This is a genomic window from Caballeronia sp. AZ10_KS36 (assembly GCF_023631105.1).
Taxonomy (GTDB): Bacteria; Pseudomonadota; Gammaproteobacteria; order Burkholderiales; family Burkholderiaceae; genus Caballeronia.
Map to the genome: position 1 here is coordinate 286,362 of NZ_JALQDQ010000037.1, position 56,042 is coordinate 342,403.

The 56,042-nt window shown below is 62.2% G+C and carries 53 protein-coding genes (2 of these 53 cut by a window edge); 27 read left to right on the plus strand and 26 right to left on the minus strand.

Annotated elements, in window-relative coordinates:
* The 3 genes in view from NCR35_RS23730 to NCR35_RS23740 are tightly spaced (at most 23 nt apart) and all read left to right on the plus strand, a layout consistent with a single transcriptional unit that may run on beyond the window.
* A protein-coding gene (locus NCR35_RS23730; RefSeq protein ID WP_250536362.1) for an efflux RND transporter periplasmic adaptor subunit crosses the window boundary here: on the plus strand, positions 1-1,176 show its 3' portion. It extends 48 nt beyond the left edge of the window; the window shows 1,176 of its 1,224 coding nt (coding positions 49-1,224); its start codon lies beyond the left edge, outside the window; it ends in the stop codon at positions 1,174-1,176.
* A 10-nt stretch (positions 1,177-1,186) separates the two neighbouring features.
* Positions 1,187-4,333, plus strand: a complete 3,147-nt coding sequence (locus NCR35_RS23735; protein ID WP_250536363.1) for an efflux RND transporter permease subunit — start codon at positions 1,187-1,189, stop codon at positions 4,331-4,333.
* Between the two features lie 23 nt (positions 4,334-4,356).
* Positions 4,357-5,835, plus strand: a complete 1,479-nt coding sequence (locus NCR35_RS23740; RefSeq protein WP_250536539.1) for an efflux transporter outer membrane subunit — start codon at positions 4,357-4,359, stop codon at positions 5,833-5,835.
* A 17-nt stretch (positions 5,836-5,852) separates the two neighbouring features.
* Here the strand turns inward: NCR35_RS23740 and NCR35_RS23745 are convergent, their stop codons facing one another.
* Both NCR35_RS23745 and NCR35_RS23750 read right to left on the minus strand, forming a co-directional pair.
* On the minus strand, positions 5,853-6,419 hold the full coding sequence (locus tag NCR35_RS23745; protein ID WP_250536364.1) for a TetR/AcrR family transcriptional regulator: 567 nt from the start codon (positions 6,417-6,419) through the stop codon (positions 5,853-5,855).
* 223 nt (positions 6,420-6,642) lie between these two features.
* On the minus strand, positions 6,643-7,599 hold the full coding sequence (locus NCR35_RS23750) for an alpha/beta hydrolase (RefSeq protein WP_250536365.1): 957 nt from the start codon (positions 7,597-7,599) through the stop codon (positions 6,643-6,645).
* On the opposite strand from NCR35_RS23750, the gene NCR35_RS23755 reads away from it, so the two are divergent.
* Positions 7,576-8,577: a LysR family transcriptional regulator gene (locus NCR35_RS23755; protein WP_250536366.1), complete on the plus strand. Its 1,002-nt coding sequence runs from the start codon at positions 7,576-7,578 to the stop codon at positions 8,575-8,577. The two genes, NCR35_RS23750 and NCR35_RS23755, sit on opposite strands and share 24 nt — an antisense overlap.
* A gap of 929 nt (positions 8,578-9,506) precedes the next feature.
* On the opposite strand, the gene NCR35_RS23760 is transcribed toward NCR35_RS23755, so the two are convergent.
* The gene (locus tag NCR35_RS23760) at positions 9,507-10,310 is read right to left on the minus strand and encodes an SDR family NAD(P)-dependent oxidoreductase (protein ID WP_250536367.1); all 804 of its coding nucleotides are present in this window, start codon (positions 10,308-10,310) and stop codon (positions 9,507-9,509) included.
* 184 nt (positions 10,311-10,494) lie between these two features.
* Between NCR35_RS23760 and NCR35_RS23765 the strand changes: the two genes are divergently transcribed.
* Both NCR35_RS23765 and NCR35_RS23770 read left to right on the plus strand, forming a co-directional pair.
* On the plus strand, positions 10,495-11,007 hold the full coding sequence (locus NCR35_RS23765) for a winged helix-turn-helix transcriptional regulator (RefSeq protein ID WP_250536368.1): 513 nt from the start codon (positions 10,495-10,497) through the stop codon (positions 11,005-11,007).
* Between the two features lie 208 nt (positions 11,008-11,215).
* A complete protein-coding gene (locus NCR35_RS23770) occupies positions 11,216-12,115 on the plus strand; it encodes a LysR family transcriptional regulator (RefSeq protein WP_250536369.1) in 900 nt (299 codons plus the stop codon).
* A gap of 119 nt (positions 12,116-12,234) precedes the next feature.
* Here the strand turns inward: NCR35_RS23770 and NCR35_RS23775 are convergent, their stop codons facing one another.
* Positions 12,235-12,801, minus strand: a complete 567-nt coding sequence (locus NCR35_RS23775) for a MarR family winged helix-turn-helix transcriptional regulator (RefSeq protein ID WP_250536370.1) — start codon at positions 12,799-12,801, stop codon at positions 12,235-12,237.
* Positions 12,802-13,131: 330 nt separating this feature from the next.
* On the opposite strand from NCR35_RS23775, the gene NCR35_RS23780 reads away from it, so the two are divergent.
* From NCR35_RS23780 to NCR35_RS23820, 9 genes are all read left to right on the plus strand, one after another.
* Positions 13,132-14,394 (plus strand): amidohydrolase/deacetylase family metallohydrolase, encoded by a 1,263-nt coding sequence (locus tag NCR35_RS23780; RefSeq protein WP_250536371.1) that lies wholly within the window; start codon positions 13,132-13,134, stop codon positions 14,392-14,394.
* Positions 14,395-14,404: 10 nt separating this feature from the next.
* Positions 14,405-16,810 (plus strand): xanthine dehydrogenase family protein molybdopterin-binding subunit, encoded by a 2,406-nt coding sequence (locus tag NCR35_RS23785; protein ID WP_250536372.1) that lies wholly within the window; start codon positions 14,405-14,407, stop codon positions 16,808-16,810.
* Complete coding sequence (locus NCR35_RS23790; RefSeq protein ID WP_250536373.1) at positions 16,807-17,640, plus strand: FAD binding domain-containing protein; 834 nt, start codon at positions 16,807-16,809, stop codon at positions 17,638-17,640. The genes NCR35_RS23785 and NCR35_RS23790 overlap by 4 nt, the downstream gene beginning before the upstream one ends.
* Positions 17,637-18,158 carry a (2Fe-2S)-binding protein gene (locus tag NCR35_RS23795; RefSeq protein WP_250536374.1) on the plus strand — a complete coding sequence of 174 codons (522 nt, stop codon included), beginning with the start codon at positions 17,637-17,639 and terminating at the stop codon, positions 18,156-18,158. The genes NCR35_RS23790 and NCR35_RS23795 overlap by 4 nt, the downstream gene beginning before the upstream one ends.
* Before the next feature lie 23 nt (positions 18,159-18,181).
* Entirely contained in the window at positions 18,182-18,877 is a 696-nt protein-coding gene (locus NCR35_RS23800; protein ID WP_250536375.1) for an SRPBCC family protein, read from the plus strand.
* Positions 18,878-18,879: 2 nt separating this feature from the next.
* The gene (locus NCR35_RS23805) at positions 18,880-20,076 is read left to right on the plus strand and encodes an oxamate carbamoyltransferase subunit AllG family protein (RefSeq protein WP_250536376.1); all 1,197 of its coding nucleotides are present in this window, start codon (positions 18,880-18,882) and stop codon (positions 20,074-20,076) included.
* Entirely contained in the window at positions 20,073-20,462 is a 390-nt protein-coding gene (hpxZ, locus tag NCR35_RS23810) for an oxalurate catabolism protein HpxZ (RefSeq protein ID WP_250536377.1), read from the plus strand. The genes NCR35_RS23805 and hpxZ overlap by 4 nt, the downstream gene beginning before the upstream one ends.
* On the plus strand, positions 20,459-21,676 hold the full coding sequence (locus NCR35_RS23815; protein WP_250536378.1) for an amidase: 1,218 nt from the start codon (positions 20,459-20,461) through the stop codon (positions 21,674-21,676). The genes hpxZ and NCR35_RS23815 overlap by 4 nt, the downstream gene beginning before the upstream one ends.
* A 74-nt stretch (positions 21,677-21,750) precedes the next feature.
* The gene (locus NCR35_RS23820) at positions 21,751-22,581 is read left to right on the plus strand and encodes a phytanoyl-CoA dioxygenase family protein (protein WP_250536379.1); all 831 of its coding nucleotides are present in this window, start codon (positions 21,751-21,753) and stop codon (positions 22,579-22,581) included.
* A gap of 74 nt (positions 22,582-22,655) precedes the next feature.
* Here the strand turns inward: NCR35_RS23820 and NCR35_RS23825 are convergent, their stop codons facing one another.
* The 5 genes from NCR35_RS23825 to NCR35_RS23845 form a co-directional block, all read right to left on the minus strand.
* Positions 22,656-23,531, minus strand: a complete 876-nt coding sequence (locus tag NCR35_RS23825) for an amino acid ABC transporter ATP-binding protein (protein ID WP_250536380.1) — start codon at positions 23,529-23,531, stop codon at positions 22,656-22,658.
* On the minus strand, positions 23,528-24,187 hold the full coding sequence (locus NCR35_RS23830) for an amino acid ABC transporter permease (protein WP_250536381.1): 660 nt from the start codon (positions 24,185-24,187) through the stop codon (positions 23,528-23,530). The genes NCR35_RS23825 and NCR35_RS23830 overlap by 4 nt, the downstream gene beginning before the upstream one ends.
* Positions 24,184-24,828, minus strand: coding sequence for an amino acid ABC transporter permease (locus NCR35_RS23835; protein WP_250536382.1), 645 nt, complete (start codon positions 24,826-24,828; stop codon positions 24,184-24,186). Before NCR35_RS23835 ends, NCR35_RS23830 begins: the two co-directional genes overlap by 4 nt.
* Positions 24,829-24,855: 27 nt before the next feature.
* A complete protein-coding gene (locus tag NCR35_RS23840; protein ID WP_250536383.1) occupies positions 24,856-25,668 on the minus strand; it encodes a transporter substrate-binding domain-containing protein in 813 nt (270 codons plus the stop codon).
* Between the two features lie 1,155 nt (positions 25,669-26,823).
* Complete coding sequence (locus NCR35_RS23845; protein WP_244851076.1) at positions 26,824-27,921, minus strand: NADH:flavin oxidoreductase/NADH oxidase; 1,098 nt, start codon at positions 27,919-27,921, stop codon at positions 26,824-26,826.
* Between the two features lie 88 nt (positions 27,922-28,009).
* Between NCR35_RS23845 and NCR35_RS23850 the strand changes: the two genes are divergently transcribed.
* Complete coding sequence (locus NCR35_RS23850; RefSeq protein WP_250536384.1) at positions 28,010-28,339, plus strand: ArsR/SmtB family transcription factor; 330 nt, start codon at positions 28,010-28,012, stop codon at positions 28,337-28,339.
* A gap of 135 nt (positions 28,340-28,474) precedes the next feature.
* Here the strand turns inward: NCR35_RS23850 and NCR35_RS23855 are convergent, their stop codons facing one another.
* The 6 genes from NCR35_RS23855 to NCR35_RS23880 all read right to left on the minus strand — a co-directional run bounded on the left by NCR35_RS23855 (position 28,475) and on the right by NCR35_RS23880 (position 33,774).
* Positions 28,475-29,452, minus strand: a complete 978-nt coding sequence (locus NCR35_RS23855) for an aldo/keto reductase (protein ID WP_250536385.1) — start codon at positions 29,450-29,452, stop codon at positions 28,475-28,477.
* A 91-nt stretch (positions 29,453-29,543) separates the two neighbouring features.
* The gene (locus NCR35_RS23860) at positions 29,544-30,335 is read right to left on the minus strand and encodes an IclR family transcriptional regulator (protein WP_250536386.1); all 792 of its coding nucleotides are present in this window, start codon (positions 30,333-30,335) and stop codon (positions 29,544-29,546) included.
* 36 nt (positions 30,336-30,371) lie between these two features.
* Positions 30,372-31,181 carry a sugar phosphate isomerase/epimerase family protein gene (locus tag NCR35_RS23865; RefSeq protein WP_250536387.1) on the minus strand — a complete coding sequence of 270 codons (810 nt, stop codon included), beginning with the start codon at positions 31,179-31,181 and terminating at the stop codon, positions 30,372-30,374.
* A gap of 45 nt (positions 31,182-31,226) precedes the next feature.
* Positions 31,227-32,093, minus strand: coding sequence for a dioxygenase family protein (locus NCR35_RS23870; protein WP_250536388.1), 867 nt, complete (start codon positions 32,091-32,093; stop codon positions 31,227-31,229).
* Positions 32,094-32,101: 8 nt separating this feature from the next.
* Positions 32,102-33,187, minus strand: coding sequence for a maleylacetate reductase (locus NCR35_RS23875; protein WP_250536389.1), 1,086 nt, complete (start codon positions 33,185-33,187; stop codon positions 32,102-32,104).
* Entirely contained in the window at positions 33,187-33,774 is a 588-nt protein-coding gene (locus NCR35_RS23880; RefSeq protein ID WP_250536390.1) for a nuclear transport factor 2 family protein, read from the minus strand. Before NCR35_RS23880 ends, NCR35_RS23875 begins: the two co-directional genes overlap by 1 nt.
* Positions 33,775-33,985: 211 nt before the next feature.
* Between NCR35_RS23880 and NCR35_RS23885 the strand changes: the two genes are divergently transcribed.
* Both NCR35_RS23885 and NCR35_RS23890 read left to right on the plus strand, forming a co-directional pair.
* Positions 33,986-34,741, plus strand: coding sequence for an SDR family NAD(P)-dependent oxidoreductase (locus NCR35_RS23885; protein ID WP_250536391.1), 756 nt, complete (start codon positions 33,986-33,988; stop codon positions 34,739-34,741).
* A 60-nt stretch (positions 34,742-34,801) separates the two neighbouring features.
* Positions 34,802-36,202 carry an MFS transporter gene (locus NCR35_RS23890; protein ID WP_250536392.1) on the plus strand — a complete coding sequence of 467 codons (1,401 nt, stop codon included), beginning with the start codon at positions 34,802-34,804 and terminating at the stop codon, positions 36,200-36,202.
* 27 nt (positions 36,203-36,229) lie between these two features.
* On the opposite strand, the gene NCR35_RS23895 is transcribed toward NCR35_RS23890, so the two are convergent.
* On the minus strand, positions 36,230-36,616 hold the full coding sequence (locus NCR35_RS23895) for a MerR family transcriptional regulator (protein ID WP_250536393.1): 387 nt from the start codon (positions 36,614-36,616) through the stop codon (positions 36,230-36,232).
* Between the two features lie 86 nt (positions 36,617-36,702).
* Between NCR35_RS23895 and NCR35_RS23900 the strand changes: the two genes are divergently transcribed.
* Positions 36,703-37,611, plus strand: coding sequence for an alpha/beta fold hydrolase (locus NCR35_RS23900; protein ID WP_250536394.1), 909 nt, complete (start codon positions 36,703-36,705; stop codon positions 37,609-37,611).
* A gap of 24 nt (positions 37,612-37,635) precedes the next feature.
* Positions 37,636-38,535, plus strand: a complete 900-nt coding sequence (locus tag NCR35_RS23905; protein WP_250536395.1) for an alpha/beta fold hydrolase — start codon at positions 37,636-37,638, stop codon at positions 38,533-38,535.
* Between the two features lie 131 nt (positions 38,536-38,666).
* Here the strand turns inward: NCR35_RS23905 and NCR35_RS23910 are convergent, their stop codons facing one another.
* Positions 38,667-40,079 (minus strand): MFS transporter, encoded by a 1,413-nt coding sequence (locus NCR35_RS23910; RefSeq protein WP_250536396.1) that lies wholly within the window; start codon positions 40,077-40,079, stop codon positions 38,667-38,669.
* 82 nt (positions 40,080-40,161) lie between these two features.
* The gene (locus NCR35_RS23915; protein WP_250536397.1) at positions 40,162-40,971 is read right to left on the minus strand and encodes a shikimate dehydrogenase family protein; all 810 of its coding nucleotides are present in this window, start codon (positions 40,969-40,971) and stop codon (positions 40,162-40,164) included.
* A 143-nt stretch (positions 40,972-41,114) separates the two neighbouring features.
* On the opposite strand from NCR35_RS23915, the gene NCR35_RS23920 reads away from it, so the two are divergent.
* The gene (locus NCR35_RS23920) at positions 41,115-41,888 is read left to right on the plus strand and encodes an IclR family transcriptional regulator domain-containing protein (RefSeq protein WP_250536398.1); all 774 of its coding nucleotides are present in this window, start codon (positions 41,115-41,117) and stop codon (positions 41,886-41,888) included.
* 167 nt (positions 41,889-42,055) lie between these two features.
* On the opposite strand, the gene NCR35_RS23925 is transcribed toward NCR35_RS23920, so the two are convergent.
* The 5 genes from NCR35_RS23925 to NCR35_RS23945 all read right to left on the minus strand — a co-directional run bounded on the left by NCR35_RS23925 (position 42,056) and on the right by NCR35_RS23945 (position 47,672).
* Entirely contained in the window at positions 42,056-42,994 is a 939-nt protein-coding gene (locus tag NCR35_RS23925; protein WP_250536399.1) for a 2-hydroxyacid dehydrogenase, read from the minus strand.
* 127 nt (positions 42,995-43,121) lie between these two features.
* Positions 43,122-44,414 carry an NAD(P)/FAD-dependent oxidoreductase gene (locus NCR35_RS23930; RefSeq protein WP_250536400.1) on the minus strand — a complete coding sequence of 431 codons (1,293 nt, stop codon included), beginning with the start codon at positions 44,412-44,414 and terminating at the stop codon, positions 43,122-43,124.
* 49 nt (positions 44,415-44,463) lie between these two features.
* On the minus strand, positions 44,464-45,753 hold the full coding sequence (locus tag NCR35_RS23935) for an MFS transporter (RefSeq protein ID WP_250536401.1): 1,290 nt from the start codon (positions 45,751-45,753) through the stop codon (positions 44,464-44,466).
* A 172-nt stretch (positions 45,754-45,925) separates the two neighbouring features.
* Positions 45,926-47,200 (minus strand): NAD(P)/FAD-dependent oxidoreductase, encoded by a 1,275-nt coding sequence (locus NCR35_RS23940; RefSeq protein WP_250536402.1) that lies wholly within the window; start codon positions 47,198-47,200, stop codon positions 45,926-45,928.
* Positions 47,201-47,279: 79 nt separating this feature from the next.
* Positions 47,280-47,672: an ATP-binding cassette domain-containing protein gene (locus NCR35_RS23945; protein ID WP_250536403.1), complete on the minus strand. Its 393-nt coding sequence runs from the start codon at positions 47,670-47,672 to the stop codon at positions 47,280-47,282.
* Positions 47,673-47,829: 157 nt separating this feature from the next.
* On the opposite strand from NCR35_RS23945, the gene NCR35_RS23950 reads away from it, so the two are divergent.
* The 5 genes from NCR35_RS23950 (at position 47,830) to NCR35_RS23970 (ending at position 52,014) form a co-directional block, all read left to right on the plus strand.
* Complete coding sequence (locus tag NCR35_RS23950) at positions 47,830-48,507, plus strand: GntR family transcriptional regulator (protein WP_250536404.1); 678 nt, start codon at positions 47,830-47,832, stop codon at positions 48,505-48,507.
* A gap of 270 nt (positions 48,508-48,777) precedes the next feature.
* The gene (locus NCR35_RS23955; protein WP_250536405.1) at positions 48,778-49,005 is read left to right on the plus strand and encodes a hypothetical protein; all 228 of its coding nucleotides are present in this window, start codon (positions 48,778-48,780) and stop codon (positions 49,003-49,005) included.
* 580 nt (positions 49,006-49,585) lie between these two features.
* The gene (locus NCR35_RS23960) at positions 49,586-49,933 is read left to right on the plus strand and encodes a hypothetical protein (RefSeq protein WP_250536406.1); all 348 of its coding nucleotides are present in this window, start codon (positions 49,586-49,588) and stop codon (positions 49,931-49,933) included.
* 295 nt (positions 49,934-50,228) lie between these two features.
* The gene (locus NCR35_RS23965) at positions 50,229-51,413 is read left to right on the plus strand and encodes a zinc-dependent alcohol dehydrogenase (protein ID WP_250536540.1); all 1,185 of its coding nucleotides are present in this window, start codon (positions 50,229-50,231) and stop codon (positions 51,411-51,413) included.
* Between the two features lie 10 nt (positions 51,414-51,423).
* Complete coding sequence (locus NCR35_RS23970; protein ID WP_250536407.1) at positions 51,424-52,014, plus strand: hypothetical protein; 591 nt, start codon at positions 51,424-51,426, stop codon at positions 52,012-52,014.
* A 37-nt stretch (positions 52,015-52,051) separates the two neighbouring features.
* Here NCR35_RS23970 and NCR35_RS23975 read toward each other — a convergent pair whose 3' ends face one another.
* From NCR35_RS23975 to NCR35_RS23985, 3 genes are all read right to left on the minus strand, one after another.
* Positions 52,052-52,744: an alpha/beta hydrolase family protein gene (locus NCR35_RS23975; protein ID WP_250536541.1), complete on the minus strand. Its 693-nt coding sequence runs from the start codon at positions 52,742-52,744 to the stop codon at positions 52,052-52,054.
* 191 nt (positions 52,745-52,935) lie between these two features.
* Positions 52,936-53,730 (minus strand): SDR family NAD(P)-dependent oxidoreductase, encoded by a 795-nt coding sequence (locus NCR35_RS23980; RefSeq protein WP_250536408.1) that lies wholly within the window; start codon positions 53,728-53,730, stop codon positions 52,936-52,938.
* Between the two features lie 396 nt (positions 53,731-54,126).
* Positions 54,127-55,518 (minus strand): aminotransferase-like domain-containing protein, encoded by a 1,392-nt coding sequence (locus NCR35_RS23985; protein WP_250536409.1) that lies wholly within the window; start codon positions 55,516-55,518, stop codon positions 54,127-54,129.
* A 345-nt stretch (positions 55,519-55,863) separates the two neighbouring features.
* Between NCR35_RS23985 and NCR35_RS23990 the strand changes: the two genes are divergently transcribed.
* Positions 55,864-56,042: the beginning of an MSMEG_0572/Sll0783 family nitrogen starvation response protein gene (locus tag NCR35_RS23990; protein WP_250474163.1), read on the plus strand. The gene runs 304 nt beyond the window's last position; the window shows 179 of its 483 coding nt (coding positions 1-179); its start codon is at positions 55,864-55,866; its stop codon lies off the right edge, out of view.

Below are 56,042 nucleotides of genomic sequence, written 5' to 3' on the forward strand. Positions count from 1 at the left end.
GGAAGGCGTTGGCCTAGGTATGTGCGAGTTTCAGTTCTGCTTGTCGTGACGGCAGCTGTCTGCGCCTATCTTTATCGCGCCAATCACCGTCCCCCGGCCGGTGCGGCCGGTAGCGCGGCGCACGAAGTCACTGTGAGCCGGCCCCTCAAGCAGGATGTTGAATCTCGTCTAGGTTTCCTTGGGCAATTCTCCGCGGTAAGTCAAGTGGAATTGCGCGCACAGGTGGGCGGAACGCTGACCGCGGTTCTGTTCAAGGATGGAGCCATCGTTCGAAAGGGAGATCCGTTGTTCAATATCGACCCGGTCCCCTATGAAATTCGTCTTGCACAAGCGCAGGCGAACAAGCGGACAGCGGATGCGCGCCTAGTGCTAGCTCGTCAGGAACTCGCCAGGGCCGAGGAGCTTCAGCGAAATGATGCGGGCACCGTGGAGAGCGTGGAGCAGCGAACTTCGTCATTCAATGCCGCGCAGGCCTCTGTAGATGCCGCGCTCGCTGAGATCCGCGACGCTCGATTCGACCTGGATCATTGCCGCATCGTCGCGCCATTCACCGGAAGAATGGGCCGTCACCTCGTTTCAGAAGGCAATCTGGTATCCGGTAGTCGAGCGGGCTCGAGTCCGACGACGTTGTTGGGGACGCTCGTGTCCTTGGACCCTATCTATCTCGACTTCGATATGAGCGAGTCCGACTACAAGCAGTTCCGAAGTTACCAAGGCGATCTCCACGGTCCGGTGTCGAATGTCGTCGAGCTCTATTCGGATACTGACAGCGAGACCGTGCGCCGCGGAAAGCTCGATTTCATCGATAACGTGCTCGATCGATCCAGCGGGACGATACATGCGAGGGCAACTGTTCCCAACCCTGATCTGTACCTCACTCCCGGCGAATTCTCTCGCGTCCGAGTTGCTGTCACGGCGCCTGTTCCGAAGTTACTGGTCCCCGACGAAGCAGTCCTCCCTGATCAATCGCAGCACGTTGTCTTGACCGTCGACAAAGCAGGGATGGTATCGCCTAAGCCCGTTGAGGTAGGCGAAATGCATGGTGGCCTTCGTGTCATCACATCCGGCCTGAGTGACGACGACAGGGTGATCATCAGCGGTTTGCCATTCGCCGCTCCCGGAACGAAGGTGACGACGCGCGAAGGCACGATTCGCGCCGAAGCTCAACGCCAATGACAGGCATAACATGAGAATCGCCCACTTTTTTATCGACAGGCCGCGTTTCGCGACAGTCGTCAGTAGTTTCATAACACTGATTGGGATTGGGGCGATGTTCGTCCTGCCGGTGGCCCAATACCCGGAAATCGTTCCGCCGACCGTTCAGGTCACCACGTCGTACCCCGGTGCCTCAGCCGACACGATCGCTCGCACCGTTGCAACACCGCTCGAGCAGGAAATCAACGGCGTGGAGAACATGCTCTATATGAGCAGTCAGTCGACCGGAGACGGACGCTTGAGCGTGACCGTGACTTTTCGTATTGGAACCGACCTCAATGTCGCGCAGATGCTAACGCAGAACCGGGTGCAGGATGCGTTGCCTCGTCTGCCTGAGGACGTCCAACGCCTTGGAGTTCAAGTTCGGAAGTCGACTCCGAGCATACTTTTAGCGGTGCATTTGTTCTCCGGTGACAAATCTCGCGACACGCTATATCTCTCGAACTACGCAACGCTGCACGTCAAGGATGCTTTGGCTCGCCTTCAAGGCGTGGGCGACGTGCAGTTCCAAGGCGCGCGAGAATACGCGATGCGTGTATGGATCGATCCGGACAAGGTCGCTGCCAGCAACGTCAATGCAGCGGATGTGCTGTCGGCGCTGCGATCGCAGAACCTGCAGGTCTCGGCAGGCGTTCTTAATCAGCCGCCGACCGGGAGCGATGCAGCCTATCAAATTGGCGTTGAGGCGAAAGGTCGGTTATCCACGCCGCAAGAGTTCGCAGATATAGTCATCAAGAGTGATCCACAGGGCCGAGTTACGCGAATCCGGGATATCGGTCGGGTGGAGGTCGGTGCTGCGGACTACGGTTCGACTGCATACATGGACAAAAGTAACGCATCGACACTTCTCATTTATGCTGAGCCGGGCGCTAACTCACTGTCCGTTGAGAAAGCTGTGCTTGCCAAGATGCGGGATCTCAGCCGGGAATTTCCGGCGGGGGTCGAATACAAGGTGATTTATGACCCGACCATCTTTATTGGCAAGTCAGTCGAAGAAGTAATCACGACCATCTTCGTTGCGGTACTGCTTGTCGTCGGTGTCGTCTTCCTATTCCTGCAGAATTGGCGCGCCACGATCATCCCGGTTGTCGCGATCCCCGTGTCGCTGCTTGGGTCGTTCATCGTTCTCGCGGCATTCGGAGTTTCGCTGAATAACCTATCGCTCTTCGGACTGGTGCTCGCGGTTGGAATCGTCGTCGACGACGCGATCGTCGTGGTCGAAAACGTCGAACGAAACATCGCGATGGGAATGTCATCGGTAGAAGCGTCTCACAAGACGATGGACGAGGTCGGTGGCGCGCTTTTGTCAATTGCTTTAACGCTTTGCGCCGTCTTCGTACCTTCTGCATTCATCAGTGGCATCTCCGGCCTGTTCTTCCGTCAGTTCGCCGTTACCATCGCAGCTTCGACGGTGATCTCATGCTTCGTTTCGCTTACCCTTAGCCCCGCCCTTTGTGCAGTGCTTTTCGCGGGGTCCGCTCATGGCGCCGGCGGGGGAGCTTCACAGCGGACACGCAGCTTCGTCCGCTCCGGGTTTGAGCAATTCAACAAGTTGTTCGAGAGGCTATCTTTTGGATACGGTCGACTAACAAAGCGGCTGGTGCGCGGTTTGAGCGTAGTGCTGGCTATTTATGCTGCGCTAATTGTCTTGACAGGCGTGCAGTTTCTACGTACGCCTACGGGATTCATTCCCGAGCAGGACCAGGGATATTTGATCACGGTCGTGCAGTTACCGGCTGGTTCTTCCTTGCAGCGGACCGAGAAGGTTGTGAAACAGGCGATTGACCTATCGCTTGGAACTCCGGGTGTCGAGCACGTTGCGCCGTTTGTTGGTCTGGATGCGACGACGTTGACAGTCGCTTCCAACTCGGGGACCGTCTTTACGGGCTTGCCCTCACTGTACAACCACGACGTTCCGGGCATGACCGCGACGTCAGTACTGAATGATTTGCGCAGGCGCCTCTCGGTCGTAAAGGACGCGTATGTGCTGACCATTCCACCGCCGCCAGTACAAGGCCTCGGTAGCGCAGGCGGGTTCAAGATGATGTTGGAGGATCGCGCTGGGCTCGGCTCCGAGGCGCTGGTGAAAGCAGCGAGAGACCTGGTCAACGCCGCCAACCACGATCCCACCTTCGCAGGCGCGTTCACGCTGTTTAACGCCGGCGCACCGTCCGTATTTGCGGACGTCGACCGAGTCAAGGCGCAAAAGGTCGGCCTTACCCCCACTGACGTATTTTCGACCTTGCAAGTCTATCTGGGATCGCAATATGTGAATGACTTCAACTATCTCGGGCGGACGTATCAAGTGATCGTACAGGCCGATCAGCGATTCAGGCAGACAACGCCTGATATTAGCCGTCTCAAGGCTCGCAACGAATACGGCGAGATGGTGCCGATCGGGACGGTGGCGGAGTTGCACGACCGCACGATCCCATACCGCGTACCGCGTTACAACCTCTTCCCCGCGGCGGAGGTGCAGGGCGTAGCTGCACCGGGCGTGGCGACCGGTACTGCGCTTCAACGCATGGAAGAATTGGCCAGTCAGGTGCTGCCCCGTGGCATCGGGTTTGAGTGGACGGACCTCGCTTACCAGCAACAGCTGAAAGGTACACCGACTCTGGTCGTCTTTGGGGCTGCCGCTCTGTTCGTATTCTTAGTGCTAGTGGCGCAGTATGAAAGTTGGAAGCTGCCGCTCGCCATTGTCCTCATTGTGCCTATGTGTCTTTTCGCATCCGTGAGCGGCCTCGCTATGCGGGGCATGCCAATAGACATACTTGCGCAAATCGGTTTCGTCGTCTTGGTGGGGCTTGCTGCGAAGAACGCAATTCTCATCGTCGAATTCGCCAGACAGCAAGAGGATCAAGGAGTGAGCCCACAAGACAGCGCGGTGTTCGCCGCACGCACACGGCTTCGGCCAATTCTCATGACATCGCTCGCATTCATCCTTGGCGTAGCCCCGCTTGCAGTTGCGACCGGCGCTGGGGCGGAGATGCGTCAGTCGCTTGGGACGGCAGTATTGTTCGGGATGTTGGGGGTTACCGGATTCGGTCTCTTGTTCACTCCGGCTTTTTATGTATTCATTCAGCAGTTCGCGCGTAAGGGACCGACAACTCGATGATCTCGCATCTGCTCCCTTTCCGAATGAAGTGCCGGCGTGAGCTTTCGTTGGCGATTCATCTGTTATCGATCACGCTTGCCGGATGCGCAGTAGGACCGGACTATTCGCGTCCAGAGCCAGGGCTGCATGATTTTGTGCATGTCCCACCGGCTGCCCAAACTCGGCAAGGTGAAGCGCCTTCGTTGGACAGCTGGTGGAGGGCCTTCAACGATCCACTCTTGGCTGACCTGATCCAGCGTGGACTGCGCCAGAATCTGGACATGGCGGCAGCGCTAGCTCGCGTAGAGCAAGCTCGCGCGAATGCGTCAGCCGCAGGTGCGAACCTCTTGCCAACTTTTGCTGCTCAGGCCGACGCGACCGCCTTACATCAGAGTGCGGAGAGCTCCTTGGGCTCGTTAGCGCAGGCGTATCCCGGTTACAGTCGCGGCCAGAGAGAATATTCCGCTGGAGCAGTTGCCAGCTGGGAGATCGATCTGGCCGGTGGGCTGCGACGGGACGCCAGCGCCGCCCGCTATGAACTCGAGGCGTCAGAAGCCGAAGGGTTGGGGGTCCGGATCACGGTGGCCGCCGACATTGCGGACGCATATCTTCAGATTCGGGGCCTTCAGGCCCGAGTCGCGGTAGCGAACGACCAGGTGATGACGGACGGCAAATTGCTCGACCTCGTCCGCGCAAGAAAGCGCGCTGGCGCTGCCGAAGAGCGGGAAGTCGCACAAGCCGAGGCACTGTTGACGCAAGCAAAAGCGTTGCTGCCTATACTTAGGCAAGCGCTTTCAGCACAATTCAACAGGCTAGACGTGCTGCTAGGTGTTCAGCCTGGGACTTACACTAGCGCGTTGTCGGTGCCCTCGGCTATTCCCTCGATACCGCCGATTGAAGTCAGCAACGCTCCGACGGAAGTGCTTCGCCGGCGCCCCGACATCATCGCTGCTGAACGCAGACTCGGCGCGTCCAGCGAACGGATTGGCGCTGCGATTTCCGACTACTATCCGAAAATCTCGCTTTCTGGGTTGCTAGGTTTCGACAGCGTCAATGCACACCAGCTATTCACTGGGCGAGCGTTTCAAGCCGCAATTACCGGGGGTCTCCGCTGGCGCCTTTTTGATTTCGGCAAAGTGGACGCAGAAGTAAGGGCAGCAAAAGGCGCGAACGCTGAGGCTCTAGCCAAATACCGGCAAACCGTGTTGCGCGCAGCGCAAGATGTTGAAGACGCATTCGTGTCCCTCATGGAGGCCGAAAGCTATCGAGCCGAACTGGAACAGGAGGTGCAGGCATTGACCCGTGCACGTGATCTGTCGCAGCTAGCATATAAAGCGGGCTCCATCACGCTAACGGACGTTCTCGACGCCGACCGCCAATTGCTGACTGCACGCGATGGGCTCGACGCGTCTCGGGCGGACGTCGCGCGCGCCGCCGTGACGGCGTTCCGCTCGTTGGGTGGTGGCTGGACCATGGATGGGAACAGTGAAGCGGTGCAGCCATTGGCACAGGCGAATAACTGAGTCGGCGACTCTAGCTTTCAGACGGGAACATACAGATCGAGGAGTTCATCCACAGTGGCGTCGAGGAGTTCCCTCGAAAATTTATCGTCGCTAACACCGCGCGATAAGGACAGCGCCCCTACACAAGCGCTAAACAACACAATGGCTTTCCGACGTCGACTTTTCTTACTATCAGATGCAATGAGCGCTTCGAGCATCGTCAAAATGTGCCTTAATCGTCTTTCGAATGCGACCTTCGCATCGGGGTGCGCGCGCGAGACGTCGTTTGCAAGCGAGGACAACGCGCATCCTCTGATAACGTCGTCGCGATGCGCTGACGAAAGATAACTGCGGATCGCGGCCTTGAGGTCTCCTTTCGCGACCTCCTCCCACGCATCCAATTCCGAGAAGGCGTGTTGTAGGGCGTCGACGACGAGGGCATCGCGAGTTGGAAAGTGCTTGTAGAAGCCGCCGACAGTTAGCCCGGCCTCGGACATGATGTCAGCTAAGCTGATTCCCTCGAGGCCTTTTTGCCTGAAGCGTTGTGATGCGATCGCGACAATCTTAGCGTGGGTTATCGCTTTCTCTGCCTGAGAATGTCCCATATGAGTCCCTTTTCGATTCTGGTAGGTTACCATAATCCAGATTCAGGGCTTCCCAGCCTTCGATCGAAGACTCTTTGGCGACGCCACGGGTTTGTCCATAGGCGACCCGTGGTTTTCCGGCGCGACGAGGCATCTTGCATTCGAGTTTGGAAGCGACGCAACGTAATGCATCGGTTCGACAGTGCGTGTCGGATTCAGTCGCCTCGCCACCACTTTTTTTCCGTCAGCAATGCGTGGTGTGGATGAAGCGACGAATGTCGTTGTGGAGTGTTGCCTCGCCGAGAATCGACTCGTGATCACAACCCCTGTATCGAAGCAGTCGAGCGTGAACTCCGGAACTCATCAACCGACCTGCGTACGCCTCAGCTTCGCGTCTTAGACAATCCATTTCTGGTACCGCGATAAGTGCGCGCGGGAGTCGCCCGAGGCGGTACGACTCCAGTGGCGCAGCATACGGATGCATCGTTGACGAGGGGTTGGGAAGGTACGCTTTGTAGTTGCGCGAGTATCGTCCCAGCAGCTCATAAGATGAACCACCTGCGGACCAATCGAACATAGTCAGGCTTGGGTCGAGCAACGGAGCAATCAACACCTGAGCGATAGCATTGGGGACGCCGCCCCGATCTCTTGCCATTGCGGCAAGTCCCGTTACCAAGCAAGCGCCGGCGTCATGCCCGACAAGCACGGGATCACCGCCGGCCGGCAAGACTGCTGTTCCAGCGCGAGCGAGCCACTGTAAGGCGGCGTATCCATCCTCCAGGGCGACAGGAAATGGAAACTGCGGCGAAAGCGAGTATCGGACACAGACGACCGGTAGCCGGGATTCGCTCGCTAGGCGACCAGCCAATAGACGCGCTGCTTCGTTTTCTCCTGAAATGAAGCCGCCCCCATGGAAAAACATCAACACCGGGCCTTCGGTCGCGGTCGGGATGTAGCATTGCAGTTCGATCGGCTGGCGGTAGCCGTCAATCCGCACTGTCTCTTCGGTCCACTCGATCATCAAGTCTCTGTATTCCACTTCCCGGGATGACGCATTGTGTACTAAACTGGCACGCTGGTATATGAGCGTAATCCAGATAGTCTCTTCACGCTTTTTCCAATAATCCACGCGCCGGCAGCTATGCCCGCTGTCGGCCGACGTATTGGCGCATATTTCATGGATCGATTTCAGGCAATGCATCTGTTCACCCGCGTGGTAGAGATGAACAGCTTCTCGCGTGCAGCAGCTTCGTTCAACCTTCCTCCGGGATCCGCCACGAACATCATCAAGAGTCTCGAGGCTCACTTACAGGTCCGACTGTTGCAGCGAACCACTCGCCGCCTGAATCTAACGCCTGAAGGCGCGGATTATTACGAACGTTGCATACGACTACTTGCTGAACTCGAGGAAGTCGAGAGTGCTCTTACTCGTTCGGGCAAGTCGCTGCGCGGCAAACTTCGTATCGATATGCCGCCTTCACTCGGTCATCTTGTTTTGATGCCTAGGCTGTCTGACTTTAGGGCACAGTTTCCCGAAGTCGAATTGATGATCGGCTTGGGCGACAGGCGAGTCGATCTCGTGGAGGAGGGCGTGGATTGCGCGTTGCGGGTAGGTGCGTTAGAGGATTCGACGCTAGTTGCGAGGCAGCTTGGGCGCTTGACAGTTGCGACGGCAGCCAGCCCAAAGTACCTCGCAGCACATGGCTATCCACGGACGCTGTCCGAGCTGAACGTTCATGAAGCGGTCCACTATTTTTCCGGCCGCACTGGGCGGGTGCACGATTTCAAGTTCGTCGAATCTGGAGTCGAGAAGGAGGTAAAGATGAGGAGTACGACTGCAATCAACGATGCGGACGCCTATGTTGCCTGCGGGATTCAAGGCGTTGGCCTGATCCAAGCGCCACTGTTCATGATGGCGCCGCACTTGACGTCAGGCGCACTTGTCGAAGTGTTGGCAGACAAGAGGCCTCGTCCCCTACCGTTAGCCGCTGTGTTCCCTCACAACCGTCTGCTGGCACCCAAGGTAAGGGCGTTCGTCGAGTGGGCGGCAACAGTGTTTGCGTCATGTCCGCTGTTGAACTTCGATACTCGGCGAACCATTCAGCAGCACGAGGATGCGCCCTTCGGTGGAAGCGAAGACCGGGCGCTGTCCGTCGAGGGAGTGGATCCGTTCATCTGAGATCGCGGCTGTAGGGCCTAGCGGCAACCTATCGACAATCCTCGCCGCTCAAGTAGGGACACGCGCCAATCGTTAGGTTTCTAATGCCACCTTCAATCACGGGCAGGCGCCATCGACATCACTTGTTCTGAGATGCCTTCATGCTGGAATGCGATCGCTCACTTGGTCTCGGTAGTCTCGCGCCAATGCGCTGCTGCGATTCCGATCACGTTCTCTACAACTCGCCTGTTACGGGCCTCCGCGTCGTCGATCGCTCTCGAACGGCTTTTTGTGGAGTACGACGTGCGCTGCTGATTTGACCCAGATTGTTCGGCTAGCGTCGAACCCTGTCGAAGCCCCGATGCTTCGATCTGCGCAGAGGCTGCGTTACAGTCAATTGCGTAAGCAGCGGCGACGAGCGCCTTCACTAGGAGAAGTTTAGTTTGCATGATGACTCAGTTCAGATGACATCGAGAAGTATAGGGGCGTAATCTGGGAGGATCGTTCTTACGGAGGCAATTCAGTTCCGCCGAGATTCGAATAATCTCTTCAGCAACCCAGGGTCGACCGGCCGTAAATGGTTGGAGATGGAACTTTGTGGAATGGACCTCGCAAGATCGGATTGTCGATGTCTTGTCGGTCGGGTCCAGAGTGCGAGTCTGTTGTCGCGGGGAGGTTCGGTTTGAGTACCGGGCGTCGTTATCCACGCCACTCGATACCCATTGTCCTCATCGGATAGACATCGATGCGAGCCTGCATCGGACGGATGCATCCGGGGACATCAAGGCTCCAGAAATCCACTCGGTCGCATATTGGAGTTGTCGTGTACGTCCACCAAATTTCGGCCCACTGCCCCTGCCGATCACCCCAACGCTTTTCTTCTGATAGTGCAGGCAGTTGCGGTTTCGGGAGTAGATGCGGCTGCCTGCACAAGGCGATGTCACGATAGGCTATGCATTGACCTTCACGTAGCGCGTCGCTGGCTCCGATTTAGACAACTGGGGCATAAGAGTTTGCCTCGCGCTCTCGAAACTTAGCCAGTCGTTGTAATCGGGTAGAGAAGGGATGGTGACGAATTCACCGCTGTCTAGACCTGCGAGTGCGGCGTCCACCATCGCTTCGACCGGCATCAGCGTGTCCTTCGGCAGGTTATCCAGAGGCAGGCCTGCCGACGGCCAGATGTCGGTGGCCGTTGCGCCGGGAAGAACTACCTGAATGCGTACTCCTTTGCCCGCCAACTCGTGCTTCAGGGACTGACTGAACGCCAACACGTAGGCTTTGGATCCGCCATAGACGCCATTGAGAGCCTCTGGCGCAATGGCAACCGCTGACGATATGTTAATCACGGTCCCAAAGCCGCGTTGAACGAAGGCAGGCACGACGGCGTAGGTGAGCCGGGTCAGGGCATCGATGTTTGTCGCGATCATGCGACTCATCGCGTCTACGTCCGAGCTAATGAGCGGCGTAACTGACGCGACTCCGGCATTGTTCACAAGCATCGTAATACGTGCATCGTCGCGCAGGATGGACTCGACTCGTCGTGTGTCGGCTGGCACAGGCAGGTCCGCGACGACGGTTTCGACACGGCGACCGGTGGTTGACGAGATCTCGTCGGCCAACCGTGCGAGCCGATCGCCTCGGCGAGCGGCCAGCAGCAGATCGTATCCCCGTTTTGCCAGCCGTGCCGCGTACACGGCGCCAATACCAGCTGATGCACCCGTTACTACCGCGACGCCCTTATTGTCTTGGCTCATGGTTCCTTCTTCAGTTCGGTGACTTGCTCATGAGTAGTCGAAGTTGTCACAGATTTCGTCCAACTCCGCCCTGGTGCGACAGAACCTATCAGAGGTTTAATTTCGCTACCAACGCGCATCGTGCAACAACGGGTATAATTTTGCAACCGATTTCTTGCGGCGACTTGAACCTTGAGAGGCCCTCATGAGAGGACAAAAGACTGATGTAGGGAGCGGCCTTTGCCCCATTGGCCGCTCCCTCGCTGTGGTGGGCGAGTGGTGGTCGCTACTGATAGTGCGCGACGCGCTTCAGGGCAAGCAACGCTTCAGTGAATTTCAGAAAAGCCTTGGGATAGCGAAGAACATCCTGTCGGCGCGCCTGAAAAAACTTGTCGACTGCGGGGTCCTTCGCGTTGAGACGGTAAGCGGTTCTCCTTCAATGTCCCGCTACGTTCTGACCGACCGTGGTAGGGAGCTGCATGTGGTTCTTGTGGCGCTTTCCCAGTGGGGGGGCGACCATTGTTTTGAGCCGACCGAGAACAGGATGTGTGTGACGGATCAGCTCGGGAAACCGCTACCCAAGCTTCGGGTCACGAACAATGAAGGGCATGCGTTGCATCCGGAGCAGGTGCAAATCGCGCTGGCGACGGTTCCCCGACGGAAGCAGAGCGCAAAGCGCTCAGAAGATCACCCGTCCAATACGGGCGAGAAGAGCTGAAGCAGTGACTGTGACGTGAGGCGTGTCGTTCGCCGGAGCTGACGAATCTGCGGACACGGAGATTCGATACGGTTTTCGCGTTTCGATTGCGCCGCTCTCCGACGCGCCTGCTGCAAATCGATAGCAATACGGCTCACCGACGTCTCTAGCGAATGTTCGGACAATGAGCGACGGACGAGGGCTTCTTCCCGATAAAGCAACGCGAACGATGGACTATCTCACTACCCTAACTGTGTTTCGCGCAGTGGTCGAGGCAAGCAGCTTCTCAAGGGCCGCGGATGCTCTTAGTTTGACTACGCCAGTCGTCTCGCGCGCAATCGCGAACCTTGAGAAGCGGTTCGATAGTCGGCTTCTTAATCGCACTACTCGCCATGTCTCTGTAACGGAGGCCGGGGCGCGGCTTTTCGACGACTGCTGCAAGATCCTGGACGACGTGCGGGCAATGGAAGACCGAGCGTCGAATAGAAGGAACGAGGTGTCGGGTGTCTTACGTCTCGTAGCGCACACGACCGTCTTGATGAACCGCTATGCATCGCTAGTTCCAAGCTTTAAGCTCGCGTTCCCGAACATTCGAATTGACGTGACGCTCACTGAGCGGCCGGTTGACTTGGCTGGCGAAGGGTATGACGTTGCAATTGTTCTTCCTTTCATGCTGTTGACAGACACTGCAGTCACCCGTCGTTTGGAGAGCATTCCGTTAGTTCTTGTTGCAAGTCCCGGTTACTTGGCGAGCCACCCGGAACTTAGCGAGCCAGCGCATTTGGTCCAACATTCCTTCGTTGCGATGTCTCCCTCGGTTCGAAAGCCCGTGCTCACCTTTCGTGTCGACGGAGAAGATTACGTTGTACAACTCAAGCACGACATATCGTCTAACAGCGCGGTGTTCAATCGCGAAATGGTGACCAACGGTTTTGGAATAGGCGTGTTGCCGAGCGTCCTCGTCGAGGACGAGATAAGAATGGGTCGGCTAGTGCGATTGCTGGCGGGGTACAAACTGGTCGACGCGACGACAGACATTCGCATCGCTTACAGCGCCAGGGCTCTACTACCGGCTAAAGTACGCGCTTTCGCGGAGCATGCGGTGCGTTTCAGCTCTCAGTCCGCGTAATTGGTCGCGAGATGCATTGCTTGGCTATTTCCGATTGGCGATGTGCGTCGAGCGCTCGACAATTGGCGACAGCATACGCGTCCGGCACGATGTCGGGGCGCCCCACCGAGGCGTCGTGTTCACCTGGCGTCGGCTTCGCTTTCATCCTGCGCGAGCAACTGGCTGTCGGGCAGCCGGAAGGGTACGAGGTTATCCGCGTTGTTCGCTTCGACCAGCCGGATCATTTGCAGCATGAAGAAATCACGCTCGGCGGGCGACAGATGCTCGATGGTGCGCTCGTGCGCGCGCTGCACCGCAGGGGCCATCTTCCTGACCAGGCGTTTGCCAGCGGGCGTGAGCCTGACAAGCCGCAGCCGCTTGTCATGCTCCGCCTGCGTGCGGCTGACGAGCCCGCGCGCGTTGAGGCGCGGAATCACTTCCGCGACGCTGGATCGCTCCAGTCCGACTTCGATAGCGAGCGAGTTCTGATCCATCTCGCCGAGCGACTCGAGCGCCGTGAGCAAGCTGTACTGCACGGGCGTGATATTGAATTCGCTCGTTTCCTGCACGAACAGGAAGGTATGGATCTGATGCAGGCGACGAATGAGAAAGCCCGGCCGTGCAAAGAGCGGCGAGCGAGTCTGTCGTTCGGCTAGCTCGGCCCGGACGCTCTTGATGTCGATTCGATCGGTGGCCATGTTTCGCATGTCAGCGACTTCTTTAGAAAAAGGATTGAGCGTCGGGCGCCCGATGCCGCATTTTAGGCCCAAACCGCATCGCGCCGCAAATCCGTGGTACACCTACGAATCACCATAAGAAGGCATCGCGCATGGGCGTGGTGCGGGCGCGCGTCCGTGACTGTCCGACTTGGTGCGATGGCTCCCGACGAAATCCGTGGTACGGCACGCATTGCACGCCTTCGAAGGCCGTAAGCCCCTGAATCGACGAGGAAAGAGGCCTGCGAGGCATGGCAAAGGAAAACCGGCATACAACTTGCGGTACACCACGCATCTTTCCACTCGCGATGCGCACGGCACATGTCACAAGTTCTGCTCAAAGGGGGGCGCGTCATTGACCCGGCCCAGAAGATCGACGCCACACTCGACATTCTGGTGGACAACGGCGTCATCGCCGCAATCGGCGCCGACGCCGCGGCACAGGCGCGGCATGCAGAAGTCGTCGATTGTAGCGGCAAGCTGGTGCTGCCCGGTCTTATCGATACACACGGTCACGTCTACCAGTACGTCACGGGACGCTTTGGCCTGAACGCGGATCAGTGCGGCGTGCAGTCGGGCGTCACGACGCTGGTCGATCAGGGCGGCCCGAGCTGCATCACCATTCCGGGCTTTCGGCACTACGTGGCGGAGCGTTCGGCCACGCGCGTCCTGGCGTTCATTTCGGCCTATCTCGTCGGGGGCCTCGAAGGTCACTACTATCCGGACCTGTATCGCCCCGACTGTCTCGATGCCGATGCGACCATCAAGTCGATCAAGGCCAATCCGGATCTCGTGAAGGGCATCAAGGCGCATGCGGAGATCGGCGGGTTCGCGCGCTGGGGTCTCGACGTCATGAAGATCGCCGCGCAGATCGGCCGTGGCGCAGAACTGCCGCTGTATATCCATTTCGGTCAGTTGTGGCCGAAGCCTCAGAGTGGCGGACTGCCGGTGCAGCCGGACTGCATCTTCAATCAGGTGGTCGAGACGCTCAAGCCCGGCGACATCCTCGCGCATCCGTTCAGCCGTCATCCCGGCGGCTTCGTCGAAGAGAACGGGCAACTGCATCCGCTCGTGCACGAAGCGGTCTCGCGCGGCCTGAAGATAGACGTGGGCCACGGCTCGCACTTCAGCTTCAAGACGGCGCGTATCGTGCTCGACGCGGGTGTCGTCCCCGACACGCTCGGCGCAGACATGCACGGCTACAACACGCACGTGCCCGCGCCCGCCGGCACGCCCGACAGTCACCCGGACGAAGAGCATTCGTTCCTCGGCCGCACTCAGTTCAGCCTCGTCAGCGCGATGACGAGCATGCTGGCGCTCGGCTTGCCGCTCGGTCACGTCGTTGCGATGGCGACCTGCAACGCCGCGAAGATGGTCGGCATGGAGCACGAGATCGGCACGCTCGAAGTCGGGCGGGGCGCGGACATCAGCGTGCTGGATGACCGTCGCGGGCGCTGGGTGCTCGAGGACAACGAAGGCACGCAGGTCATCACCGACCGCATGTTGTCGCCGCTCTTTTGCCTGCGGGACGGCGTGCGCCACGACGCCGTCTCGCCGACGCTGCCGCTCGCGCGCGCCGCGTGAGGTTCATACGATGATCAAACGCCCGCAGAATCAAGGCAGCAACCGCCCGCAAGGCATCGGTGCATCGCTCACGCGCAAGGAAGACGAGCGTTTCATGCACGGGCGCGGCGAATACGTACCGAACATACGCATGGTCGGCATGGTGGATGTGGCCTTCGTGCGCAGCCCGATTGCGCACGGTCATATCGTCGGCATCGAGAAGCCGAAGGAATTCGAACACGCGATCTACACGCTCGCCGACATGGAAGGCGTGAAGCCTATCGTCGCGAACTCGGGCCTTCCGGGCTTCAAGAGCTCTGAACAGCCTGTTCTAGCGAGTGCCAAGGTGCGGCAGGTCGGCGAGACGATCGCGATGTGCGTGGCCGCGACGCGCGCGCAGGCAGAGGACATCGCCGCGCAAGTGTTCGTCGATTTCGAGGAACTGCCCGCCGTCGTCGATATGCTGGACGCGCGCCGCGACGATTCCCCACTCGTGCACGAACATTGGGGTGACAACGTCTTCCTCGAAACGTTCGTCGATGCGAATCCGGACGTCGATCTCGATGCAATTCGCCGCGACGCGCCCATCCGCGTGCATCGCAAGCTGCGCACGGCGCGCCAGAGCATGGCGCCGATGGAAGGCCGCGGATGCGTGGCGCACTGGGACCGGCGGCTGTCGCAATTGATCCTGCACACGTCCGCGCAGATGCCGCATATCACGCGCACCGGGCTCGCGGAATGTCTCGGCCTCGACGAAGGACAAGTGCGCGTGATCGCGCCCGACGTGGGCGGGGGCTTCGGCTACAAGGGCATCCTGCTTCCCGAGGAAGTGTGCTGCGGATGGCTCGCGATGCAACTCGAAAAGCCGGTGCGCTGGGTCGAGGATCGCCGCGAGCAGCTCACGGCAAATGCGAACTGCCGCGAGCACGACTACGACATCACCGGCTACGCGGATCGCGACGGCCGCCTGCTCGCGGTCGAGTGCGAGGCACATGTGGATTCAGGCGCGTACTCGTCCTATCCGTTCTCGGCGTGCCTCGAAGCGGCGCAGGTCGGCAGCATTCTGCCCGGGCCGTACAAGATGGAGCGTTTCCGGTGCCGGACGTGGTCGGTGGCGACCAACAAGCCGCCGATCCTGCCGTACCGTGGCGTGGCGCGCACGGGTGTCTGCTACGCAATCGAATCCATCATGGATGCGATCGCCCTCGAAGCGGGCATCGAGCCGTTCGAGGTGCGGCTACGCAATCTCGTGGAGCCGCACGAAATGCCCTACGACAACATCACGAAGAAGCACTTCGACAGCGGCGACTATCCCGAGGCGGTGCGCCGCGCGATGGCCGCCATCGACCTGCCCGCGGTGCGCGCAAGACAGCGCCGGGGGGAACCTGACGGCAGGCGCATCGGCTTCGGCATGTCGGTGTTCTGCGAGCAGGGCGCGCACGGCACGTCGGTGTATCACGCCTGGGGCATTCCGATGGTGCCGGGTTACGAGCCGGCCGTGATTCGCCTCACGCCCGACGGCGTCCTCGAAGTGCGCGCCGGCGTGCATTCGCACGGACAGAGCATGGAGACGACGCTCGCGCAGATCGCGCACGAAGTGCTCGGCATCGACACGGACCGCGTGCGCATCGTGCTCGGCGACACCGGCGTCACGCCGTATTCCACCGGCACGTGGGGCTCGCGCTCGATCGTGATGGCGGGCGGCGCGGTGGGCCGCGCATCGAAGGAATTGAAGGAGCGGCTCCTGAAGATCGGCGCGCATCTGCTCGGCGAACCGTTGAGCGAGGTGCGCTGGGAGAACGGCGCGGCGGTCGGCACGCAAGGCTCGCGCAGCCTGCGGGAGATCGCGCGGACCTGGTATCTCGCGCCGCAACTCTTGCCGTCCGATGTCGACCCGCGCGGACTCGAAGTCTCGACGTCCTATCAGGCGAAGCGCGACTCGGGCACGTTCAGCTACGCATGTCACGCGGTGGTGGTCGCGGTCGATCCGGCGCTCGGCCAGACGGAGATTCTCGACTACGTGATCGTGGAAGACGGCGGCGTGCTCATCAATCCCATGGTCGTCGACGGACAGGTGTACGGCGGCGCGGCGCAGGGCATCGGCACGGCGCTCTACGAGGCGATGCCGTACAGCGACGACGGCCAGCCGCTTGCCTCGACGCTCGCCGACTACCTCCTGCCCGGCGCGACCGAGGTGCCCGCCATTCGCATCGAACACATGGAAACGCCCGCCCCGTACACGGAGTTCGGGCAGAAGGGCATCGGCGAGAGCGGGGCGATCGGTCCGCCCGCCGCGATCGCCAACGCCGTCAACGATGCGCTGCGCGGACTCGGCGTGCGCATCGACCAGTTGCCGATCACGCCGCGCCTCATCGTCGAAGCAATCGCCCGAGAGCGCCAGCGCCAGGCCCACGCGATGAAGGGAATGCCCGCATGAAAGCTGCGACTTACGATTACGCAAAGCCGCTCGCCTGCGACGATGCGATTGCACTCATCGCACCGACCGACGGCATGGGCAAGTTCGTGTCCGGCAGCCAGTCGCTCGGACCGATGATGAACCTGCGGCTCGCGCAGCCCGAAATGCTCGTGGATCTGCGCGGAATCGCGGCGCTGCGCGCGTGCCGCGCCGATGGCGCGACGGTCACGCTCGGCGCGTGCATCACGCACGCGGAGATCGAGGACGGCAAAGTCGAGACCGGCACGCGCGGCCTCATGGAATACGTGGCGGGCGGCATCGCGTATCGCGCCGTGCGCAACCGTGGCACGCTGGGCGGCAGTCTCGCCCACGCCGATCCCGCCGCCGACTGGATCAATACGATGTGCGCGCTCGACGCGCAGTATCTCGTCGCGGGACGGGGCGGCGCGCGGGTCATCGACTGCGCGGACTGGATGGCCGGCGCGTTCACGACCGCGCTCGAAGCCGATGAAATCCTCACCGGCGTGCGCTTTGCGCGTCTTTCACCCACGGCGCGCTGGAGCTACTACAAGTTCAACCGCAAGCCGGGAGAGTTCGCCGAAGCCATTGCGGTGTTCATCGACGATGCGGCGCGCGGCGTGTGCCGTGCCGTGATCGGCGCGATCGACGCACCGCCCTATTTAATCGACGATGCGCGCGGCCTGCTTGCCGACGCCGATCCGCGGACCTCGTGCTTCGATGCGCATCTCGAAGCGGCGGGCATCGAAGCCGGAAGCTACGAACACGAAGTGCATCGCGTCGCGCTGGTGCGCGCGGCCGCGGGCATTCGCAATCAGGACGGAAAAGCATGAGCGAGCCCATGATCAAGACGATCGAACTCATCGTCAACCGTGCGCCGGTCGCGGACCGCGTCGAGCCGCGCACGAGCCTCGCCGATTTCCTGCGCGAGCAGCGCATGCTGTGCGGCACGAACATCGGCTGCGAGCAGGGCGTATGCGGCGCCTGCACGATCGAGGTGGACGGCGTGCCGACCCGTTCGTGCATCACGCCAGCGGTCACGTGCGCGGGAAGCACGGTACGCACCATCGAAGGCTTCGACGACGACGCCACCATGAACGAGTTGCGCGCCGCGTTCAGCGCCGAGCACGCGCTGCAATGCGGCTACTGCACGCCGGGCATGCTGATGACGGCGCGCGACATCGTGACGCGCCTGCCCGACGCCGACGACGCCCGCGTGCGCCTCGAACTCTCCGGCAACCTGTGCCGGTGCACTGGGTACGTGGGCATCGTCCGCGCGATCCGCCGCGTGCTCGATGCGCGTCGCGCCCGCGCAGCAACGCCGCTTGCGGTCGCCGCCGTGACCGCCTGAAACTGATACGGAATCCGTACGAAATGGAAATCGAACAAAGCTTCACCGTCCCGTATCCGCGCGATGCAGTCTGGGCGCGCTTTCACGACACGCCGGAGATTGTCGCATGCCTGCCGGGCGCGTCGCTCACGGCGCCGGTCGACAACGGCATGCTCAAGCTCGCGATGACCGTCAAGCTCGGGCCGATCGTCGCGTCGTTCGCGGGCGACGGCGAGATGAAGCTCGACGATGCGCAGTATCGCGGCAGCATTACCGGAACGGGCGTGGACCGCAAGAGTGCATCGCGCGTGAAGGGCGTAGCGTCGTTCGCACTCGAGGCCACGGCGGCAAGCGAAACGCGTGTCGACGTGAAGGTGGACTACACGATCGGCGGGAGCCTCGCGCAGTTCTCGCGCGGCGGCATCGTGAAGGAACTGGCGACGCGCATGACCGAAGCGTTCGCGGCCAATCTGAAGGCGAAGCTAGACGAGGCGGGCGCGGCATCCGACAGCCTGCCGGTGCAGGCCGTGGTGCAGGAAGCCGAGGCGAGCGTCGCGCCGGTGGAGCACGTTGCATCCGCTGCGTCCGCCGCACAAGCGCCTGTCGAAGCGCGCCCGGCCGAGAGTGCAGCATCGGTGAACGCGGCGAAACCGGCGAACGCGCCGCTCGACGTCGGCAATCTCTTCTGGAAGATGCTGTGGTCGCGCCTGCGCGGACTATTCAGTTTCGCGGCCCGCTGACCATGCGCGCCGACGATGCCAACACGCGCGCGTTGAGCCGCATTCACGCGGTGCGTCCGCAATGGCGGGCGGTGGTGGCGGCGCGCGACGCGGTGTGTCTGCCGGACTTCACCTTGCTTCACGCGGGGCCGCCGTTCGAGAATCCGCGCGAGCCGTCGCCGCCCGTGCGCTCGTCCGCGATCCTTTGCTGTCTCTATGAAGGCTGGGCGATGGACGAAGCGCACGCCGAGCGGCTGATCGCGCAGGGCGACGTGCGGCTCGAAAGCGCGCAATCGTACGGCGTGGTGACGCCGCTCGCGGCGGTGATCTCGCCGCAGACGACGCTCGTCGAGGTGAGCGATGCGAACGATCCCGCGGCACGCGCGTGGTCCTTGCTAAGCAGCGGTGCGGGTCCGCAGATTCGCTTCGGAACCCGCGACCCGCGCATTCTCGATCACATGAAGTGGCGGGACAAAGTGCTCGCGCCCGCGCTCGATGGCGCGCTCGCTCGTGGACCGCTCGATTTGTTCGCCCTGGCGCAGACCGGTCTCCATGACGGCGACGACCTGCATGCGCGCACCACGGCCGCGACCGCCGCGCTGCGCGCTGAGCTCGCTCGCCGCCTTACCGATGCATCCGCCGAAATCGACGCCATGCTGGCAGAGACGCCGCTTTTCTTCCTCACGCCATGGATGGCCGCGTGCGCGCTCATGCTTGCGGCGGCGAGTGCGGGCGACGCTTCGTCGACGCTCGTCGTTGCGCTCTCGGGCAACGGCGAGCGCGTCGGCATTCGGCTGGCGGGCGCGCCCTCACGCTGGATCACCGCGGCTGCGCACGCGCCGGAAGGACCGCGCATCGATCCGCGACAGGCCGCGCACGCTGCGCCGCTGACCGGCGACAGCGGCGTCATCGACGCGGCCGGTTTCGGCGCTCAGGCGCTCGCGTTCGCCCCGGAGCCGGCGCAGGCGTTCGAGCCGTTTCTGCCCGCCGGCTGGCGCGAACGGCAGGCGCGCGTTCATACCGAGTCTCACCCCGCGTTCGGGCGGCTGCCCGGCGTGCTCGACGCGGCGCGCGTCGAGAGCGAAGGGATCGCGCCGCTCGCCGCCATCGCGATGATCGGCGCCGACGGTCGAGCGGGGCTGCTCGGACGCGGCCTCTATGCAGCGCCGCCCGAGCTTTTCGCGCGTGCCTTGCAGACGCTCTCCGCCGAGGCCACATGAGCGCGCACCCGATCAATCATCCGGCCACGCTCGCGGCGGTCCAAGCCGCCTTCGATGAATACGAGCGCGCGCTCACGACCAACGACGTGGCCGTTCTCGACACGCTCTTCTGGATGAGCCCGCACACGCTGCGCTACGGCGCGACCGAAAATCTGCAAGGCTACGACGCCATCCGCGAATTCCGGGCGCAGCGCACGGCCAAGGGCCTGATGCGCACGATCATCGACCGGTCGGTGACGACCTTCGGTGCGGACTTTGCCGTGGCGAACATCACGTTCTCGCGCGCGGGCGAGCCGCGCATCGGGCGTCAGTCGCAGACATGGGTGCGCATCGACGGCCGGTGGCGCGTCGTCGCCGCTCATGTCAGCTGGATGGACCCGTCATGACGAAAAACGATTTGCTGCAAGCGGGCTTGCACGGAGCGTTCGTCGCCGATGGCTTCGATTCCCTGCCGTCCGCCGCGCAGCCCTCGCGCACCGGCGAAAGACTGGCGACACTGCGCCTCGCGGTGAAGGACGTGTTCGATATCGCCGGCTTGCGAACGGGCAGCGGCAATCCCGTGTGGCGCGATCAGCAGCCGGTCGCCGCGCGCACCGCGCTCGCCGTTCGCGTGCTGCTCGAAGAAGGCGCGCAATGGGTCGGCAAGACCGTCACGGATGAACTGACCTACAGCCTTGCCGGCGTCAACGCGCACTATGGCACGCCCGTCAATCCCGCCGATCCGGCGAGGATTCCGGGCGGATCGTCATCGGGTTCTGCCGTGGCGGTGGCGGCGGGTCATGCCGACATTGCACTGGGCACCGATTGCGGCGGCTCCGTGCGGCTGCCGGCGAGTTATTGCGGCGTATGGGGCATGCGGCCCACGCATGGCCGTATCGCCGCGGATGGATGTCTGACGCTCGCCCACAGCTTCGACACGGTCGGCTGGTTTGCGCGCGACCCGCGCACGCTGGCGCTCGTGTTCGAGGTACTGGCGCAAAGCGTCGTCGCCGCAGATGACGATGCCTTCTCCGTGCACGTTCCGCGCAATCTGCTCGCCTGCGCCGATGCACCCGTCGCGGCGCGCTTCGAGGCGGCCATCGAGGCAACGATGAAGTCGCTCGGCGAGCGCGTGACTTTCGTCGCGCCGGAAGCGTCGCTCGCGGACTGGGCGCAGGCGTTCCGCGTGTTGCAGGCGGCGGAAATCGCCCAGCGATACGGCGCGTGGGCGCGCGCTCATGCCGCGAGCTTCGGCGCGGACGTCGGCGCGCGCTTCGCGATGAGCCTGACCATCACGCGCGAGCAGATCGCGCAGGCGCAGCGCATTCGCGCCGAAGCTATCCGCGCAATGGCCGAAGCCCTGCCGCACGGCATCTACTGGCTCATTCCGACCGTGCCGGGCGGCGCGCCGCGCGCCGATACATCTGCGCAAGCGGTGGATCACGCGCGCGCGCGCGCGCAGCAGATGCTGTGCGTCGCGGGTCTCGCGGGCCTGCCGCAAGTAAGCATGCCGTGGGCACGCATCGACGGCGCGCCGGTCGGCCTTTCCGTGATCGGCGCGCGCGGCGCGGACGAAGGCGTGCTGCGCGTCGCGCGCGCGATGCACGAAGTCATGCAGTAAGCGTCCGCGCGGGCACGGCCCGCCGCCGGACGAGCAGGCGTGTTTCCGAACAAAGCCCACTCAAAGGAACGTCCATGACGAAGCATCTGACCGAAGCCCAGGTCGCCCACTTCAAGCAGCACGGCTATGTCTATCCGATGCGCGCAATCGACGCGCAAGAGGCGGCGGAGTATCGCCGCATCATCGAACGGTATGAGGCGTCCACCGGCGAGGACGTCAACAAGACGCTGAAGATCAAAGGCCATCTGGCCTTGCCGGCGATCGTCGAGCTGGGGCGTCATCCGGCCATTCTCGATGCGGTCGAGGATCTCATCGGACCGGACATCATGCTGTTCGGCGCGTCCATCTTCGCGAAGAACGGTGGCGATCCGCGCTATGTGTCGTGGCACCAGGATTCAACGTACTTCGGGCTGACGCCGCACGAAGAAGTCACCGTGTGGGTCGCGCTCACACCGGCCAATTCGGTCAACGGCGTGCTGCGCGTGCTGCCCGGCTCGCACAGCGGACCGGACCTGAAGCACGTCGAGACCTACGCGAAAGACAACATGCTTGCGAAAGGCCAGACGCTCGTCGGCATCGACGAAAACCTGGCGGTCGAGATGCCGCTCCAGCCGGGAGAATTCTCGATGCATCACGAACGCACCGCGCATAGCTCGCTGCCGAATCGCTCGGATGACCGGCGCATCGGCTTCGCGTTCTTCTACGTGCCGGCGCACGTGCGATCCACGACTGGCCGCCGCCGCGCGACGCTCGTACGCGGTGTCGATCGCTTCGGTCACTGGGATGCAGACACCTTGCCCGAATACGATTGCGATCCGCGCTCGATGAGCGAACTGGCGCAAACGTGGGGCAAGTACAAGGACGGTGAAGTGAAGCAGGCTGCGGACATGGTCGCGCCGCAGTGAGTCCGTTTGCGCTCGCCGCGCGGCCCGTGCAGGCCGCCGCGAGCGTGAAGCTCAGGCGCGTTCGGGGATGCGCTTCAGTCGTCGGCCGCCTGATGCGGCGAGCGAAAGCGCGCCAGAAACTGCCGCGCGCGCGAGGTCTGCGGTGTGCCGAAGAACTGCGCGGGCGGCGCGCTCTCGATCACCTGTCCGGCGTCCATGAAGACGACGCGGCTTGCCACTTGCCGCGCGAATTCCATCTCGTGCGTGACAATGACCATGGTCGCGCCTTCGTGCGCGAGCGAGCGCATCACGTTCAGCACTTCGCCGACGAGCATCGGATCGAGCGCGCTGGTGGGTTCGTCGAAAAGCAGGATGTCCGGTTTCATCGCCAGTGCCCGCGCGATGCCCACACGCTGCTTCTGACCGCCCGAAAGCCGCGAGGGAAAGGCATCCAGCTTGGCAGCGAGGCCGACACGTTCCAGTAGGCGCTCGGCGTCCGCCCGCACTTCGTCGCGCGGACGTCCGAGCACGTGGAGCGGCGCTTCCATGACGTTCTGCAGCACAGTCAGATGCGGCCATAGCGCGAAGTGCTGAAACACCATGCCGATGCGTGCCCGGGAACGCGCGAGTTCGGCGTCGTTCATCTTGATCGACGAGCCCTCGCGCACGCCCATGCGCCGACCCGATACGTGGATGGTGCCGGCATCCGGAATCTCCAGCCAGTTCACGCAGCGTAGGAGAGTGGACTTTCCGCAACCCGATGGTCCCAGCAGGCATACGGTCTCGCCCTTGTGCACGGTGAGCGAGACATCGCGCAGCACGTGGTTGTCGCCGAATGACTTCGAAATGCCGTTGAGTTGCAGGACCGTCTGCGCCGTCTCGCTCGCCGCGCCGTATGCGAGGCCGCTCGAGCTTCTTGCCGCGTCGGGTGCGCGCATGGCGGTGAGCGGGACGTCGTTGAAAATGTTCATGCTCTGCGTTCCTCGGCGAATCTCGACAATAATCCGCTGCCGCCTTCGATCACGAGGCAGATGGCCCAGTACAGCAGCACGGCTGTAATGAACGCGGCAAACGGGATGAAATAGGTAGCCTGAATGCCGTTCATCTGATGCGTCAGTTCGCCGACCGCAATCACCGTGAGGAACGCGCTGTCCTTCACGATCTGCACGAGCTGATTTCCGATCATCGGCAGAGCGACGGTGAAGACCTGCGGGAGAATGATGCGGCGAACGAGACCGAAGCCGTGAAAGCCGTAGGCGCGCGCGGCTTCGATCATCGGCACGGGCAGGCCGGCCCACGCGCCGCGCAACAGTTCGGCCATGTAGGCGGTGTTATAGAGAATCAGCGCGATGGCGCCCGCCCACCAGTTCGACAGACGAATGCCAGCAGTCGGCAGACCGAAATAGATGAGATAAACGAAGAGCAGGAAAGGCGCGCAACGCATCGCATCGACATAGAGCATGGCGAGCCGCGCGATGGCCGGGCGCTTCGACATGAGCGCGGGCGCGAGCAGTGCGCCGAGCAGGAGCGAAGCCACCGCGGCGACGGCCAGCAGTCCGAGCGTGTCGAGCAGGCCTGCAAGCACGTCCGCGCGCTGCTGCCAGACGATCAGAAAATGTTCCATCATGCGCGTGCCTCCACGGGCTGGCGTCGATCGATCAGACGCTGCGCCCGGATCAGCACGAACACGATCAGCCCGTACAGCACCAGCGCGAACACGAACGGCGGCAGCGGATCATAGGTGCGCGCGCCCACACGCAGAGCGGCGCGCGTGATTTCGACGATGCCGATGACCGCGACCGCGGGCGTCGACTTGATCTGCAAGGTCATTTCGTTGACGAGACCCGGAAGGCTTGCGCGCCAGATCTGCGGCATCACGATGCGCCGGAACCGCAGGCTGCGCGGCATGGCGAAGGCGAGGGCGGCGTCGTATTGATCGCGTGGAAAGTTCATCAGCGCAGCGCGCCAGATTTCGCAATTGAACGCTGCCGTGCTGATGGTGAGTGCGAGAATCGCGGCGGGCGTCGGGTCCAGCGAGATGCCGAACTGCGGCAGTGCAAAGAAAATCAGCAACGTCAGCGTGACGGCAGGACACGAACGGATGAGGCTCACGTACGCGAGCGCGATGCGGTTGAGATACGGCACGCGCGCCCAGCGAATCAACGCAAGTCCGAGCCCCAGCGGCACGCCGAGCACGATACTGGCGACCGAAAGAAGCACGGTCGCCAGCGCGCCCTGCGCGATGCTCCAGTAATCGAAGGCGTTCATCGATGCGGGATGGTAGAGGCGTGGAAGTCAGTTGACCGACTGCGGCATGTCCTTGTAGCTCGCACCGAGCCATTTCTGCTGGAGCTGGTACATCTCCCCACTTTTGCGCAGTTCGAGCAGCGCGGCATCAACCATCTTCACGACCTCAGTGTTGCCCTTCTTCACGGCCCACGCGATGTAGGTAGGCTTGCCGATTGCCTGGCCGACGACGAAGACGTCCGGGCGTGTCTTCACCAGCGAATTCAGGCTGATCTGCGTATTGGCGACGGCATCGACACGGCCGAGCCCGAGATCCTGATAGGCCTCCGGATACGACTGATATTCGACGATCTGCTTGAGACCGTTGCCGCCGTGCTTCTTCTTCAGCTCCTCGTTGAACTGCTTGAGGTCTGCGAGCATCGCGCTACCCGTTTCCGCACCCACCACCTTGCCGACGAGATCGTCCGTGGTCTTGATGGACGATCCCTTCTTGGTCGCGTACATGGTGACGGCCTCACAGGTCGGCGACGCGAAGTCGAAGTTCTTCTTGCGCTCTTCGGTGACGAGCACCGCGCTCAATGCCATGTCGTACTTGCCCGTCGTGACGCCGGGCAGAATGCCGGACCACGGCATCACCTGCTGCTTCACATCGACGCCGAGCTTCTTGCGCATCAGCGCGAGCAACTCGTTGTCGTAGCCGGTGTTTTTGCCGTTCTCGACGAACTCGAAGGGGTTGTAGTCGTCTTCGGTCGCAACGCTCAGATAACCGCGCGCCTTGATTTCATCGGCGCCCGCCGCATGAGCTGCCTGGCTCAGGCCGACGGTAGCGACGACCACGAGCGCGCACGAGCGAAGGAGCATGACAGCGGTGCGGTGTTTGGACTGACCAGCATCGCGACGGGTAAGACGAACTAACATAGTTGCCCCTTTGGTGATTGATTGACGCGCAGGTTCAATCCATGCGCGGTTGCTGGATGGCGACCGTCAAAGAGACGATTCGTTCGTGAACTGAGAAGGCCGTCTCGGACTATGCAAGTGGTATGCCAACGATCTATGGCGGCGCAATACGCTTCTAGCGGACGTTCCATCCGTAGAGCGCGTAAGCAGAAAAATATGTGGTGCACCACGGATGTGGAAACGGCCTCTCCATCGTGCATGAGCGCACCGAGTTGCGACATGGCAGGGCAAAAGCAGCGGCTAGTTCGGAGATAAATGGCCATGCGACTGCGGCACAGGGAGATCACGCGTAGAGCATCGAGGACTTGCGTGGAACGCGACGCACCGATCGCGCCGTCTCGTGCATCGTACGCGCGGCCGCTTGGTGCCAATGCTTGGAATGTGTAGATGCGTTTTGCCGCGCCGAGCACGGACGTCGGCGTCTTCGAAAACGACCGTCGCGGTCACGTTCGCCCGGACCTGCGACGGAGACGGACTGGCGGCATTGCCAGATGCGCTCGACGCGCCGGCAGCCACCGCCACGCCACCCGGGAAGCGAGGTCGCGGGGATACGTTGGTCGTTATCGCAGGAAGCGGGTGGCGCGGGCGATGCTGATCGGCGCGGTGCCGCCAGTAACGGCCAAGGCCTTGACAGCATCTGCAGGGACGCAGCAGGAGACGATCTGTAGTGCTACATAAAACGCGTACGGCTTTTCTCGGCGGGCGCCAAAAGTCTCACAAGTCGAAGCGACGCGTTCGGACGCCGGTGCGTGACGCGATGATTCTATCTTCACGATGGAATCGAGGAGGCAGGTGTTGGAGGGTTCAAGTCGAGGGGCGTCGGCCGCAGTCACGCTCGCAATCACCACAACGGTTTGTGCTTGGGGCACCGCATGCGCGAGCGCGGCGCGCGCATGCGGTCCTGACGTAACTGTTGATGCTGCCAGCGTGTCGCAACACGCGATGTCGTTCGCGCGGGCAAGCAAGCCAACATGCCGTCTGCCCCGACGCATCAAGCTCGAGGCAAACGACACATCAGCCCATCAACACATTACGATAGAAGAGAACCGACGCTTAAATTCACGCAACCGCATAGCGTTCGAGCCAATGCGCGTACGGTGCGGGCAGCGTCCACGACGGACGCTCGATACCCAGCTTCTTCGCGGCATAGTACGGCCAGTGCGGATCGGCCAAGTGCGCGCGGCCAACCATCACCAGATCCAGTTGCCCGTTCTTCACCGAACGGTCCGCCAGTTCGGGCGTATCGATGCCCCATGCCGACGAAACGGGGATATCAGCCTCACGGCGCACGCGTTCCGCGATCGGCGCGAGAAAGGCCGGCGCCCACGGAATCGCCGCGGTCGGCGTGGAAAAGCCCACGCTGACGCTCAGCATGTCCAGCCCCTCGCGCTTGAAATTCTTCGCGAGTTCGATCGACTCAGCGAGCGTTTCTTCGTCGCGGCCGTCGTATTCGATCACGCCGAAGCGCGCCGTCAACGGCAGGTGCTCCGGCCACACCTTGCGTACGGCAGCCAGCGTTTCCAGCAGGAAGCGGCTGCGGTTCTCGAGGCTGCCGCCGTACGCGTCGTCGCGTTGATTGGAGTGCGTGGAAAAGAAGCTTTGGCCGAGATAGCCGTGCGCGAAGTGCAACTCGAGCCACTCGAAGCCCGCGTCACGCGCTCGCTTGGCAGCGGCGACGAAATCTTCGCGAACGCGCGCGATGTCGTCGAGCGTCATCGCTTTGGGTACTTTCGACAGACCGCCGCCGAAGGGGATTGCCGAGGGCGCGAGCGTTTCCCAGCCTCGGGGATCGCTGTCGGCGATGTGATCGTCGCCTTCCCACGGTCTATTCGCGCTGGCTTTGCGGCCCGCGTGACCGATCTGAATGCCCGGCACCGCGCCCGCTGCCTTGATCGATGCGACCACGGGCGCGAATGCCTGCGCCTGCTCGTCGGTCCAGATGCCCGCGCAGCCCGGTGTAATCCGGCCCTCGGGCGACACGGCCGTTGCCTCGACGATCACCAGCCCCGCGCCCCCACGTGCTAGCCCAGCCAGGTGCACGCGGTGCCAGTCGTTGATCAAACCGTCTTCGGCGGTGTACTGGCACATCGGCGGAATTGCGATGCGGTTGCGCAAGGAAACATCTTTGAGCTTGTAGGGCTGAAATAATGCGGACATCAGGCTAAACTCCCGTTCGTGAGGCTTGTACGTTATTTCGATAAACATCGAACTAGCGAGTATCGCAGAACCCACCACTGTTTGCACAATGCGCGCCGATACCCATCCTGTCGCCGAGGACTTCACGCTCGGACGGCTTTTCCACGCTCTTAGCGACCCGGTGCGCCTCGAGATCGTTCGTCAACTATCGACGGTAGATGAGGCCACCTGCAGCGAGCTCGACGGCGGTCGACCGAAGTCGAGTGTCTCCCATCATTTCCGAATCCTCCGCGAAGCGGGCTTGGTGCGTACGCGCGTTGCCGGCACCGTGCATCAGAATTCACTGCGGCGCGCGGAGTTGGATGCTCGCTTTCCCGGCTTGATGGAGGCCGTCATCAAGCAGATTGTCGGCAATTCCGTGGTAAGCGAAGCGTCGTGAGAGTCGACCGAAGGGTTCCGCCGACGTTGTGGATCAAGGTCCTGCTCGTGCCATAGAACTATTAAGGTCATTAACGTGAATATCAGGCGCACAGCGCGATGGCTGCTTACTTTTCCTGCGTAAAGCAATATCCACTCAATCACACTTCTCCCAATCCTTCGTCTCGAGTAGAAACGCATCCAATTCCTTCCAGAACTGATCGGACAGGTTTTCAGAGAGACGCGCGATAGACTCATTGAATTCACCTGCGGTCTTCGCACCGAAAACGATCGTGCTTATCGCCGGATGCCGCAGCGGAAAAAGCAGGGCAGCAGTAGCCAGCGACACGTCATGGCGCCGGCAAATGCGTTCGAGTCCTGCCGTTTGCAATAGGACTTGCTGTGTCGCGGGCCGCATGTTGTAGAAGGCGTCGGGACGCGAACCGGTCGCGAGAATGCCCGAGTTGAATGGCGACGCTGCAATCCAGACTATGCCTTTCTCGATGCAATGCGCGAGCAAGGCGGTGCTGCGCGCCCGGAGCAATGAGTACTCTCCTGCGGGCATGACGACATCGACGTCCGCCAGCTCAGCGAAGTCCAAACAAGCCTGCCAGTTCATGCTGGCGACACCTATCGCACCGACCACATTTTCATCCTTGAGTCGCTGCAACGCCGGAAACGCACCTTCGACGGCTGTCTTGAGTTCCTCGCGATATGCCCTCCCGGCAAAGCCAGGATCGAGATCGTGGATAAACACCGCATCGAGACGATCGACCTTGAGTCGCGACAGACTGCGCTCGACCGAGCGGAGCGTCGTGTCGTAGGTGTAGTCCAGATAGAAGTCGCTACCGCCTGGCAAAGAGCTTGCGCCGGGCTGACTCAAGTACCTGCCGAGCTTGGTCGACACATACAACTCGTCGCGCGGATACGCTGCCAGCGCTGCGCCAAGTCGTTGCTCGCTTTGACCGCCCAAATAAGCGGCCGACGTGTCGAAATATCGAACGCCGTTCGCCCATGCGGCGTGAATCATGTCGAAGAAGGCCTGTTCGCCCGCGGCGTTCGCGAGGCTGCCGGCTCCGACTCCTACACGAGGAAACTTGACAGTTTGATTCGGCTCTGCAATTCGCGTGTTCATTAACTTCGGTGTCCTTTGTAAACGATCGAGTGAGTTGCATCGATCTGCCGCTTCTAGAAAGACGGCGGGTGCCGAACATGTGTCAATGGACTTACCGCGTATGTTCGTTTGCGGCGATGTAATCGCGGCGCACGCGTTGCGCGGCGGCTTGGAGAACGGTGACGGCCCGTGCGCCGACACGATCCGAATAACGCACCGACGGAATCGCGACGTTAAGTGATCCGAGCGGAAAGCCCGACGATGACAACACCGGCACGCCGACGCCGACGATGCCCGGCGTGTATTCGTCCATCGAATAGGCGACTCCGGTCTGTCGGATCGTTTCGATCTGTGCGAGCAGTGCCTTCTTGGTCGTGATCGTCTTTGATGTGATGGCTTGCATTTTCACGGTCTTGATGTACTCGCTTCGCATCTGATCCGGAAGAAACGCGAGAATGACCTTTCCGCCCGACACGGCATAAAGCGGCGCAAGATCGCCGAGTCGCAGATGCGATACCAACCGTTGCGGGCTGGTCACCGTCGCAACGACTTCGACCTGGTCGCCCTTTAGTTGATTGAGCGCGCACGACTCGAGCGTCTGCTGTGTGATGTCCGCCAGCACCGGCTGGGCGCAACTGACGAGCGAGCGGCTGTGCGTGGACTGTTTGGAAAGTTGGATCAGCGCTTCGCCGAGGCGATAACCCTTGGTGGCAGGGACGAATTCGACAAAGTCACGCGCCGTAAGATTCTTGAGCAGCTTGGTGAGCGAGCTCTTCGGTATATCCAGCGCTTCCGCGATTTCCGTGTGGGACATTTCGCGTCCCCATCTCGCGAGCAACTCGATCACGTCGAGCACGCGATCCGCCGACTTCACCACTCCGTTCGATTCGTCTTCCAACAGCATATCCCGCTCCTGTTTACATATGGAAACATACTAGCATCAGGATGCTGGATCGGCGAGAAACGTCCGCATGCGCGCATGGATGCGTCTCGCCTGTTCATCGAACGGGAGGCCACGCAGTGCGAGCGTCGGCGCCTCGACGGCGAGTGGCAGATCGGGCCGCAGTCTCGACAGCAGTTCGCGCAGCGGTAATTCACCATCGCCGGGCAGCAGCCGGGCCGTTCTCGCTTCCTGTCGACGTGCTTCAAGAGACGGCGGTGCGGCGCTCGGTGCATCGCAAATCTGAATGTATTCGATGAGCGCCGGGTCGATCGCACCGATCTGCTCGCACGTCGCGCCCGAGCGGAAGAACTGCAGTGCGTCGATGAGTACACGCGCGTTCGGCTGTCCGCTGGTTCGCACGACCTCGAGCGCGTCGGCGGGCGTACCGACCGCGCAGTACGTGATCGCTTCGAGTCCGACCGTAAGGCCGAAATCGCCCGCAGCTTCGCACAGACGGCCGAAGTTGTCCCGCAGACGATCGCGTTCCGTGTCGTTGCCGACGCAGAGTACGTGCCGCGCACCGAGCGTACTGCCCGCTTCGAGTGCAGATGATAGTGACGCGACGTCCGTCTGCGGACTCAGCCAGATGGCCTCGATATCCAGCAGCCTGACGCCGGTTGCGTCGAGCCGCGCGCGCAGCTCGCCGATGAGGGCGGGATTGCTCGCGACATCCACGATCGTGTCCGCATGGGTAGGCGCGACGAGCCGCAATCCGCAGTATTCGAATCCTGCGGCGGCGGCCGCATCGACGACTTGCAGCGGATGCGCGTCGAGGATGGTCAGATGATGCAGCGACAGTTCATGCATGGGAACGCGTCCATAACTTAAAGAAAGTCTAGTCGCGCAGAGCAATCAGTTCTGCGGCGGCAGTACGAAATCATACGCAAGCAATGCACTCGGAACATCGACGCGATGTCCGGCCGGACTCAGGCCCGGTGCGAGCGGCACCACCGCCTTGATCAGTGCGTCCTTCACGCCGAACACGACGTCTGAATCAAGGTAAATGTCGCCGCCCACGAACACGTGCGTAACGAGGGTCTGGAAGCCGGGCGCACTGACGCGAAAGTGCACGTGAGCCGGACGGTACGGATGCCGCCCCTGTGCATCGAGCATGCGGCCGACCGGTCCGTCGTTCGGAATCGGATAGGCTGCGGGCACGACCGAGCGGTACCAGAATGCACCAGCCGGATCGGTCAGGAAGCGAGCACGCATGTGCAGGTCCGCCTTGCCCGCCGCCTTCTGCACGTCATAGAAGCCATGACTGTCCGCGTGCCACGTCTCGACCAGCGCGCCCGCAATCGCTTTCCCGTTCACATCGCGTACGGTGCCTTCTACCAGCAGAGGATCGCCCGGCTCGCCATCTGCGATCGAAGCGCCGAGCGTCAGCGTAGCCGCTTCTTCGACGTAGAACGGACCGAGCACCGTGGTTTGCGTTGCGTCGCCCGGATAGCGATGATTGATCGCGTCCACCAGCATCGATACGCCAAGCGTGTCGGATAGCAGAATGAACTCCTGGCGCGTGTCGGTGCACGTCTGTCCCGTCTCGGTGAGAAAGCGAATCGCCGCGGCCCATTCGTCTTCGGTCGGCTCGATTTCCTTCACGAACGCATGCAGATGACGAACCAGCGCGTCGCTGATCTGGTGCACGCGTTTGCTCTTGCTTCCCGCGAGACGCTCGATGACCGCTGCCGTGATGTTGTCTTCGTTGAAGTTGCGCATCGTGTTCCTCACAGCGAATCCGGTTGTGGTGCTGCGCCGCGCCACGCTCTTTCGAGCATCGCGCTGATCGACTCATAGTCCGGCGTGCGCGGATTGGCATAGGTCTCTTGCAGCACCAGTTCCGCCGCGCGCCCGATCCCCTCGTGCGGCATGCCGATCTCGGCAAGAGACTGCGGAACATGCAGCCTGGCCGCGAGTGCGTGCAAGCCCGTCCATGCCTCATCGGCGTCGAGTGCGCGTGCGATACGGCGCATTGCATGCGGCACTGCGCCAGCCTGGTAAGCGACGACGTGCTTGAGCATGATCGCATGCGTGTCGACGTGCGGTAAATCGAAGGTGCCGCCGAGCACATGACAGACTTTATGATGCAGCGCCATGCCCACGGAGCCGAGGCAGGTTCCGCACAACCATGCGCCGTATTGTGCGCGGCTGCGCGCATCACGACTTGCGGGATTGGCGAGAATCTCCGGCAACGCGGCGGCGAGGGCCGCGATGCCCTGTTCCGCCATGACCGACGTGACCGGATTGGCGTCGACGGAATAGAGCGCTTCCACCGCGTGGGCCATCGCGTTCAGACCGCTCGTTGCCGACAAGCGCGCGGGCAGCGTCAGGGTGAGTTCGACATCGTAGATCACAACCTCCGGCAACACGTCGAGCGTACGACGCGTACGTTTCTCGCCGTCCTGCGTCTCGCCGATGATCGGTGTGACTTCGGAGCCGGCATACGTAGTGGGCAGCGCGATCTGCGGCAGGCCGGTGCGCAGTGCAACTGCTTTGGCGAGGCCGATTGCCGAGCCGCCGCCGACAGCGACGAGGGAGTCCGCGCCCGCCTCGCGGGCAACCACGAGTGCACGCGCTGTCACTTCCCATGGCGTGTGCATCGCGGCCTCGGCAAAGATGTGCGTCGGTGAACCGGAGAACAATGACGCAATGGCGTGAGCCAAATCTTTCTGCTCCGGCGTGGAGACGATCAACGGACGCGTGCAGGCCAATTGCCGCGCGACGTCAGGCGTTTCCAGACGCCTGCCCGCGCCGAACAGCACGCGCGAAGGCAGCGCGTGGTAATCGAAGCGCATCGGCGAGACGTCCTGCATCACAGCACTCCGCTTTGCAGATACTGGCGGCCGCGCGCATAGAGCGCTTCGACTTCCGGGCCCGTCAGCGTCGGCATGTCGGGTTTGACCTTGTAGCCGATTCGGGTCTGCATGTACGCGAGATGCCGATAGCCAGCGGGAAACTCCGCCAGCAGTGCCGCATCGAGAACGGGACGGGCGTCCGGCCTGACTGGATCGAGACGATCCTTTTCATAGATGGGCTGACGAAGCAGCAGCAGCCATCGGTCGTCGACCTTCTCCAGGAAGTCGTAGAAGCGGCCGGTGCACACGACATCGCATAACGTGCCTTCGACTTCTCCACGCTGCGAAATGGTCATCTTTGTCTGCGCGACGGCACGCGAGCCGTTCACTTCGATCGACGCCCCGCCCAGAAAATGCAGGATGCTCACGCCCTTCGCCCAGCCGGCCTTCGTCACTTCGATGAACTCGCGACCGCTTCCCTGAAACCACGTCGCCATCATGCGGCCGTCCGGATGCCAGAGCATCGCGAAGCGCTCCCAGTCTCCCGCATCCCGCCATACCGCCCAGTTTTCGATCGTCTCGCGGATCATCAATCGATCAATCATCGCCTGTTCCATCTATCGCTCCGTGACGTTCACATATAGAAATCCGTTTCTATGGTGGTACCGCTGACGGCGCGTGGTCAAGCAGTTTTTGCGGCGAACCGGGGCATTCCCTAGTTTGTTCCCGTATGTGAATGAATGGCGGAAGGACCGTTGACGATCCGTAATCTCGCTTCTAGCATGGGAATCAAGTTATATGGAGGAACAAACGGATATGGAAACGAAACCGGTAACGGCACGAAGATTCGAAACACGCACGGCCATCGTGACGGGCGCCGCGCGCGGCATCGGGCGCGGTATCGCGGAGCGTCTCGCGGAGGAAGGCTGCCGGATCGCCTGCTGGGACATCGATTGTTCATCGGTCGAAACAGGCGGCGAGTCGTTCGCGGCCCTTGTGGAGACCGTCGATCTTGCGGATGCATGTTCCGTCGAGGCCGCGTTCGCTGCCACGCTCGAGTCTTTCGGTCATGTCGACATCCTCGTGAACAACGCCGGTATCAATGGACCGGTCCTGCCGATCCAGGACTATCCGGTCGACGTATGGAACCGCGTTCTCGCCGTCGATCTGAACAGCGTCTTCCACACATGCCGCCTCGCCGTGCCACACATGCGCGAGCGTGGCGCGGGACGTATCGTCAACGTGGCGTCGATCGTCGGCAAAGAAGGGCATCCGAACATTTGCGCTTATGCCGCGGCGAAGGCGGGTGTCATCGGTCTGACGAAGTCGATCGCGCGCGAGCTGGCCGGAACGGGCGTCACGGTCAATGGCATCGCGCCTGCCATTACCGAAACGGATCTTTTCCGGGAGATGACGGAGGAGCACATCGAGAGCAGCAAAGCACGCATTCCGATGGGGCGATTTCTTACCGTGCCGGAGATTGCCGCAATGGTGGCGTGGATTGCGAGCGACGAATGCAGCTTCACGACCGGCTTTACCTTCGACCTGTCGGGCGGCCGCGCGACGTACTGATCGCGCGACGCTATGCGAGCCCCGTTCGCGGCCATCGACAAGACACATGCAGGAGACGAAATGCCAGCAACGCATCAGCAGAGCAGTAATCAGACACGAGTCGCCACCGCGAGCGCGTGGATCGGCTCGGCGTTGGAGTACTACGACTATTTCATTTACGCGCAGGCCGCTGCGCTGGTCTTTCCGCAACTCTTCTTTCCGTCCGGAGACAGTCGCGTTGCGATCGCTGCGTCGCTCGCAACGTATGGCGTCGGTTATCTCGCACGGCCGGTCGGCGCATTCGTGCTCGGCCGTCGTGGTGATACGCATGGCCGCAAGAACCTGCTTCTTACCTGCATGTTCATGATGGGATTGTCGACGCTCGCTGTAGGTCTTCTGCCGACATTCGCGCAAGTTGGATTCGCAGCGCCGATCTTGCTCGTGCTCTTGCGGCTCATTCAGGGCTTCGCCGTCGCCGGGGAGATTTCAGGTTCGAGTTCCCTCGTGCTGGAGCACGCGCCGCTCGGCCGCCGCGGCTACTTTGCCAGTTACGCGATGCAGGGCGTGACCGCCGGCCAGGTGTTGGCGGCGGCCATCTTCATGCCGCTCGCTTACTATCTGCCCGAAAAGCAGTTCCTGTCGTGGGGCTGGCGCATACCGTTCCTGCTGAGTGTGCTCGTACTCGTAGCCGGTTATGTGATTCGGCGCAAAGTGTCGGAGACGCCGGCTTTCGTCGATGAAGCGCAGCATAGGCAGATACCGGCGTCGCCCATCAAGGAAGCATTGCGCGATGGCTGGCGGGATATTGTCCGCATCGCTGCCATCGCATTGATTGCGATCATCCTTGCAGTGACTTCGATCTTCGGCGCGGCCTATGCGGTGCAGCCCGCTTACGGTATCGGTTTTTCGAAAGGCTTCTTTCTCTGGATTCCGCTGCTCGCCAATTTCACTGCGATGTTCTTCATCCCCTTTGCAGGCAGTCTGTCCGATCGATGGGGACGCCGGCCGCTCATCATATTCGGCGCGCTTGCTTCGGGCCTGCTGTCTTATGCGTACCTCTATGCGATCAGCCTGCACAATGCGATGCTGGCGATCGCCATCGCTATCGTGATGTGGGGCGTGGTGTATCAGTGCTTCAACGCGGTCTATCCGAGCTTCATGCCCGAACTGTTCCCTACGCGTATCCGCGTTACTGCCATGGCGATCGGCCAGAACATCGGCACGGCCATCACCGCGATCCTGCCGGCGTTCATCGCGGCCGCGGTGCCGCCCGGTACACAGCACATCCCATTGATCGTCGGGACGATTACGCTGACCATCTGCGGCGTCGGGGCGCTAGGCGCATGGACGGCGCGCGAAACCTATCGGCTGCCCGTCAACGCGCTCGGGCAGCGAGATGCAGCGCCGATCAGTCAGGAGGAGTACGACAGCCTGCGTGCGGATATCGGCAGGAAGAAAACCGCGTCCGATGTTCCCGTTTGAGGGCGATCGTTGCGTCGGCTGCCCGCGTCATTCGACGGGCGGCACCGCACCTTCCAGCAAGGTCTTGATGAGCCGCGCGCGGCGCCTTTCGAGGTCTGCGATCTGACGATCGATAGCTTCGAGCCTGACGCGCTGGACGTCGGTGATCTGATCGCAAGAGCGTGCGCCTTCGATCAGAAGCATGCAGTCCGGAAAGCCCTGGATGTCGTCGATCGTGAAACCGGTCGCGATCATGCGCTGAATCTGCTTGACCTGCGTGACTGCTTTCTTCGGGAACATGCGATAGCCATTGCTCGCACGTATCGAGGCGAGAAGACCGTGTTCATCGTAATGCCGGATCGATCGTACGCTCGCGCCGGTGAGTTGCGAGAGTTGTCCAATCGTCAGCAGTTCCTGTGAAGGCGTGTCTTTCATGAAAAGCAGGTTAGCACGATTCGCTTGACTCTCACATCAGTGTAAGGGTTGAGACTAGGCGCACTGACACTCTCTTGGAAAAGGCAATGAGCTTACGAACGTTCCCTCGCTTTTTGATGTCCGCGTTCTCTGCGGCGACGGTGATTGCTTCCGTCCCTGACTCGATCGCAGCACCGAGCAGTTATACGGTTACATCGACGGACGGGGTGAAGCTGGCGGTCCAGGAAAGCGGCGATCCCAACGGCAAGCCGATCATTCTGGTGCATGGGCTGCTCGGCAGCCGCCTGAACTGGGACGCGCAGGTGCAGAGTGCCGAACTGCGCCAGTACCGGATCATTACCTACGATATGCGCGGCCACGGTCTGTCGGATAAGCCATCCGGCGCCGAGCCGTATCGCGACGGAAACCGTTGGGGGGACGACCTTGCAGCGGTGATCGAGGGCTCGCACGCCCGCAAGCCCGTCGTGGTCGGCTGGTCGCTCGGCGGTGTGGTGATATCGAACTATCTCGCGAAGCATGGCGATCGCGCGATCGCGGGGGCCGTGTATGTCGACGGCGTGGTGGAGCTTGCGCCGGGTCAGATCGTGGATCTTCCCGACGTTTATCGGGACATGAATTCGCCGGATCTGAAGACGCATCTCGACGGTGAGCGCACGTTCGTCGGTCTGTGTTTCAATCATCGGCCTGACGCAACAACATTCGACCGGCTGCTCGCGAATGCCGCGATGGCATCGTGGGACATGCAGAAGGAAGTGCCGACGATGACGGTCTTCGCTGCAGAGGGGCTCGGCAAGGCGCGCGTCCCGCTGCTCTTCATCTACGGCGGTCACGACGCACTGGTCGACACGCATGCGACGCTGGCTCGGGCTGCCGAGCTGAATCCGCGCATCGTCAGCAAGGTGTATGCGGACTCGGGTCACGCGCCGTTCATCGAGGAAGCCGAGCGTTTCAATCGCGATCTGGCCGAGTTCGTCAGGTCGGCGTCGGAGCTATGAAGTCACGTTGACGAGGGAATAACCATGGCGCAGGACTTCTTTCCGGGCTTTGCGCGGCTCGACGTCGAGGCGGGCGATGTCTCGTTTCGCGGCAGGATCGGCGGGACCGGATCGCCGGTTCTGTTGCTGCACGGCTACCCGCAAACGCACGTTGCCTGGCGATTGATCGCTCCGACGCTCGCGAGGTCGCACACCGTCATCGTGCCGGATCTGCCGGGATACGGCGACAGCCGGACCCGCAACGATCAGCCTCGATGGACCAAACGTCGCGTAGCCGGCGCGCTCGTGGCGTTGATGGATCGGCTCGGGCACGAACGATTCGCCGTGGTCGGGCACGACCGCGGCGCCCGTGCGGGATACCGTCTCGCGCTGGATCATCCGCACCGCGTCGCCGCGTATGCATCGCTGACCGTCATACCCACGCTCGATGCGTTCGCGAGCGTCGACAAGACCTTCGCGCTGAACGCCTGGCACTGGTTCTTTTTGGCGCAGCCGGGCGATCTGCCGGAGCGGATGCTTGCAGCGGATCCCGACGCTTATCTCGACACTGCGCTCAAGAAGATGGCGGGCGGTCTCGAGCGGATCGATCCCTTGGCCCTCGACGCTTATCGAACTTCGTTTAGGAATCCGAACGTGCGCCACGCCATATGCGAAGACTATCGCGCCGCGGCTTCCGAGGACCTGGAGCACGATGCGAGCGATCTTGCGGCGGGCCGAAAACTGACCTGTCCGGTCCTGGTACTGTGGAGTGAGAGGGAGCAGCAGGCGAGAAGCGAATCTCCCATCGACGTTTGGTCCCGATGGGCAACGAACGTAACGGGAAAGGGGTTGCCCGGCGGCCATCTGCTTCCCGAGGATGCGCCGAATGAGGTGTTGACGTCTCTTACCGATTTCCTGAGCGGAAAGTTCTTTGTTGCTGAGTGAAAAAAAGGCCGGCTCTGGTGAGCCGGCTAAAGTTCTGGCGATCCGAGGGCCGTGCCAGAACTGAGAGAACGTGACACCACGGGATGGCCGCGGTGAATATCCTATTGTTTAGCGCAAGAAATCACGGGCGTTCAACGGGAACGGCTGACAGCCGCTGTCGGCGTGTTCTTCGGCACGGCGCTTCCCGCTGCACTTCCCGCCGCGATGCCCGCAGACGATCGGCGCGAGCCGAGCTCATCGAGCGGTGTGCGATACGTCTCCCGCGCCGTCCATGCGGCGAGCGCCGCCAGGGTTGCGATGACGAGCGTGGCCGTACCGATCACCAGGGGAATATCACGCGTGCCAGGCGGTGCAATCGCCGCGAACAGGGAAGGCAGGAGGGCCGTCATCGCCATGCCGATGTTCTGCCCGATCGACATTGCCGAGACGCGAGTGCGGGTCGGGAACAACTCAGGCATGAAGCTGGGAAAGACCGCATTGAAGCCCTGATAGATCACGCCCCACATCAGCACCGACGTGACGATCGCCAAAGGTGCATTCTTCGCGCTGATCGCGTAGAGATAGGCGTAGGAGAGCAAGCCCGCTCCCACCGAACCGACCACCACGGGGATGCGTCGCCCGATGCGGTCCGACAGCTTTCCGACGAACGGAATCACGATCACGGCGACGATGTTGCCGACGAACGGAATCACCAGATACGTGTTGGCATGAAAGCCGATTCCGTACGATGGCTGCACTGCGTAGGCTGCGCCGAAGATGGTGGCGACCATTGCGATAACTGCGGCAAGCGCCATGATCGCGATGCGCACGATATCGCGCCAGTTCTCGCGCAGTGCAATGGTCACCGGCGAGGACGGGACGCCGCCCTGAGCATCTTCCTGCACGAATGCCGGAGATTCCGAGACCTTGCGTCGAATAACGAAGCCCGCGACCAGCACCAGTGCGCTCAGAAGGAACGGAATGCGCCAGCCCCACGACGCAAAATCCTCCGCCGGCATGTAATAGGCGAGGGGGATAAAGATAGCCGCGGCAAAGATCTGGCCGGCCTGTGTGCCCTGCAAGGCGAAGCTCGCATAGAACCCCCGCTGGCCGAAGGGAGCCTGCTCGAGGATCATCGAACTGGCGCCGGAAATCTCGCCGGCCACCGCGAAGCCCTGGACGAGCCGCAGCAGCACCAGAGCGATCGGCGCCAGTACGCCGACCTGATGATAGGTTGGAAGAAGTCCCACCATGAACGTCGACACGCCCATCAGGAACATGCACAGCAGGAGCAGGTGCTTGCGTCCGTGCGTGTCTCCCCGCCGTCCAAGGATGAAGCCGCCGATAGGACGCGCCACGTAGCCGACACCGTAGGTCGCGAGCGAAGCGACGATCGCCAGCTTCGGGTTGCCGGCCGGAAAGAACAGTTGTGGGAACACCATCGCCGCAGCCTGCGCGTAGATGAAGAAATCGTAATACTCGAGCGCGGAGCCGATCCAGCCGCTGGCGGTCGCGCGCCGGGTTTGCTGTGTGGTTGTGTTCGCGTTCTTGCGTGTGGCCTGCATGTGTGTCTCCTTTATGGTTCTTGCTGTGTTGCATCCGAACCCGCGCGCATTCGCAGATGCGGCGCGCGGGCGCGTTGCCCGCTCAGATGCCGAGCGGCGTCATGTTCATGAAGGCACCGAGATGCCCAAGCTGTGCCAGCGCCATCTCACCGCCGGTCTGTATGCGGCATCCCGCTGCGCGTGCTGTCTCGAGGAACAGGGTGATGTCCGGCGACGTCACGACGTCCGCCACGAGGCTGCGGGGGTCAAGGGTCGCCAGCAGCGCATCGGGAAGGGGCAGGCTTTCGTTGCCCGTCATCCCTACCGGTGACGCATTGACGACCAGATCGAACGGTGCCAGCGATTCGAGCGCGTGACCGGTGGCGACGTGTGGAAAGCGAGTTGCGAGGAGCGCGGTCAGGCGATCGAGGCGGGTGCGGTCCGGGTCGGTCAGCGTGACGGCCGTTACTCCGTGCTCGCATAGCGCCCAGGCTATTGCGCTGCCTGCGCCCCCGGCGCCGATGACGAGCGCCCGCGCCCCGCGCGGCTCGAAGCCGTGGCGAAGTGCGGCATGCATGAATCCGTCGCCGTCGACCATGTCGCCAATTAGCGTGCCGTCCGATTCGCGGCGAATCACGTTGACGCACCCGAGCGCCGCAGCGCGGTCACTCAGGCGGTCCATTCGGCTGGCCATGTCCTGCTTGTACGGCACGGTAACGACACATCCGCGAAGGTTGCGCCACGCGCGCATCGCGTCGATGAAGTGATCGACGGAACCTCGGTCGAGATCGACCGGAATCATCGACGCGTCCTTGCCGTGCCGCTCGAACCACGCGTTGAAGTTATGTGGCGACTTTACCTGCGTGATGGGGGACCCGACGATGGCCAGGAGTTCGGTCGTACCGCTGATCATATTGCGCGCTCGATGACGTTGATGAGCGGCGATGATGCTACCGACCGTGGTGACCGGCAACGCCGCAAACGAACGAGTAGGCCGCTCATCGAATCTGCGATGCGATAATCGCACTCTGTCAACGCATCGAAAGGGTGAGAGGCGTGAATACACCGCGAATTCGCGAGCGGGACTTGATCGTCGGTCTTCAGAAGGGCCTGGCGCTCATCCAGTTGTTCACCGATGAAACTCCGAGGCTGAGCGTGCCCGACGCGGCGCGCCTGTCAGGCATGACCGCGAGTGCCGCGCGGCGATTTCTTCTTACTCTCGTCCATGACGGTTACGCCCAAACCGATGGTCGCCATTACTGGCTCGCGGCCAAGACTCTGCGGCTCGGCCAGGCCTATGTGGACTCGGCGCGATTGCCGCGCATGCTCAGGCCGATTGTCGAGAAGGTTGCCAGCGAAACGCGCGAACACGTGTCCGTTGCAGTGCGTGATGGCGATGAGGTCGTCCATATCGTCCGAAGCCGTGTCGCCAACGTCTCTTCGCTCTCGATACGACAGGGATATCGCCTGCCGATGTACTGCACAGGCAGCGGCCGCTTATGGCTCGCATCTGAATCCGACGAAGAGCTCGATCAGTATCTGGGACGTGTGACGTTGCAGGCTTTGACGCCATTCACGCGCACGTCGAAAAGCGATATCAAGCGCGAGGTCGAGCAGGTTCGAACGCAGGGATACGTCGAACTGGACCAGGAGTATGAAGTCGGAATGCGCATTCTCGGCGTGCCCTTGACGAACCGTAACGGCGAAATGCGCGCGAGCCTCACTATCACGATGCAGGTATCGACGATGACCCAGTTGGAAATCCGCGAACGGTATCTCCGATTCTTGTATGAGGGCCAGGCTTTGCTCCGTCCGATCATCGACGTTTGATGCGGCTAGCCCGGACCGTTTAGCGTTGAGCTATGCCTCGACTTTTTTCGCTTCCCGTGTTCTGGCATCGGCGCGACTACTTGTCTGTGGCAGACTCGCACTCGCTCTTGACGCGCTGGACTTTGCACCGTCTGCGGTCGCGGCGTAGATGACCCATGGCGACGCATCTAATACCCGAGCGTCCGATCGTACACATGCTGCAGGGGTTTCCCTTCCAGCCAGTCGCGCAGCGCCTGCGCGACCTGCCGCGCGCGGGCTCGGCGGGAAGGCAGCGAAGCGACATGGGGCGTGACGATCACGCGCGGATGCGACCAGAGCCGGCTGCCGCTATCGAGCGGCTCCTTGTCGAATACGTCGAGCCAGGCGCTGCGGAGCCGGCCTGCGTCCAGCGCCGCGAGGACGTCGTCGAGCACGACCTGCGGTGCGCGGCCCACGTTCACGATGGAAGCGCACGCGGGCAACTTGGCGAGAAAAGCGGCGTCGATCATCTTTCGCGTCTGCGGCGTGTCGGGCAGGAGATTCACCACGATGTGCGCGTCCGCCAGCAAGGTATCGAGCGCGGCGTTGCCGTCGAAACACGCGACGCCTGAGAGCGTCTTGGGCGTGCGGGACCAGCCCCTGACCTGAAACCCGTTGCTCGCGAGACGTTGCGCGCAGGCCGCGCCGAGTCCGCCGAGCCCGAGCACCGCCACTGTCGTTTCGCTCGAACGAATGCCGATCAGGTCGTCGTTCCACCGGCGTTGCCGCTGCGCTTCGTGAAGGGCCGGGAACTCCCGCACGATGCCGAAGCATGCGGCCATCACATAGTCGGACATGCGCTCGGTGGTTTCGGGCGTGAGCATTCGCACAATCGGCAAATGCCCGGGCACGGACAGGTCCGATACGATGTGATCGACGCCCGCGGCGGCGCTGAACACGATCCGCAACGAAGTCATGCGCGCGATACGGCCCGCCGTGGGTTCCCAGACCAGCACGAAGTCCACCTGGGCGTCGTCGACCTCCGGATCGTCCCAGCCGCGAACCGTGAGCTCGGGCATGCATTCGGCGAAATGATCCTGCCACTCGCCGACAGCGGCGGGGCCGCCCGAATTGACCAGTAACAACATGAATGCGCCTCTCCTAACGCAAGTCTATGTGATCGTCGGCGACATCCGCATTCCTTCGTCCTGAAACTTCTTCGTGGACGAGACGAAGGTTCGTCCGACGTTGCGCAGCGGACGGTGCGACAGTACATCAGCGTGACGCGCGGAAGCCGACATCCCTGGAGGAAAACCGGTCGAGGGCAAAGTCGCCTGAATCGGCGCGCGGACGCTCGCCCGTCACCAGATCGGCGAGCATCTCTCCGGCCGCAGGCCCGATGCCGAAACCGTGTCCGGAGAAGCCCGAGCCAAGATGAAAGCCCGGCAGCGTCTTCACGTTCGAGATGACTGGTATGGCATCGGGCGTCACGTCGATCATGCCCGCCCACGTGCGAAGAATCGAAGCGCCCGCGAAGCTCGGGAAGGTCGCCTTCAGGCGTTCGAGCGCGTCGTTGAGCATCGGCAGGTTGGCCACCGGATCTAGCGTCCGGCAGGCTTCGAACGGCGACGGACGGTCGAGACCGAAGCGCCTCGGAACCTTAAGCTCCTCGAAGAAGCGCCGGCCCAGGCGAAGCTTCAGGTACTTGCGCTCACTGAGCCAGGCGCGCATGAACTTCGTGCTCAGCCGAATGCTGTCGGGCGTGAGATCCGCGACCGATGCGCCGAGCTTCGACACCGTATAGCCGCCGTCGCTGCGCTTGCGGCAGGTGAAATCGCCGCCGTTGATGGCGAGGTCCAGCCCGGCATCGATGGGTGCGGTCTGCATTACCGAGGCATGCACCTTGAGTTGCGGGAAATCGATCTCGCAATTGCCGCAGAAGAGCCGCGACCACGCGCCGCCCGCGAGCACGACGTCCGAGCATCTCACCAGACCGTGCTCGGTCACGATGCCCGCGACGCGTCCTGCCGCCACGTCGAGCCCGCGCACCGCGCAGTGCTCGACGATGCGCGCTCCGTTCGCCACCGCCAGTCCGGCGATGCCGCGCGTGGCGGCGAGCGGCTCCGCAACGCCATCGGTTGCGCTGTACAGCGCCCCGGCCCATGGCCGCTTCGATCGTGGAATCAGCTTCGCTAGTTCCTCGCCGCGCACGAGCCGCGCCTGCGCGCCCTTCATGCGGGCCGCGTCGAGCCACGTCTCATGAGCGGCCATGTCGGTGTCGGACGCGGCGAGATAGGCGAGACCCGTGGTGCGGTAGCCGACATCGACTTTCGCCTGAATCTCCTTCCAGATGCTGTTCGCGAGGATCGACAACGGCAGTTCGCGGACGTCGCGGCCGACGCTGCGTATCCACCCCCAGTTGCGCGACGACTGCTCGCAGGCCACCGTGCCTTTTTCGAATACGGCGACGTCTACGCCCCTGCGGGCCAGCGCGTACGCGCAACTTACACCGATGATCCCGCCGCCGACGATGGCGACGGACACTTGCTTGGGTAGATCGGTTTTCAACGAGGAAGCTCCAGATGACCGAGAGGGCGGTGGCGCCGGAATGGACGCATCAGACCACGCGTTTCCTGCTCGCAGCGAGACCGCAGAGCGCAAGCGACGAGACGACGATCAGATACCACGCCGGCGACATGATGCTGCCGGTCGCCTTGACGAGCATGCTCGTCACCACCGGCGTGAGGCCGCCGAAGAGCGTCATCGAGATCACGTAGGCGAGCGACACGCCTGTCGTGCGGCAGCTTGCCGGAAAGAGCTGCGACAGCAGCGAGCCGAGCGGCGAATAATAGAAGCTGTAGAAGACGAGCGAGAGAATGCACTGGAACGCGACGAGTGTGACCGGACCGGGCGCCCGCGTCAGCATGTAGAACAGCGGCAGGATCAGCACCATGCCGGTGACAAGCGCGACACGCATCACTTTCACGGTGCCGAAGCGGTCGGCCGTCATGCCGCCGGCCAGCGGCATCAACACGCATACGATGCCGCTTGCGATCGACGAGGCGAAGGCCGCATCCTTGGTGACGCCGAGATTGTTGATCGCGAAAGTCGGCATATAGATGTTGATGAAGCTCGCGAGTCCGCCCGCACCGGCGATGATCGCACCCATCAGCACAGCCGACTTGTGCGAACGCGCGGTTTCCCGCAGCGGAGAGAGTTCGGTCTTCCGGGTCTGCTCGAAGGCCGTCGTTTCGCTCACCTTGCGGCGGATGTATAAGCCCACCGGTCCGATCAGGCAGCCGAAGACGAAGGGCAGGCGCCAGCCCCACGAGTTGACCTGTTCGGTCGTCAGATAGTGGTTGATGCAATAGGCGAACAGCGACGACGTCAGTACCGCGAGACCCGACGCGGAAAACTGCAGGCTGCCGAAGAAGGCCATGCGGCTCTTGTCCTGCTCGGTCAGAAAGGAATTCGCGGCGCCGAATTCCCCGCCTGCCGAAAAGCCTTGCAGCAGGCGTCCGGCGACCAGGATGACCGGCGCGAGAAAGCCGACGTGCTCGTAGGTCGGCACGACGGCGATCGCCGCCGTGCCCAGCAGCATCAACAGCGCCGCGAGACTGAGCGCGAAGCGCCGTCCGCGCCTGTCGGCGATAACGCCGAGCACGATAGCGCCGACCGGACGAATGACGAACGAACTCGCGAAGGTCAGTAGACTCAGCAGCAGCGCGGACTGCCCGTCGCCCGTCGGGAAGAACAACTTCGACACGGTGATCGCGAACATCGCGTACACCAGCAGATCGAACCATTCGAAGAAGGTGCCGAAGTTCGCGGCAACGACGTCCCGCACGCGGTTCCGAGCGGGCTGATCCACGGCGGGGGCGTCGAGGGTGCTGGCTTTGTTCAACATATTCATCCTTTGCAGTATTGACCGGACGGGGCGGCCGCCGGATGCCGTTGTGTAACGCGGATGTCCGCGTCACTGTTCAATAGACGAGGTAGTACTGGGCAGAGCATGAACAGCCATTCAAGCGCACCGTCGGGCGCAGCCGCATGTTTGGAAAGCCAGCGCAACGCCGCAATCAAAGCAGGCCTGCATCGCGCACGCGATACCAGCTGGCCACCGCCGCGAGATAAAGCCGCTGCAAACCGTGGAAAGGAATGGGCGCGATGCGGGTGAGCGGGAAGGGCAGCGCTTTCGCGTCGCGCGTCAGGGTGTAGCGGGCGAGCGCGTCGCCCATCGCGGTTTCGAGCGCGACGCCCCGGCCCATGCAGCCGATATTGATGACCAGGCCCGGCTCGGGCTCGTGCAGGTGAGGCAGGAAATCGCGCGTGACCGAGACATGACCGCACCAGCGATGATCGAACGCGATGCCGGCGAGTTGCGGAAAGAGCGTCACGACGGCGCGTTCCAGATGCGCCCAGTTGCCGTTCGACGCAGGCTGGCGGAACGGCCCGCGCCCGCCCAACAACAGACGGCCCGTGTGGTCCTTGCGAAAATAGAGCAGCAGGTTGCGGGTGTCGGAGGCGACCTGTCCGCCCGGCATGACGCTTTCGGCCTGTGCGACCGTCAGCGGGACCGTCGAAAGCTGATAGGAGTTCGGCGTGAGCACGGTGCTGGATAGCCGCGCCGACAGCTCGCGCGTGTAGGCATTGCTGCACACGATGACGGTCCTGGCCGTCACATGCGGTCCGGCGGCAGTGCTTACCCGCCACGCGCTGCCCTCGCGCCGCCAGCCCGTGACCGGCGTCTGCCCGAAGATGCGCGCGCCCGAGGCCATCGCCACGCGGGCAAGCTCACGGGCATACGTCAACGGTTGCAGGCCACCCGCGCGCGGATCGAGCCAGCCGCCCTTGTAGGCATGCGTGCCGAGCAGCTCGTTGACCTCTGCGGCGTTGAGCAGGCGCGCACCTTTCAGGCCGCGCCGCTCCCATTGCCGCAGGCGCTTCTCGACCGTGCGCAGCGCCGCGTCGTTGTGCGCGCCTTGCAACCAGCCGTGGCGCACGTGCGGCACCGCCAGTTTCTCGGTGTCGATCATTCGGAAGACGTGCTCGGTCGTGGAACCGGCAAAAGCGGCCGCCGCGCGTCCCGCGTCCTGGCCGAATCTAGCTTCGAGTTCGTCCGGGTCGTATTTGAGGCCGGGAATGATCTGGCCGCCGTTGCGGCCCGAGCCGCCCCAGCCCGGCTCCCGCGCTTCCAGCACGGCTACGTCGACGCCCGCCTTCGCGAGATGGAAGGCAGTCGACAAACCGGCATACCCCGCACCGACGATCGCGACATCCGCGGTGCGGCTCTCGCCGAGTCGGAGTGTGGCAACGGCGGGAACGGCCGTGTCGGCCCACAGGGATCGGGCCACGAATGGAGCTTCGCGGGGCTCGGATGCCCGCGGACGCGCGGAGGGGCGCGCCCGACCGAACGGGCTGCCTGTCGTGGGATCAGACATGCTTGAGGACTCGCTTTAGACAGTCCTCGATACGCGGATGCCGCGGATTGCCGAGCACCGCTTTAGCCGCACCCAGCAAGCGGTCCGCAACGTCGCGCGCCAAGCCCACTCCATGCGTCATCGCGATGAACGTCGTCTGCTCGTCGGCGACGCTGGGCATCACCGCGTGGCCTTCGCCGACGAATTCAGGGGCGACGTTGCCGGGTTTCGTGCCGAAAGACGTGAACGTAACGCCCGTCGGCCTCGAACGGACTTTCAGCGACTCGGCGCGTGCGGTGCCGCCCAGGATCACCCCGCTCACTATGGCGATTCCCGCGAAGATCCCAAGCCAGTCTCTCATTGCGAAGCTCCCAGTCGCGGTAGTCGTTGCGGCCTTGACGTTCACTTCACGTACGAACGTATCCCGCGTTCGGTATACACTAGCCACATAAAAAAATCCCCACAAGCAAATTTAGCCGACTTTGCCCTATATTTCGCATACGGCTCTTGCCTTCAGTATGCGGACAAGATAGCGCGATGGACTTGATCGATCGAGGAAAGCGATGTCCGAAGACGACTGGCCGCCGCAAAGCGCCGTGGCTAACGGGCCACTGCGCGGCAGCGTGTACGGAAGCATCAAGGCCGAGATTCTCGAATTGCGGCTGCTGGCAGGCGCGCCGTTGCAGGAAGAGGAACTCGCCTCGCACTATGGCGTGAGCCGCACGCCGGTGCGTGAAGCCTTGAGGCAGTTGCTCGACGAAGGTTTCGTCGAACGCAAGGGGCGCTTCTATCAGGTGAAGCACCTCACGCCGCGAGACATTCGCGAGCTGTATGAAGTGCGCGAAAGCCTCGAAACCACGGCCGTCCGGTTATGTGTGGAGCGTGCCGACGACGTCATCGTCGCGCGTCTGCACGAGACGATCGCGGGGCAAGTCGAGGCACTGGCCGCGAACGACCGGCAACGATTCTCCGCATGCGACACGGCCTTCCATCTGACGCTCGCGGAAGGTGCGAGCAACGGGCTTCTGTTGCAGCAGCTGACTGCGATCCACGAGAAGATTCGCCTCACACGCGGACGCGAATACGAGGTGCGGAACTGGCTCAGGCATTCGATAGACGAACATTCGCGTGTGGTGAGCGCGCTTGAACGGCGCGACGCGACCATTGGGGTCGCGGAGATGACGTATCACATCCGCAGCGTGGTGGATCTGCACTTCGGCACGCGGCGTCGAAAGGATTGAAGGTGCGAAACGCCATGGCGATTCGCGGCAATGAGATAGTGCGCAACGCGCAGCGCACCCCAGGGGCGGACTTTACGGTTAGCGCGCAACGCAACGGTCCGCGCCGCACGGGACGCAAATCCGCACCGTCGTTCTGACGGGCGAAGCTCACCGCGCCTACGGTTGGACACGCTTGTCCTTTATTGCGACGAGAACGAGGCCTAATCGATAGGCGCAGAACCGGTCAAGGTTACGGCTTGCTCGACATAGAGACAGTGTTGCTTAGTTAGCATGACGAAGGAAACCATCCCATCGACGAATGGGCAGAATTTCACGGGTTTCGCCAGCCGGCCCGAAGCTCTCGGCATTCCATCGAACAGCCAGCGCATTTGCGATTCGATGATGCGAGTATGCCGACTTCTCGACGAGCCCGATCTGCCGGGCGCCTTTAGAGGAGCCGCTTCTGCTCATGCAGTGCTCTATTTGCAGGCGGTGGTGTTTCATGTAGCACACACGTGATACACCGAGGCTTGTCATGTCCCGCACCACGCTTCGTTTGCCGCCTGAAAAATCGCCCGACGACCGGTGGACCACCCGTCCTGCGCATCCCTTCTGCGGCTCAGCCTGAAAGCACGCATTACGTCTTGGTCGGGGAAGTGCGCTTCATTTCCGCACGCGGTCGATCAGCAGCTCCCCGCCGGCCACCACGAGCCTCGGTTGCACATCAGTCTGCCTGACGGACTACAGATGAAAGCGCCGCTCGAATAAGCCTGTCCATTCCAGAAGCATTCGCCCTCCAACGGGGTCGATTCGACCGCGAAGGGAGCCAGTTCTATTGGCGAATTCTGTTTGCTCTGATCCTGCGCTTCTACGTTGGGAGTGTCTTGTGCCATGTTGGTCACCTAATTCATTCGATTCCGATGTTGCCTAGTAGGGCAGCAAGCCGTATTCCGCGTATCACCGATGTTTGCTCGCGGTAGTCGAGTCGGAGACCGACGACTTTTCAAAGGATGCATCGGCACCACAGTATTTTTGCCGTTCTACGCTAGTCGAGGCGTTCTCGCCTTACCAGTGCGAGCGCATGGACGCGTGAGGTCCTATGAAGACGAAGACGGTAGCAGCGGTAGTGACGGCAGGCGATCAGGAAGTCGCGGCCGACTTCGACGTGTCGGCCGGCCGGATCCGTATCACGAGCGACGGAGCGGTCGTAGAAGACATTGGTCCTCCTGACTCATGGATCGCTTTGAGTTCGGTTGCAGAAGGAAGCGGATGGGGCACGCATCCAACGGCCGATGACCTTGAGCGCTTTCTAAAAAGATATGTGGCCGAGCGGGGAGAGTCCGTTCATGCGCGACCGGGCGAACGGGAGCAACGCAAGCATCGCCGAATGCGCCTGTTAGGAGCGGTGCAACGGTGGCTCAATTCTCAGAAGCAAGATACGCACTGAAAGCCCGAACGGCATCCCGCTCCGGGATGCTTCATCGATATATCAAGTTCGATTGAGCAGCTGGACAACGCTGCGAAGACGGCACGACGAATGCGAGATGTTCCGCGTCGTGCGAGCCGTGGCCGGCAGCAACAGCGACACACGGAGGCAGGAATAGAACGCACGACCGCTACTTCTTTTGGGGTTGAGCGCTTGCGATGGCGTAGCTGCAACACCGCCTTCGCTCAACGATAAGCCACGCCACGGTACTGCGAACGCATGTGCGGGATCGTGGAGAATTCCTGACGGAGGTTTTATGTTAGCCACAAACTTTCGCGGACCGTACCGCATCCGTGTGTCGCAAAAGCAGGATCCCCTGATCGAGCATCCAGGCGACGCCATCGTCCGCGTGACGCGCGCCTGCATCTGCGGCTCGGATCTGCACCTGTACCATGGGCTGGTGCCCGATACGCGCATTGGGCACACCTTCGGCCATGAAATCGTCGGCATAGTCGAAGAGGTCGGGTCCGCGGTCGAGACCGTCAAGCCGGGCGATCGCGTGCTGGTGCCATTCAACCTCTTCTGCGGCTCGTGCTTTTTCTGCCAGCGCGAGTTATACAGCAACTGCCACAACACCAACCCCGAAGCGACTGCGGTGGGCGGCATCTACGGTTACTCGCACACCACCGGCGGTTACGACGGCGGCCAAGCGGAATTCGTGCGCGTGCCGATGGCCGACGTGGGACCGTACAAGGTGCCCGACGATATCGACGACGACAACGCGGTGCTGCTGACGGACGCGCTGCCGACCGGCTATCAGGCCGCCGAGATGGGCGACATTCATGAAGGCGATACCGTGGTCGTGTTCGGCGCGGGGCCGGTAGGCATCTTCGCCGCCAGATCGGCCTGGCTGTTCGGCGCCGGGCGCGTGATCGTGGTCGACCATATCGATTACCGGCTCGACTTCGTGCGCCGATACGCTCCCTGCGAAGTCGTCAATTTTCGCGAGGTGAGCGACGTGGCCTTGCACATCAAGAAGATGACGGACTGGCTGGGCGCGGACGTCTGCATCGATGCGGTCGGCTGCGAGGCGGCGGGCAGCCTGACTCAAACTTTGACCGGGCGCTGGACCATGCTGCAAGCGGGTTCGGCCACCGCGCTGTTCTGGGCCATCAACTCGGTGCGCAAGGCGGGCAACGTGTCGATCGTTGGCGTCTACGGACCGACCTTCAACGCAGTGCCAATCGGCAACGCGCTGAACAAGGGCATCACGATGCGGATGAACCAGGCGGCGGTCAAGCGCCATGTACCGCATCTGATCGAACACATCCGCCAAGGGCATTTGAACCCGAAGGAGATCATTACCCACCGTGTGCCGTTGGAAGAGGCCTCGGACGCGTACCACGTCTTCGCGAGCAAGTACGACAACTGCATCAAACCTGTGCTGATTCCTCCGCGTGCCGGCTCGGCGCGCTCGATGGTGACCAGCGTCGCTCATTAAAGGAGCAGCCATGGATAACGAAATCGCGCGCCGCGATCTTGCCGAGCAGCGGCGCAACCCGCAACACCACGGACACGTCGACTGCGAGCGCCAGATGGACTACGACCTTAACCGGCACAGTCCGCCCCGCGATGAGTTGCAGCGCATCCCCGGCTGGGGCTCGGACCTCGACCACAAGAACCGTCCAGCCATCCCGATGGAGCGCACGCCGCCACGCTTCATTCACGTGCCGCAGGGGCAGCCGGTACAGCAGGCGCAGACCGTCGAAGTGTTCTATTCGCCGGAACGGCCGGGCATCACGCCGCTCTTCGGTACTGCCCAGCCGCCGAAATGGCTGTCGGGTGCGATAAGGCGGGTTGCGTACAAGCTGCCGGAGAACGATCTTCGCCACTGGCTGATGCTGATTGCCGCCGACCGCGTCAACGCGGTTGAAGGCATCGTCGACGACCTGCGGCACGGCCACGTACCCAATGTGCTCGGTGAAATGGGCATCCGGTCTGAGCTGCGCTACAACCCTGCGCGGCTAGTGCGCAAGGCGCTTATCGCCACCGCGGTTGTTGGCGGAATCGCGTTGCTCCGGAAACGCCGCTCGCGTTATTGATCCAGTCGCGCGCGGCTACAAGCATTCCTGCGATTGCTCAGTTCGCGCGGACCAACTCTGCTTCGGCGAAGAACCACTCGGACATCGTCCGTGCGAGTTCGAGCACAACGTCCGCGTCGGTCCGGCCGGAGGACGCGCGCACGTGGAACGAATGATCTGCGTCGTCCACCAGATGCAGCGTGGCGCGTGCCCCCAGCGTCTCGACGACCGGCCTCAGCAGGTGAAGCTCGGCCAGCTTGTCGCGCGTGCCCTGCAGGAAGAGCATCGGCAACGCGACGTCCGCGAGGTGTCGTGCCCGCTCCACGCCGGGCGCGCCCGCCGGATGCAGCGGGAACGCGACGAACGCGAGGCCACGCACGCCGTCGAGCGGGGAGATGGCTTGGGCCTGGGACGTCATGCGACCGCCATATGATCTGCCTCCCGCGAAGAGCGGCAGGGCTGGCAGCCGCCGGCGCGCCTCTGCGACGGCTGTCCGCACGGCAGCATACGCCACGGCCGGCGAGTCTACCCGCCTGGAGCCCCGCTCCATGTACGGAAACTGGTAGCGCAATGTGGCGACATCGACCGCCGCAAGCGCGTCGGCCAATGACGACATCCCGGCGTGCTGCATGCCCGCCCCGGCGCCGTGCGCGAACACATATAAGGCTCGCGCGTCCTTCGGCACTTGGAGGAGCGCAGAGACCGCAGAGCCGTCGGGCAGTGCCAGGGAAAGCGATTTTGGGTCGTCCATCGTATTCAGGTCGCGTCGTTGTGGCCAAGAGCGGTCAGTCGACAACTCGGCTGGATTGGTCCACGACATTCCGGCCTCCCTCGGTTGCGCCAGGTCGCGATCGCGGTCACACGATCGGCCAGGCTTTCCTCGGAAGTCGACATGCCACTACCGCTCGTCAATGGGCGACATCGCCCAGGAAAAGTCGGCCATCACGACCAGCCACCTGTCACGAGGATATCCTCCGACGTGATCATGCGGCTGTCGTCAGCCGCGAGGAAGAGCGCCATGCGAGCGATATCGCCAGGCTCCATTTCCTCGTCGATGCACTGGCCGCGTCGTATTTCTTCGCGGCCTTCGTCGGTGAGCCACAGTTTGCGCTGCTTCTCAGTCAGCACCCAGCCCGGCACAAGCGTGTTCACGCGGATTCCGTGGGCGCCGAGGTCCTTGGCGAACCCGCGCGTCAGGCCCTGTACTGCCGCCTTGCTCATCGCGTACACCGGGAACTGGCTGCTCTTGAGCATCCAGCAATGCGAGCCGAGATTGATGATCGAGCCCGCCCGTGCGGCCTTCATATCCTCGGCCACGGCCTGCACTGCGAATAGATGGTGCCGCACGTTAACGGCAACGCCTGCATCGAACGACTCGGGCGTCACGTCGGCGAGCGCGTGGCGGCGATCGTTCGCCGCGTTGTTCACGAGCACCTCGATCGGTCCGAATGCAGCCCGTACTTCGGCAATGGCCGCGTGTAAGGCAGGAATGTCGGTGACGTCGCAGGCGACGAAGAGCGGTTTATGGCGCGCGCCACTGAGCGAATCGGCCAGAGCCGTTCCCGCGCTGGTGTCGATGTCGAGAAAGCCCACACGTGCGCCTTGTGCAACGAAGTGCTCGACGAACGAAGCGCCAATGCCGCTCCCGCCGCCCGTGATGAGCACGACGCGGTCTACCAGGCTGGGATAGCTCGCGTAACGTCCTTGTCCCGAAGAGTTCTCGCTAGAAGTTGCCATTTGAATCCTGTATTGAGTAATCACTGCGACGACGATACAGACTGTGCGCCATGGAAGGTGCTTATGGCCCAGCCAGGTCCCGCTCCGTGGCGTCGTCCCGTCTGCCGACCTAATGAGGCATTGTCTACGAGATGGTGGCGATCCGCAAAGACGTCCTCGTCGTGCGTTTCGAATACAGCGCGCTGAGCGAGCGCCATTGGCTTCGATGTCTTCAAAGGCCGATGACGATGCAACGTCCGTCCTCGCCAATGGAACGGCTTCTTACTGGACGGGGGGTGACGTCTGAAAGTCCGGACGACGCGACATGTGAACCTCGTCATACACGTCGTCGCGTATCATCGAAGAGCGGCGCTTCAACCCTAACTGTTTGCCGCCCGCCCACCGACCACCCGAACCTCACAACATCGGCGTATGCAGACGATGCGGGTCGTCCAGCATATTGACGAGCCGCGTTAATGCCTCACGACAATCTTCCCGATTCTGCGGACCGCCCAGACACAGCCGCAACGCGTTCGGCGGATCGCCGTCCGTGGAAAACGCGGCGCCCGCCACCGCACCGATTCCCTGATTGCGCAATTGTGGCGCGAGCTCCGACGCGCTCCAGTCGCAGGTAGCCGGCACAGGCAGCCATATATGAAAGCCGTGAGCATTCGCATCGAACGGCAAACCGCTCAGTGTTTGCGCTGCGATTGCCTGGCGCGCCATTGCTTCATCACGAATCGCGTCGAGTACGTCCAGTGCCGTTCCATCGTTGATCCAGTGTGTCGCGAGCAGAACCGTAAAAGGGCTGGGCATCACGGTAGTCGCGCGCAAGGCACCCGCGATGCGCTGCGTCTGCCTCGACGTCGGCGTCTTGAGGTAAGCGACGCGCAAGCCCGCGCCGAAGGTTTTAGAAAGACCCGTGATGTGATACGTCAGTTCCGGCGCCAGGGCGGCGAGCGGATTAGGCGCGTCGATGGGTAGCATGCCGTACGGTTCGTCTTCGATGATCGGTACGTTGTATCGCAGCGCGACGTCGGCCAGCGCCTCGCGACGTTGCTGGCTCAGCGTCAGCGTGCTCGGATTCTGCAAGGTCGGATTGCAATAGAACGCGCCGGGCTTTTGCGCCTTGCATAAAGCCTCGAACGCATGCGGCAACGGACCTTCGTCGTCACGAGCCAGGGCCTGCAACTTCACGCCCAGTTGCGATGCGATCGCCTTGATGCCGGGATACGCGAGCGTATCCAGACACACCGTCTCGCCCGTGCGCGCAAGCTGCGATACCAGCGCCACTAGCGCGCTATGAATGCCGGGACAGACGAGTATCGTGTCGTCGGAGCAGTCGGGCACGCGTGTCTGAACCCATTGACGTCCCGCCGCACGGTCCGCCGCCATGCCGCCGAAGTCCTGATAGCGCAATAGCTGGTACGGATCGGCGTCGCGCATGATCCGCGCTGCGGACTCGCGCAGGCGCGCGGCAAGCGCGGGCGGTTCGGGTGGCATGTTCATCGACATCTCGATGCTGCTTCCGCCTGCAAGCGGCAGGCTCTGCGTTTTGCCGCGCACGAAGGTGCCGCTGCCGGCGCGTGCATCGAGCAGGCCGCGCCTGCCCGCTTCGGCATACGCGCGCGCAACGGTCGTGTAGTTGAGATTGAGCGTCGCGGCGAGGTCGCGCAGGCCCGGCAGCCGGTCACGCGGACGCAGGCGGCCGCTCGCCAGATCTTCCTCGATGAGATCCGGAATGGCCAGATAAGCCGGCTTGCGGCTTTCTTCGAGTTTGCGAATCCAGTGATGCGACGTCTCGGCCATTCGTGTGTCCTTCGCGATCGATCGCTCAAGCATAGCCATCGCACGCGGCGATGCAACTTGATCGCATTGATCGCATCGATGCACGGCTTTAGTGTGAATCGCACCACGCACACGCGCCCGTGCGCCTAAAGCGTGCGTCCATGAAGAAGGCATCGCTCGCGTCGACAGCGCGAAAGTCCCTTGTAGAAAGGCTCTTTCGAAAATTTCTCGCGTCTCTCGAGCGCGTTCGTTTTGCTTGATTGCAAAGTGATTGCATTTCGCGGGCCAATCATTGGCATACCCGTTGCGTTTGATGGCTCGCCACATCGAACCTCATCGAGACGTCACCCGCAAACGGAGAATGCCATGCCCGCAGTCACCCAACCGCTTCACAAGAACGGCGACTATCTCGTCGACTACGAAGAGAAGGTATTCGAAGACGTGAAGGCAGAACCCGGCGAGAAGGCGCTCGTCACGTTTCATACGGTTGCGTTCGAAGGATCCATCGGCTTCGTGAATCTCCTGCAGGCAACGCGTCTGCAACG

What these genes read in the sequence shown, in the direction of transcription:
- NCR35_RS23735 (WP_250536363.1), top strand. Translation starts at nt 1,187, where the DNA reads ATGAGAATCGCCCACTTTTTTATCGACAGGCCGCGTTTCGCGACAGTC.
- NCR35_RS23740 (WP_250536539.1), top strand. Translation starts at nt 4,357, where the DNA reads ATGAAGTGCCGGCGTGAGCTTTCGTTGGCGATTCATCTGTTATCGATC.
- NCR35_RS23745 (WP_250536364.1), bottom strand. Translation starts at nt 6,419, where the DNA reads ATGGGACATTCTCAGGCAGAGAAAGCGATAACCCACGCTAAGATTGTC.
- NCR35_RS23755 (WP_250536366.1), top strand. Translation starts at nt 7,576, where the DNA reads ATGGATCGATTTCAGGCAATGCATCTGTTCACCCGCGTGGTAGAGATG.
- NCR35_RS23750 (WP_250536365.1), bottom strand. Translation starts at nt 7,599, where the DNA reads ATGCATTGCCTGAAATCGATCCATGAAATATGCGCCAATACGTCGGCC.
- NCR35_RS23760 (WP_250536367.1), bottom strand. Translation starts at nt 10,310, where the DNA reads ATGAGCCAAGACAATAAGGGCGTCGCGGTAGTAACGGGTGCATCAGCT.
- NCR35_RS23765 (WP_250536368.1), top strand. Translation starts at nt 10,495, where the DNA reads ATGAGAGGACAAAAGACTGATGTAGGGAGCGGCCTTTGCCCCATTGGC.
- NCR35_RS23770 (WP_250536369.1), top strand. Translation starts at nt 11,216, where the DNA reads ATGGACTATCTCACTACCCTAACTGTGTTTCGCGCAGTGGTCGAGGCA.
- NCR35_RS23775 (WP_250536370.1), bottom strand. Translation starts at nt 12,801, where the DNA reads ATGCGAAACATGGCCACCGATCGAATCGACATCAAGAGCGTCCGGGCC.
- NCR35_RS23780 (WP_250536371.1), top strand. Translation starts at nt 13,132, where the DNA reads ATGTCACAAGTTCTGCTCAAAGGGGGGCGCGTCATTGACCCGGCCCAG.
- NCR35_RS23785 (WP_250536372.1), top strand. Translation starts at nt 14,405, where the DNA reads ATGATCAAACGCCCGCAGAATCAAGGCAGCAACCGCCCGCAAGGCATC.
- NCR35_RS23790 (WP_250536373.1), top strand. Translation starts at nt 16,807, where the DNA reads ATGAAAGCTGCGACTTACGATTACGCAAAGCCGCTCGCCTGCGACGAT.
- NCR35_RS23795 (WP_250536374.1), top strand. Translation starts at nt 17,637, where the DNA reads ATGAGCGAGCCCATGATCAAGACGATCGAACTCATCGTCAACCGTGCG.
- NCR35_RS23800 (WP_250536375.1), top strand. Translation starts at nt 18,182, where the DNA reads ATGGAAATCGAACAAAGCTTCACCGTCCCGTATCCGCGCGATGCAGTC.
- NCR35_RS23805 (WP_250536376.1), top strand. Translation starts at nt 18,880, where the DNA reads ATGCGCGCCGACGATGCCAACACGCGCGCGTTGAGCCGCATTCACGCG.
- hpxZ (WP_250536377.1), top strand. Translation starts at nt 20,073, where the DNA reads ATGAGCGCGCACCCGATCAATCATCCGGCCACGCTCGCGGCGGTCCAA.
- NCR35_RS23815 (WP_250536378.1), top strand. Translation starts at nt 20,459, where the DNA reads ATGACGAAAAACGATTTGCTGCAAGCGGGCTTGCACGGAGCGTTCGTC.
- NCR35_RS23820 (WP_250536379.1), top strand. Translation starts at nt 21,751, where the DNA reads ATGACGAAGCATCTGACCGAAGCCCAGGTCGCCCACTTCAAGCAGCAC.
- NCR35_RS23825 (WP_250536380.1), bottom strand. Translation starts at nt 23,531, where the DNA reads ATGAACATTTTCAACGACGTCCCGCTCACCGCCATGCGCGCACCCGAC.
- NCR35_RS23830 (WP_250536381.1), bottom strand. Translation starts at nt 24,187, where the DNA reads ATGATGGAACATTTTCTGATCGTCTGGCAGCAGCGCGCGGACGTGCTT.
- NCR35_RS23835 (WP_250536382.1), bottom strand. Translation starts at nt 24,828, where the DNA reads ATGAACGCCTTCGATTACTGGAGCATCGCGCAGGGCGCGCTGGCGACC.
- NCR35_RS23840 (WP_250536383.1), bottom strand. Translation starts at nt 25,668, where the DNA reads ATGCTCCTTCGCTCGTGCGCGCTCGTGGTCGTCGCTACCGTCGGCCTG.
- NCR35_RS23845 (WP_244851076.1), bottom strand. Translation starts at nt 27,921, where the DNA reads ATGTCCGCATTATTTCAGCCCTACAAGCTCAAAGATGTTTCCTTGCGC.
- NCR35_RS23850 (WP_250536384.1), top strand. Translation starts at nt 28,010, where the DNA reads ATGCGCGCCGATACCCATCCTGTCGCCGAGGACTTCACGCTCGGACGG.
- NCR35_RS23855 (WP_250536385.1), bottom strand. Translation starts at nt 29,452, where the DNA reads ATGAACACGCGAATTGCAGAGCCGAATCAAACTGTCAAGTTTCCTCGT.
- NCR35_RS23860 (WP_250536386.1), bottom strand. Translation starts at nt 30,335, where the DNA reads ATGCTGTTGGAAGACGAATCGAACGGAGTGGTGAAGTCGGCGGATCGC.
- NCR35_RS23865 (WP_250536387.1), bottom strand. Translation starts at nt 31,181, where the DNA reads ATGCATGAACTGTCGCTGCATCATCTGACCATCCTCGACGCGCATCCG.
- NCR35_RS23870 (WP_250536388.1), bottom strand. Translation starts at nt 32,093, where the DNA reads ATGCGCAACTTCAACGAAGACAACATCACGGCAGCGGTCATCGAGCGT.
- NCR35_RS23875 (WP_250536389.1), bottom strand. Translation starts at nt 33,187, where the DNA reads ATGCAGGACGTCTCGCCGATGCGCTTCGATTACCACGCGCTGCCTTCG.
- NCR35_RS23880 (WP_250536390.1), bottom strand. Translation starts at nt 33,774, where the DNA reads ATGATTGATCGATTGATGATCCGCGAGACGATCGAAAACTGGGCGGTA.
- NCR35_RS23885 (WP_250536391.1), top strand. Translation starts at nt 33,986, where the DNA reads ATGGAAACGAAACCGGTAACGGCACGAAGATTCGAAACACGCACGGCC.
- NCR35_RS23890 (WP_250536392.1), top strand. Translation starts at nt 34,802, where the DNA reads ATGCCAGCAACGCATCAGCAGAGCAGTAATCAGACACGAGTCGCCACC.
- NCR35_RS23895 (WP_250536393.1), bottom strand. Translation starts at nt 36,616, where the DNA reads ATGAAAGACACGCCTTCACAGGAACTGCTGACGATTGGACAACTCTCG.
- NCR35_RS23900 (WP_250536394.1), top strand. Translation starts at nt 36,703, where the DNA reads ATGAGCTTACGAACGTTCCCTCGCTTTTTGATGTCCGCGTTCTCTGCG.
- NCR35_RS23905 (WP_250536395.1), top strand. Translation starts at nt 37,636, where the DNA reads ATGGCGCAGGACTTCTTTCCGGGCTTTGCGCGGCTCGACGTCGAGGCG.
- NCR35_RS23910 (WP_250536396.1), bottom strand. Translation starts at nt 40,079, where the DNA reads ATGCAGGCCACACGCAAGAACGCGAACACAACCACACAGCAAACCCGG.
- NCR35_RS23915 (WP_250536397.1), bottom strand. Translation starts at nt 40,971, where the DNA reads ATGATCAGCGGTACGACCGAACTCCTGGCCATCGTCGGGTCCCCCATC.
- NCR35_RS23925 (WP_250536399.1), bottom strand. Translation starts at nt 42,994, where the DNA reads ATGTTGTTACTGGTCAATTCGGGCGGCCCCGCCGCTGTCGGCGAGTGG.
- NCR35_RS23935 (WP_250536401.1), bottom strand. Translation starts at nt 45,753, where the DNA reads ATGTTGAACAAAGCCAGCACCCTCGACGCCCCCGCCGTGGATCAGCCC.
- NCR35_RS23950 (WP_250536404.1), top strand. Translation starts at nt 47,830, where the DNA reads ATGTCCGAAGACGACTGGCCGCCGCAAAGCGCCGTGGCTAACGGGCCA.
- NCR35_RS23955 (WP_250536405.1), top strand. Translation starts at nt 48,778, where the DNA reads ATGACGAAGGAAACCATCCCATCGACGAATGGGCAGAATTTCACGGGT.
- NCR35_RS23960 (WP_250536406.1), top strand. Translation starts at nt 49,586, where the DNA reads ATGAAGACGAAGACGGTAGCAGCGGTAGTGACGGCAGGCGATCAGGAA.
- NCR35_RS23965 (WP_250536540.1), top strand. Translation starts at nt 50,229, where the DNA reads ATGTTAGCCACAAACTTTCGCGGACCGTACCGCATCCGTGTGTCGCAA.
- NCR35_RS23970 (WP_250536407.1), top strand. Translation starts at nt 51,424, where the DNA reads ATGGATAACGAAATCGCGCGCCGCGATCTTGCCGAGCAGCGGCGCAAC.
- NCR35_RS23975 (WP_250536541.1), bottom strand. Translation starts at nt 52,744, where the DNA reads ATGGACGACCCAAAATCGCTTTCCCTGGCACTGCCCGACGGCTCTGCG.
- NCR35_RS23980 (WP_250536408.1), bottom strand. Translation starts at nt 53,730, where the DNA reads ATGGCAACTTCTAGCGAGAACTCTTCGGGACAAGGACGTTACGCGAGC.
- NCR35_RS23985 (WP_250536409.1), bottom strand. Translation starts at nt 55,518, where the DNA reads ATGGCCGAGACGTCGCATCACTGGATTCGCAAACTCGAAGAAAGCCGC.